This is a genomic window from Pollutimonas sp. M17 (assembly GCF_025836975.1).
In the GTDB taxonomy this organism is placed as follows: Bacteria; Pseudomonadota; Gammaproteobacteria; order Burkholderiales; family Burkholderiaceae_B.
On record NZ_CP107548.1, the window covers coordinates 1,914,714 to 1,970,112 of the forward strand.

The 55,399-nt window shown below is 63.4% G+C and carries 55 protein-coding genes (2 of these 55 only partly in view); 17 read left to right on the forward strand and 38 right to left on the reverse strand.

Going from position 1 to position 55,399, the window contains the following annotated elements; genetic code table 11:
• The 3 genes from OEG81_RS09115 to OEG81_RS09125 all read left to right on the forward strand — a co-directional run.
• Window positions 1-1,347, forward strand: the 3' portion of a protein-coding gene (locus OEG81_RS09115; protein WP_264132438.1) for a sensor histidine kinase. Its footprint begins 66 nt before the window's first position; only the last 1,347 of its 1,413 coding nucleotides appear in the window; the start codon falls outside the window, past its left edge; it ends in the stop codon at window positions 1,345-1,347.
• Between the two features lie 166 nt (window positions 1,348-1,513).
• Window positions 1,514-1,975 (forward strand): tripartite tricarboxylate transporter TctB family protein, encoded by a 462-nt coding sequence (locus tag OEG81_RS09120; protein ID WP_264132439.1) that lies wholly within the window; start codon window positions 1,514-1,516, stop codon window positions 1,973-1,975.
• 12 nt (window positions 1,976-1,987) lie between these two features.
• Entirely contained in the window at window positions 1,988-3,493 is a 1,506-nt protein-coding gene (locus OEG81_RS09125; protein ID WP_264132440.1) for a tripartite tricarboxylate transporter permease, read from the forward strand.
• Between the two features lie 62 nt (window positions 3,494-3,555).
• On the opposite strand, the gene OEG81_RS09130 is transcribed toward OEG81_RS09125, so the two are convergent.
• The 4 genes from OEG81_RS09130 to arfB form a co-directional block, all read right to left on the reverse strand.
• Complete coding sequence (locus OEG81_RS09130) at window positions 3,556-4,338, reverse strand: anti-sigma factor family protein (protein WP_264132441.1); 783 nt, start codon at window positions 4,336-4,338, stop codon at window positions 3,556-3,558.
• A complete protein-coding gene (locus OEG81_RS09135; protein ID WP_264132443.1) occupies window positions 4,335-4,862 on the reverse strand; it encodes a sigma-70 family RNA polymerase sigma factor in 528 nt (175 codons plus the stop codon). Before OEG81_RS09135 ends, OEG81_RS09130 begins: the two co-directional genes overlap by 4 nt.
• 14 nt (window positions 4,863-4,876) lie before the next feature.
• Window positions 4,877-5,242 (reverse strand): hypothetical protein, encoded by a 366-nt coding sequence (locus OEG81_RS09140; protein ID WP_264132444.1) that lies wholly within the window; start codon window positions 5,240-5,242, stop codon window positions 4,877-4,879.
• Window positions 5,243-5,415: 173 nt separating this feature from the next.
• Window positions 5,416-5,835, reverse strand: coding sequence for an alternative ribosome rescue aminoacyl-tRNA hydrolase ArfB (gene arfB / locus OEG81_RS09145; RefSeq protein WP_264132446.1), 420 nt, complete (start codon window positions 5,833-5,835; stop codon window positions 5,416-5,418).
• Window positions 5,836-6,017: 182 nt separating this feature from the next.
• Between arfB and OEG81_RS09150 the strand changes: the two genes are divergently transcribed.
• On the forward strand, window positions 6,018-7,280 hold the full coding sequence (locus OEG81_RS09150) for an FAD/NAD(P)-binding oxidoreductase (protein WP_264132447.1): 1,263 nt from the start codon (window positions 6,018-6,020) through the stop codon (window positions 7,278-7,280).
• A 55-nt stretch (window positions 7,281-7,335) separates the two neighbouring features.
• Here the strand turns inward: OEG81_RS09150 and OEG81_RS09155 are convergent, their stop codons facing one another.
• Together OEG81_RS09155 and OEG81_RS09160 are read right to left on the reverse strand one after the other, a co-directional pair.
• A complete protein-coding gene (locus OEG81_RS09155; protein ID WP_264132448.1) occupies window positions 7,336-8,304 on the reverse strand; it encodes a Bug family tripartite tricarboxylate transporter substrate binding protein in 969 nt (322 codons plus the stop codon).
• Window positions 8,305-8,353: 49 nt separating this feature from the next.
• A complete protein-coding gene (locus OEG81_RS09160; RefSeq protein WP_264132449.1) occupies window positions 8,354-9,229 on the reverse strand; it encodes a fumarylacetoacetate hydrolase family protein in 876 nt (291 codons plus the stop codon).
• Between the two features lie 178 nt (window positions 9,230-9,407).
• Here OEG81_RS09160 and OEG81_RS09165 point away from each other — a divergent pair, with 178 nt between their 5' ends.
• On the forward strand, window positions 9,408-10,112 hold the full coding sequence (locus OEG81_RS09165) for a FadR/GntR family transcriptional regulator (RefSeq protein ID WP_264132450.1): 705 nt from the start codon (window positions 9,408-9,410) through the stop codon (window positions 10,110-10,112).
• A 65-nt stretch (window positions 10,113-10,177) separates the two neighbouring features.
• Here the strand turns inward: OEG81_RS09165 and OEG81_RS09170 are convergent, their stop codons facing one another.
• Window positions 10,178-10,531 carry a carboxymuconolactone decarboxylase family protein gene (locus tag OEG81_RS09170; RefSeq protein ID WP_264132451.1) on the reverse strand — a complete coding sequence of 118 codons (354 nt, stop codon included), beginning with the start codon at window positions 10,529-10,531 and terminating at the stop codon, window positions 10,178-10,180.
• Window positions 10,532-10,690: 159 nt separating this feature from the next.
• Here OEG81_RS09170 and OEG81_RS09175 point away from each other — a divergent pair, with 159 nt between their 5' ends.
• Window positions 10,691-11,239 (forward strand): NADPH-dependent FMN reductase, encoded by a 549-nt coding sequence (locus tag OEG81_RS09175; RefSeq protein WP_264132452.1) that lies wholly within the window; start codon window positions 10,691-10,693, stop codon window positions 11,237-11,239.
• Window positions 11,240-11,297: 58 nt separating this feature from the next.
• Here the strand turns inward: OEG81_RS09175 and OEG81_RS09180 are convergent, their stop codons facing one another.
• Together OEG81_RS09180 and OEG81_RS09185 are read right to left on the reverse strand one after the other, a co-directional pair.
• Window positions 11,298-11,594, reverse strand: coding sequence for an acylphosphatase (locus OEG81_RS09180; RefSeq protein ID WP_264128930.1), 297 nt, complete (start codon window positions 11,592-11,594; stop codon window positions 11,298-11,300).
• 50 nt (window positions 11,595-11,644) lie between these two features.
• The gene (locus OEG81_RS09185) at window positions 11,645-11,977 is read right to left on the reverse strand and encodes a c-type cytochrome (RefSeq protein WP_264128931.1); all 333 of its coding nucleotides are present in this window, start codon (window positions 11,975-11,977) and stop codon (window positions 11,645-11,647) included.
• Window positions 11,978-12,055: 78 nt separating this feature from the next.
• Here OEG81_RS09185 and chrA point away from each other — a divergent pair, with 78 nt between their 5' ends.
• Window positions 12,056-13,285 carry a chromate efflux transporter gene (gene chrA, locus OEG81_RS09190; protein WP_264128932.1) on the forward strand — a complete coding sequence of 410 codons (1,230 nt, stop codon included), beginning with the start codon at window positions 12,056-12,058 and terminating at the stop codon, window positions 13,283-13,285.
• Between the two features lie 4 nt (window positions 13,286-13,289).
• On the opposite strand, the gene OEG81_RS09195 is transcribed toward chrA, so the two are convergent.
• Window positions 13,290-15,086, reverse strand: a complete 1,797-nt coding sequence (locus OEG81_RS09195) for a glycoside hydrolase family 15 protein (RefSeq protein WP_264128933.1) — start codon at window positions 15,084-15,086, stop codon at window positions 13,290-13,292.
• 208 nt (window positions 15,087-15,294) lie between these two features.
• On the opposite strand from OEG81_RS09195, the gene OEG81_RS09200 reads away from it, so the two are divergent.
• Window positions 15,295-15,720 carry a universal stress protein gene (locus tag OEG81_RS09200; protein ID WP_264128934.1) on the forward strand — a complete coding sequence of 142 codons (426 nt, stop codon included), beginning with the start codon at window positions 15,295-15,297 and terminating at the stop codon, window positions 15,718-15,720.
• Between the two features lie 2 nt (window positions 15,721-15,722).
• Here the strand turns inward: OEG81_RS09200 and OEG81_RS09205 are convergent, their stop codons facing one another.
• From OEG81_RS09205 to gnd, 3 genes are read right to left on the reverse strand one after another with little or no spacing between them, the layout of a single operon-like run.
• Entirely contained in the window at window positions 15,723-16,880 is a 1,158-nt protein-coding gene (locus OEG81_RS09205; RefSeq protein WP_317135343.1) for a PQQ-dependent sugar dehydrogenase, read from the reverse strand.
• A 38-nt stretch (window positions 16,881-16,918) separates the two neighbouring features.
• Entirely contained in the window at window positions 16,919-18,355 is a 1,437-nt protein-coding gene (gene zwf / locus OEG81_RS09210) for a glucose-6-phosphate dehydrogenase (protein ID WP_264128935.1), read from the reverse strand.
• Window positions 18,352-19,377, reverse strand: a complete 1,026-nt coding sequence (gene gnd / locus OEG81_RS09215) for a phosphogluconate dehydrogenase (NAD(+)-dependent, decarboxylating) (RefSeq protein WP_264128936.1) — start codon at window positions 19,375-19,377, stop codon at window positions 18,352-18,354. The genes zwf and gnd overlap by 4 nt, the downstream gene beginning before the upstream one ends.
• Window positions 19,378-19,483: 106 nt before the next feature.
• Here gnd and OEG81_RS09220 point away from each other — a divergent pair, with 106 nt between their 5' ends.
• On the forward strand, window positions 19,484-19,966 hold the full coding sequence (locus tag OEG81_RS09220) for a redoxin domain-containing protein (RefSeq protein ID WP_264128937.1): 483 nt from the start codon (window positions 19,484-19,486) through the stop codon (window positions 19,964-19,966).
• Here the strand turns inward: OEG81_RS09220 and OEG81_RS09225 are convergent.
• The 6 genes from OEG81_RS09225 to OEG81_RS09250 form a co-directional block, all read right to left on the reverse strand.
• Window positions 19,963-20,724 (reverse strand): slipin family protein, encoded by a 762-nt coding sequence (locus OEG81_RS09225; protein WP_264128938.1) that lies wholly within the window; start codon window positions 20,722-20,724, stop codon window positions 19,963-19,965. The two genes, OEG81_RS09220 and OEG81_RS09225, sit on opposite strands and share 4 nt — an antisense overlap.
• Complete coding sequence (locus OEG81_RS09230) at window positions 20,714-22,117, reverse strand: NfeD family protein (protein WP_264128940.1); 1,404 nt, start codon at window positions 22,115-22,117, stop codon at window positions 20,714-20,716. The genes OEG81_RS09225 and OEG81_RS09230 overlap by 11 nt, the downstream gene beginning before the upstream one ends.
• Before the next feature lie 93 nt (window positions 22,118-22,210).
• Window positions 22,211-22,573: a DUF488 domain-containing protein gene (locus tag OEG81_RS09235; RefSeq protein WP_264128941.1), complete on the reverse strand. Its 363-nt coding sequence runs from the start codon at window positions 22,571-22,573 to the stop codon at window positions 22,211-22,213.
• 15 nt (window positions 22,574-22,588) lie between these two features.
• Window positions 22,589-23,986, reverse strand: coding sequence for a class II fumarate hydratase (gene fumC / locus OEG81_RS09240; protein ID WP_264128942.1), 1,398 nt, complete (start codon window positions 23,984-23,986; stop codon window positions 22,589-22,591).
• A gap of 127 nt (window positions 23,987-24,113) precedes the next feature.
• The gene (locus OEG81_RS09245; protein ID WP_264128943.1) at window positions 24,114-25,139 is read right to left on the reverse strand and encodes a type I glyceraldehyde-3-phosphate dehydrogenase; all 1,026 of its coding nucleotides are present in this window, start codon (window positions 25,137-25,139) and stop codon (window positions 24,114-24,116) included.
• 131 nt (window positions 25,140-25,270) lie between these two features.
• Window positions 25,271-26,809 carry a CoA-acylating methylmalonate-semialdehyde dehydrogenase gene (locus OEG81_RS09250; RefSeq protein WP_264128944.1) on the reverse strand — a complete coding sequence of 513 codons (1,539 nt, stop codon included), beginning with the start codon at window positions 26,807-26,809 and terminating at the stop codon, window positions 25,271-25,273.
• Window positions 26,810-26,980: 171 nt separating this feature from the next.
• Here OEG81_RS09250 and OEG81_RS09255 point away from each other — a divergent pair, with 171 nt between their 5' ends.
• A complete protein-coding gene (locus OEG81_RS09255) occupies window positions 26,981-27,913 on the forward strand; it encodes a LysR family transcriptional regulator (RefSeq protein WP_264128945.1) in 933 nt (310 codons plus the stop codon).
• Window positions 27,914-28,001: 88 nt separating this feature from the next.
• On the opposite strand, the gene OEG81_RS09260 is transcribed toward OEG81_RS09255, so the two are convergent.
• The 3 genes from OEG81_RS09260 to OEG81_RS09270 form a co-directional block, all read right to left on the reverse strand.
• Window positions 28,002-28,775 carry an SDR family oxidoreductase gene (locus tag OEG81_RS09260; RefSeq protein WP_264128946.1) on the reverse strand — a complete coding sequence of 258 codons (774 nt, stop codon included), beginning with the start codon at window positions 28,773-28,775 and terminating at the stop codon, window positions 28,002-28,004.
• 29 nt (window positions 28,776-28,804) lie between these two features.
• Window positions 28,805-29,956, reverse strand: coding sequence for a glycerate kinase (locus OEG81_RS09265; RefSeq protein ID WP_264128947.1), 1,152 nt, complete (start codon window positions 29,954-29,956; stop codon window positions 28,805-28,807).
• A gap of 63 nt (window positions 29,957-30,019) precedes the next feature.
• Entirely contained in the window at window positions 30,020-30,991 is a 972-nt protein-coding gene (locus tag OEG81_RS09270; protein WP_264128948.1) for a D-2-hydroxyacid dehydrogenase, read from the reverse strand.
• A 116-nt stretch (window positions 30,992-31,107) separates the two neighbouring features.
• Between OEG81_RS09270 and OEG81_RS09275 the strand changes: the two genes are divergently transcribed.
• A complete protein-coding gene (locus OEG81_RS09275; RefSeq protein WP_264128949.1) occupies window positions 31,108-32,952 on the forward strand; it encodes an alpha/beta hydrolase family protein in 1,845 nt (614 codons plus the stop codon).
• A gap of 24 nt (window positions 32,953-32,976) precedes the next feature.
• Entirely contained in the window at window positions 32,977-33,588 is a 612-nt protein-coding gene (locus tag OEG81_RS09280; protein ID WP_264128950.1) for a glutathione S-transferase family protein, read from the forward strand.
• 554 nt (window positions 33,589-34,142) lie between these two features.
• Here OEG81_RS09280 and OEG81_RS09285 read toward each other — a convergent pair.
• The 6 genes from OEG81_RS09285 to proC all read right to left on the reverse strand — a co-directional run bounded on the left by OEG81_RS09285 (window position 34,143) and on the right by proC (window position 40,056).
• A complete protein-coding gene (locus OEG81_RS09285) occupies window positions 34,143-34,844 on the reverse strand; it encodes an ABC transporter ATP-binding protein (RefSeq protein WP_264128951.1) in 702 nt (233 codons plus the stop codon).
• The gene (gene livG / locus OEG81_RS09290) at window positions 34,845-35,612 is read right to left on the reverse strand and encodes a high-affinity branched-chain amino acid ABC transporter ATP-binding protein LivG (protein WP_264128952.1); all 768 of its coding nucleotides are present in this window, start codon (window positions 35,610-35,612) and stop codon (window positions 34,845-34,847) included.
• Window positions 35,609-36,835, reverse strand: a complete 1,227-nt coding sequence (locus OEG81_RS09295; RefSeq protein WP_264128953.1) for a high-affinity branched-chain amino acid ABC transporter permease LivM — start codon at window positions 36,833-36,835, stop codon at window positions 35,609-35,611. The genes livG and OEG81_RS09295 overlap by 4 nt, the downstream gene beginning before the upstream one ends.
• Window positions 36,835-37,761, reverse strand: coding sequence for a high-affinity branched-chain amino acid ABC transporter permease LivH (livH, locus tag OEG81_RS09300; protein ID WP_264128954.1), 927 nt, complete (start codon window positions 37,759-37,761; stop codon window positions 36,835-36,837). The genes OEG81_RS09295 and livH overlap by 1 nt, the downstream gene beginning before the upstream one ends.
• Before the next feature lie 105 nt (window positions 37,762-37,866).
• A complete protein-coding gene (locus tag OEG81_RS09305) occupies window positions 37,867-38,988 on the reverse strand; it encodes a high-affinity branched-chain amino acid ABC transporter substrate-binding protein (RefSeq protein ID WP_264128955.1) in 1,122 nt (373 codons plus the stop codon).
• A gap of 234 nt (window positions 38,989-39,222) precedes the next feature.
• Window positions 39,223-40,056 (reverse strand): pyrroline-5-carboxylate reductase, encoded by an 834-nt coding sequence (gene proC, locus OEG81_RS09310; RefSeq protein ID WP_264128956.1) that lies wholly within the window; start codon window positions 40,054-40,056, stop codon window positions 39,223-39,225.
• Window positions 40,057-40,237: 181 nt separating this feature from the next.
• On the opposite strand from proC, the gene ugpB reads away from it, so the two are divergent.
• From ugpB to OEG81_RS09330, 4 genes are all read left to right on the forward strand, one after another.
• A complete protein-coding gene (gene ugpB / locus OEG81_RS09315) occupies window positions 40,238-41,545 on the forward strand; it encodes a sn-glycerol-3-phosphate ABC transporter substrate-binding protein UgpB (protein ID WP_264128957.1) in 1,308 nt (435 codons plus the stop codon).
• A 103-nt stretch (window positions 41,546-41,648) separates the two neighbouring features.
• The gene (gene ugpA / locus OEG81_RS09320; protein ID WP_264128958.1) at window positions 41,649-42,530 is read left to right on the forward strand and encodes a sn-glycerol-3-phosphate ABC transporter permease UgpA; all 882 of its coding nucleotides are present in this window, start codon (window positions 41,649-41,651) and stop codon (window positions 42,528-42,530) included.
• Window positions 42,531-42,565: 35 nt separating this feature from the next.
• Window positions 42,566-43,408 (forward strand): sn-glycerol-3-phosphate ABC transporter permease UgpE, encoded by an 843-nt coding sequence (ugpE, locus tag OEG81_RS09325; protein WP_264128959.1) that lies wholly within the window; start codon window positions 42,566-42,568, stop codon window positions 43,406-43,408.
• 49 nt (window positions 43,409-43,457) lie between these two features.
• The gene (locus OEG81_RS09330; RefSeq protein ID WP_264128960.1) at window positions 43,458-44,543 is read left to right on the forward strand and encodes a sn-glycerol-3-phosphate import ATP-binding protein UgpC; all 1,086 of its coding nucleotides are present in this window, start codon (window positions 43,458-43,460) and stop codon (window positions 44,541-44,543) included.
• A 16-nt stretch (window positions 44,544-44,559) separates the two neighbouring features.
• Here OEG81_RS09330 and OEG81_RS09335 read toward each other — a convergent pair whose 3' ends face one another.
• From OEG81_RS09335 to OEG81_RS09380, 10 genes are all read right to left on the reverse strand, one after another.
• Window positions 44,560-45,024 carry a GNAT family N-acetyltransferase gene (locus OEG81_RS09335; RefSeq protein WP_264128961.1) on the reverse strand — a complete coding sequence of 155 codons (465 nt, stop codon included), beginning with the start codon at window positions 45,022-45,024 and terminating at the stop codon, window positions 44,560-44,562.
• A 64-nt stretch (window positions 45,025-45,088) separates the two neighbouring features.
• Window positions 45,089-45,622, reverse strand: coding sequence for a YdeI/OmpD-associated family protein (locus OEG81_RS09340; RefSeq protein ID WP_264128962.1), 534 nt, complete (start codon window positions 45,620-45,622; stop codon window positions 45,089-45,091).
• Window positions 45,623-45,747: 125 nt separating this feature from the next.
• Complete coding sequence (locus tag OEG81_RS09345) at window positions 45,748-46,098, reverse strand: VOC family protein (protein ID WP_264128963.1); 351 nt, start codon at window positions 46,096-46,098, stop codon at window positions 45,748-45,750.
• Between the two features lie 158 nt (window positions 46,099-46,256).
• Entirely contained in the window at window positions 46,257-47,675 is a 1,419-nt protein-coding gene (locus tag OEG81_RS09350; protein ID WP_264128964.1) for a 3-deoxy-D-arabino-heptulosonate 7-phosphate synthase, read from the reverse strand.
• A 745-nt stretch (window positions 47,676-48,420) separates the two neighbouring features.
• Window positions 48,421-49,545 carry a branched-chain amino acid ABC transporter substrate-binding protein gene (locus OEG81_RS09355; RefSeq protein WP_264128965.1) on the reverse strand — a complete coding sequence of 375 codons (1,125 nt, stop codon included), beginning with the start codon at window positions 49,543-49,545 and terminating at the stop codon, window positions 48,421-48,423.
• Between the two features lie 181 nt (window positions 49,546-49,726).
• Window positions 49,727-50,248: a Dps family protein gene (locus OEG81_RS09360; protein ID WP_264128966.1), complete on the reverse strand. Its 522-nt coding sequence runs from the start codon at window positions 50,246-50,248 to the stop codon at window positions 49,727-49,729.
• Between the two features lie 88 nt (window positions 50,249-50,336).
• Complete coding sequence (locus OEG81_RS09365) at window positions 50,337-51,293, reverse strand: LysR substrate-binding domain-containing protein (protein ID WP_264128967.1); 957 nt, start codon at window positions 51,291-51,293, stop codon at window positions 50,337-50,339.
• 35 nt (window positions 51,294-51,328) lie between these two features.
• Window positions 51,329-53,392, reverse strand: a complete 2,064-nt coding sequence (gene recG, locus OEG81_RS09370) for an ATP-dependent DNA helicase RecG (protein WP_264132550.1) — start codon at window positions 53,390-53,392, stop codon at window positions 51,329-51,331.
• Window positions 53,393-53,439: 47 nt separating this feature from the next.
• Window positions 53,440-53,826 (reverse strand): Rid family detoxifying hydrolase, encoded by a 387-nt coding sequence (locus OEG81_RS09375; protein WP_264128968.1) that lies wholly within the window; start codon window positions 53,824-53,826, stop codon window positions 53,440-53,442.
• A gap of 141 nt (window positions 53,827-53,967) precedes the next feature.
• Entirely contained in the window at window positions 53,968-54,744 is a 777-nt protein-coding gene (locus tag OEG81_RS09380) for a ferredoxin--NADP reductase (RefSeq protein WP_264128969.1), read from the reverse strand.
• A 386-nt stretch (window positions 54,745-55,130) separates the two neighbouring features.
• Between OEG81_RS09380 and OEG81_RS09385 the strand changes: the two genes are divergently transcribed.
• Window positions 55,131-55,399, forward strand: partial view of a Fe(3+) ABC transporter substrate-binding protein gene (locus tag OEG81_RS09385; protein ID WP_264128970.1) — the start only. The gene runs 778 nt beyond the window's last position; only the first 269 of its 1,047 coding nucleotides appear in the window; the start codon lies at window positions 55,131-55,133; its stop codon lies beyond the right edge, outside the window.

Sequence of the window (55,399 nt, forward strand, 5' to 3'; positions counted from 1 at the left end):
TTCAACTACGGCCTGCTGGCCGTCTGCACCACGATCTTCCTGCTTATCTTCGCCTACGGGAAAATAGTCGACGTTTTCCAGACGCAGTTCTCGCGCCAGGTCATATTGACCACCCAGCGCCTGGCCGTGCACTCCCAGGAATACGGGCGGCAATCCCTGCGCTCTGAAATCAGGCAGCTGCTGTCCGACCAGACCGATATCGACACCGAGATGTACCTGCTGATCGACGAGCAGGGCCGCAAGCTGGCCGGCAATCTGGACCTGTTTCCGGCATCCGATTATGTGCGGGATCCGCCCGCGCCCATCCAGTTGAACGTGCTGCGCGCAGGCACTCCGGTCACGGCGCTTCTGGGCATACATCCGCTGGCCGACGGCAGCTTGCTGGTGGTGGGTCGCGATACGCACGATCTGAAGGAAATCAAGAAGCTCATCGGCAATGCCATCATCGCCGCGACCCTGGTGGGCCTGCTGCTGGTGCTCATCGGCACCTTCATTTTTCGCCGCGAGCTGCGGCGGCGCGTGGAGGCCATCCGGGACACGGCCTTTCATGTCGGAACGGGCGAACTGACACGGCGCGTGCCGGTGGCGCCCGACGAGGATGAGTTCGCGCAGTTGCGGCAAGACATCAATCACATGCTGGACCGCATCGAAACCTTGATGAAAGGCGTGCGCAATGTCTCCGATTCCATCGCGCACAATATCCGCACGCCGCTGGCCCGCGTCCTGGCCAAGCTCGATCAGGCCAGGCACGAGATGCGCGATGCGGCCGCCCTGTCGGTGGCCATCGATTCAGCGTCCGATGAAATCATGGATTTGATTTCCGTGGCGGAGAAGCTGCTGCTGATCGCCGAAGCGGAATCGGGTGTGCGGCGGCAGTCGTTCCGGCCCGTGCAGCTGGAGCGGCTCGCCCGGGATGTGATCGAACTGTACGAGCCGCTGGCCGATGAGAGCGGCACACGGCTTGCGATGAGCAGGCCGTCGCAAGCCGATGGCGATGCCGGCACCTGGGTGCTGGCCGATGCCGACCTGCTGGCGGGCTCCCTGGCCAACCTGGTCGACAACGCGCTGAAATACGCGGGCGACGGCGCCCGCATCACGATAACGACCGCCAGTCGCGGAGACAAGGCTGTGCTGACGGTGAGCGACAATGGGCCGGGTGTCGCCGCCAGCGACCTGGCGCTGCTGGGCACGCGGTTCTATCGGGTCTCGCCCGACATACCGGGCTCGGGCCTGGGCCTGGCTTCGGTCCAGGCCATAGCCTTCCTGCACGAAGGCGCCCTGCATTTCCATGACGCCGGCCCCGGGCTCCGGGTGGAAATCGAATTGCCCCTGCATCAGGCCCCTTGATTGCGGGAATGCGCCCGGACATTACCGAATGGTAATGATCCGGTAATGCGCGACAGCGCCCAAAGCGGCCTTCTCTCCCCTACTATCCCCTGCTGCGCTCATCGACGTCCGGCGCACCGGCGCGTGAGCGGAGCATACCGATAATGAGAGAGGGATTTTCATCGACATGAGAGTGAAGAACAAACAGGACTTCTGGTCCGGAATCATGTTTTTCGTGCTGGGGGTGGGGTTTGCCCTGGGCGCGACGAACTATTCCATGGGTACCGCGGCCCGGATGGGGCCCGGTTATTTTCCATTCTGGCTGGGCGTGGTCATGGCCGCGCTGGGTTCGATCGTGGCGCTCAGCGCCACGAAAGAAAAGGCCGAAGACGTCGAACTGGAGAAGTTCGACTGGAGCATCGCGGTCATTCTGCTGGGCAGCGTATCGCTCAGCGGCGTGCTCCTGGATTACCTGGGGGTCTACATTTCCGTGTTCCTGCTGGTCTTCCTGAGCAGTTTTGCCAGCCACGTATTCAGCTGGAAAGTGGCGGCGCTGAACGGCCTGTTCCTGGTCGTTTTCGTCTGGCTGGCATTCATCAAGGGCCTGGGACTGATCTTCCCCCTGTGGCCCAGCTTTCTAGGCAATTAAAGGAACCCGAAAATGGAATTGTTTGAACACCTTGCATTGGGCTTCTCGGTTGCCTTGTCCATCGAGAACGTCGCGTACTGCCTGCTGGGCTGTCTGCTAGGGACCGCGATCGGCGTGCTGCCGGGCATCGGACCCGTCCCGACCATCGCCATGCTGCTGCCCATCACCTATGTGCTGCCGCCCGTAGCTGGCCTGATCATGCTTGCCGGTATTTACTACGGCGCCCAGTACGGCGGCTCGACCACCGCCATTCTGGTGGCCCTGCCCGGCGAGACCTCCGCTGTGGTGACCGTCCTGGATGGACACCAGATGGCCCGCAACGGCCGGGCCGGCGCGGCTCTGGCCATTGCCGCCATCGGCTCCTTCTTTGCCGGCTGCTTCGCCACGGTGCTGCTGGCCGGCTTCGCGCCTCCCCTGGCCGAAGTCGCCTTCAAGTTCGGTCCCGCCGAGTACTTCTCGCTGATGGTGTTGGGCCTGATCGGCGCCGTCGTGCTGGCATCGGGCTCCCTGCCCAAGGCCATCTGCATGATCCTGCTGGGCCTGCTGCTGGGCATGGTGGGCACCGACGTGAACTCCGGCGTGGCCCGCTTCGACTTCGGCATTCCCGAATTGCAGGACGGCATCGACTTCGCCGTGGTCGCCATGGGCGTGTTCGGCTTCGCCGAGATCATGAGCAACCTGGAACTGAAAGACCAGCGCGTGGACCTGACCGACAAGGTGGGCTCCCTGTATCCCAACAAGCAGGAATTCAAGGAATCGTGGCCGGCCTGCGTGCGCGGCACCGCCCTGGGTTCGGCCTTGGGCATCCTGCCCGGCGGCGGCGCGACGCTTTCTTCCTTCGCGTCCTACACGCTGGAAAAGAAGCTGTCCAAGAACCCCGAACGCTTCGGCAAGGGCCACCCGGCCGGCCTGGCCGGCCCGGAATCGGCCAACAACGCCGCCGCGCAGACTTCCTTCATCCCGCTGCTGACCCTGGGCATCCCCGGCAACGCCGTGACGGCCCTGATGATCGGCGCCATGACCATCCACAACATCCAGCCCGGCCCGCAGGTCATGACCAGCCACCCGGACCTGTTCTGGGGCCTGATCGCCTCGATGTGGATCGGCAACCTGATGCTGATCGTGCTGAACCTGCCGCTGGTCGGCCTGTGGGTCAAGCTGCTGAAAGTGCCCTACCGCATCCTGTTCCCGGCCATCCTGGTGTTCTGCACCATCGGCGTGTACTCGCTGAACTACAACGTGTTCGACATCTGGATGACGGCGGCCTTCGGCCTGGTGGGCTACATCTGGGCCAAGCTCAAGTGCGAAGGCGCCCCGCTGCTGCTGGGCCTGGTGCTGGGCCCCATGATGGAAGAGAACTTCCGGCGCGCGCTGCTGCTGGCCCGCGGCGACTACACCACGTTCTTCACGCGGCCCCTGTCGCTCAGCCTGCTGGTCGTGGCTGCGGTGCTGGTGGTTCTTGTGACCCTGCCGTCGATCAAGAAAAAGCGCGAGGAAACCTTCGTCGAAGAAGGTTGACCCCTTCCTTCCTGGACCAAGTCGCGGCGCGGCGCCGGAAGCATCCGGCGCCGCGCTTTCGCTTACCGCCAGATCTCCGGTCTGCCGCCCAGAGCACCGCACACATCGACGGCCATGCTGCGCAAGTCCTCACGGGCCGCGCGCCCTGAAAGCGCATAACCCATTCCTCCGTCCACCCAGTAATACGTGCTTTGGCCATTCGCCTCGTGCATGGCACGCATGGCGCCGGGCCGGCCATTCGCCGCGGTAATGTACAAGGTCAGGCGCTGGCCGGAGGCATTCTCGTACATGAATTGCGCCGCCGGTCCGTTGGGTCCGGGCAGCAGGCGCCCGCCCAACAGGAAATAGCCATGCTCCCGCAGGGAAGGAATACTCAAGGTCCGATCCAGGCGCTTGGACAGCCAGGCCAATAGATGCTGCTCGTCCGCAACCGGCACCTCCACCGCGTGGCGCTGCTCCGGGGCATACACGGCATAGGCAAGATCCGCATCCGATGCAAAAGAGGGGCGCTCGCCAAAGTCCGCGCGCAGCCAGCCCGCCATCAGCCCCAGCGCCAATCCGCAGCCCAGCCAGACGGCCGCCGCCCCGGCCCGCGCCGTCCATCCGGGGCGGCGCGCAATCAGGAGCGGGGCCATGGCTCCTCCGCCGGCGGGGAACAGGGCCTTCAATGCCGAGTTCTGCGCGCGATAGGACGAAATACGCGTGGCGGCCGATGGGTCGCCCGCCACGCGCCCGATCAGTGCGGCGCACTCCTTGGGCGACAGTTCATTGTCGACCAAGGCCGACAGGGCTTGCCGATACGGTTCATCGTCGATCGGCGCATCGACAGCCGGATCGTCGTTCATCGGGGACTCCTTACCACCTTGAGCACAGGCTGCTTCGGTTCCCCGGCACCGTCCTCCGACATCAGGCTGTGCATGCGCTCCCGGGCGCGAGACAGGCGGGACATGACCGTGCCCCGGGGTATGCCCAGAACCGCGGCGGCTTCCTGATAGCTGAGTTCTTCAAGTCCGACGAGCAGCAGCACCTCGCGCTGATCGATGGGCAGCCGATAGAGCGCGCGCTGGACATCCCGCAAGAGCAGGCCATCGACTTGCTCCCGCGGCGCCTCGCCGTCCCGCCATTGCATGCCGCTGCCGTGGCCGCCGGCGTCATGCTGCTTGCGCAATTGGTCTATATACAGATGACGCAGCATGGTCAGCAGCCAGGCTTTCAGGTTGCTGCCCGCGCGCCACTTGAGCCGCCTGTTCAAGGCGCGCTCCGCCGTATCCTGCATAAGATCGTCCGCCCAGGCGGCATTGCCCGTCAATGCGTGGGCGTACCGGCGCAGGACGGGCAGCAAGGCCACCACCTCGGACTCGAAGCTCATCGGAACGGGCCGGATCAGGGCTTGGCGATATGCCAGATTCCCCTGGCCCCATCGCCCTTGGCGTCGCCCGGCTTCTGGTCCTTGACGAATCGGTACAAGGGTTGCCCTTTGTACGCCCATTGACGCTTGCCGTCGTGCGTCTGGACGAAGCTCCAGTCTCCGTCGGCCTTGTCGTCCGCCGCGGCCAGGGCCGGCGGCCAGTTCTGCGCGCATGCGGCATCGCAGGCGCTTTTGCCCTGAGTGTCCTTGTCGAAGGTATAAAGCGTTGCCCCGTCCGCGTCGACCCATTGCCCATTGCTCTGCTTGGGCGGCTCGGCCAGGGCCGGCCCCGCAAGCACGGCGCAGACCGCCAGCAGAAATAAGGATTTCGATTGTTGCATGATCTCTCCTTTGTAGGGTGTGCCGCGCGGCCGCAACGGCAAAATGCGGTTGCGCGCCCATCGACGACACATCCTCTAAACGCACGGCGGCCTCGGTTTATTCCAAGCCTATCCTTTGTTTTTCATCTGCTTGCACTTTACCGCCGCCGGCCGGCCTTTCGGGCCTTGAGCACTCAGTGGAAATCGTCGACCTTGGCGCGCAGCCTTTTCACCTCTCCGTGCAAAGTCTTGCGCTGCACCCGTCGGCGCTGCGAGGCCCGCGTGGGCCGCGTCGCCTTGCGCGGAGCGGGCTTGTCCAGGGCCTGGCGCAGCAGTTCGTCCAGCCTCTCCAGCGCATCGGCGCGGTTCTTTTCCTGGCTGCGAAACGCCTGGGCCTTGATCACCACGACGCCTTCCTTCGATATACGCCTGTCATTCAATTCGCGCAAGGCGTCCTTGGCCTCTTCGGGAAGGCTGGATGCCGGGATGTCGAAACGCAGATGAACGGCACTGGACACCTTGTTGACGTTCTGTCCGCCCGCCCCTTGGGCGCGGATCATGGTGAATTCGATCTCGCGCTCGTCGATGGATATCTGCTTGCTAGTGGGCTGCATGTCTTCGCTTCCGTGTCCGGCGAGTGGTTATAGCACCGCAAGGCATATTCAAATACCCACTTGGTCGTTCTATCGCCACCGGCCCTTCCTTAAAATAGAAAAAAACAATTGATTCGATAGTATAAATTTATGAATGGACGGTGCCGCGAGGCTCTGTCCGCCACACTGATCCAAGGCACACAATGAACGAAGCAGCGACGCCGCAAAACCGGCATACGGTGGTGATTATCGGGGCCGGCACGGCCGGCGTCTCGGTGGCGGCGGCTCTGCGCCGCAGCCTGCCCCGCCTGGACATCGCGGTGGTGGAACCGTCGCGGGAGCACTATTATCAGCCCGCCTGGACGCTGGTGGGCGGCGGCCAGTATGCTCTTGAAAAAACCCGCCGCGATGTGGCGGGCCTGCTGCCGGAATCGGTAAGGCTGATCGCCGCCGAAGTGGTATCGTTCGCGCCCGATGACAACGAAATCATACTGAACGACGGCAGTCGGCTGCATTATCAGTTCCTTGTCGTCGCCGCCGGCATACAGCTCAACTGGGCGGCGATCGAAGGTTTGCCCGAAACGCTGGGCAAGAACGGCGTCAGCAGCAATTATCGCAGCGATCTCGCTCCCTATACCTGGGAATGCATACAGAACCTCAAGGCGGGAACGGCTGTTTTCACCCAGCCGGATACACCCATAAAATGCGCGGGCGCGCCCCAGAAGGCGCTGTACCTGGCGGCGGACTATCTGCGCAGGCAAGGCCGCAAGGCGGACCTGCGCTTCTATACCGCCGCCGGCGCCATGTTCGGCGTCCCCTTCTATTCACGTGCGCTCGACCAGGTGATGGCGGGCTACGAAGCCACGCCGGTATTCAGCCACAAACTGCTTGCGGTCGACGGAGCCGCAAGGACGGCGACCTTCGAAACCGGCAGCGGCGAGGAAAAGCGGCAGGAGGTGGTCCGCTTCGACTTCCTGCACGTCGTGCCGCCGCAAAGCGCGCCCGATTTCATCCGCAACAGCGTTCTTGCGGATGCCGCGGGCTGGCTGGAGGTGGACAAATCCAGCTTGCAGCACACACGCCACGCCAATATATTCGGCCTGGGCGATTGCACGTCGACGCCCAACAGCAAGACCGCCGCGGCCGTCAAAAGCCAGGTGCCGGTCGTGGTGGGCAATGTGCTGTCGGCCTTGCAAGGCGGCGGCAACGTTCTTGAATACGACGGCTACGCCGCCTGCCCCTTGACCACCTCGGCCGGCAAGGTTCTGCTGGCCGAGTTCTGCTATGGCGGCGCGGTGTCGCCCAGCCTTCCGTTGGACCCGCGGGTGCCGCGCCGCCTGTATTGGTGGCTTAAAAAGCGCCTGCTGCCCTATTTCTACTGGAACGTGCTGATCCGTGGCAAGACCCTGAAGCAGACGCACAAGCAGCGCAGCTTCCCCGACACCCTGCCGTCCATACAGCCCTGAGAGACCCGGCGGCGAACCAAAAGGAACACCGCCGCCAGGGCCGGCCGGGCGGAGATCAGTCCACCTTGCCGATGGCTTTTACCGCCTTGACCAGGGTGGCGTCGTCGGCGTCCCAGTATTTCTGGAACTCGGGCGCGTCCATGTACTCGATGGGGCTGCCCGCCGCCAGCACCTTGGCCTGTATGGCCGGATCGTTGGCGACCTGCTTGGCGCTGGCGCGCAAGGTCTTTATGACCTCGTCGGGCACGCCCGCCGGTACGAATATCCCCGACCACTGCACGAACTTGGCGTCGTAGCCCAAGGATTGCAGGCTGGGCACGTCGGGCAGGGTTGCCAGGGGCTTGTCGCCCCAATGCGCCAGGGCGCGCAGTTTCCCTGCCTTGATGTGCTGCACGATGCTGGACGGGCCGCTGGATATCGCCTGCACCTGGCCGCCCAGCAGCGCCGCAACGGCCGGACCGGCGCCGGTATAGGGCACATGGGTCAGCTTGATGCCCGCGGCGTTTTCCAGCATGGCCATCGGCACGTGCATCGAACCGTAGATGCCCGAGCTGCCGTAGTTGATCTTGCCCGCTTCCTTCCTGGCGGCCTCCACGAACTCCTTGGCCGTTTTCCAGGGTGAATCGGCGCGCACCACCAGCACAGTGGGGTCGGCGGTGATGCGTGCAATGGGCTTGAACTGGCTGATCTCATAAGCCGGCTTGCGGCCCAGAATCTTGTCGGCCTCGGGCAGGATGGAGATGGACGAAAGCATGAGCATGATGGTGTAGCCGTCGGGCTTGGCCCGCGCCGCCTCTCCCGCGCCGATGGCGCCGCCCGCCCCGACCTTGTTCTCGATGACCACCGGCTGGCCCAGGCTGTGCGACATGGCGTCCGCGATGGGGCGGGCCACGGTGTCGGTCACCCCGCCCGGCGGAAACGGCACGATCATCTTGATCGCATGATCGGGATACTTGGCCAGGACGCTGCTTGACAACAGCAGCGCGGCGACGGCGCCCAGCGTTTTCAATGTTGTTTTATGCATTTGTTTGTCTCCTCGGTATTATTCTGCTCGATGGCTGCTTGCATCGACGCTAGATGAATCTGTTTTCAAGCACTCCCAGTCCGTCTATTTCTATGCGTACGACATCGTTGGTTTTCAAGTACTCCGGCGGATTCAGGCCCATGCCGACGCCGGCGGGCGTGCCGGTGGCGATGATGTCGCCCGGCAGCAGGGTGATGCCGCGCGAGCAGGTCTCGATCAGCGCGGGTATATCGAAAATGAAATCGCGCGTGTGGCCGTCCTGGCGCGGTTCGCCGTTGACCCAGCAGCGCACGCGCGTGCTGGTGCCGTCCAGTTCGTCGGCGGTGACCACCCAGGGTCCCATGGGGCAGAAGGTATCGAAGGACTTGCCCAGATCCCATTGCTGGTGGCGCATCTGGACGTCGCGCGCGGTCACGTCGTTGACGATGGTGTAGCCGAACACATGCTTCAGGGCATCGTCGCGGCTTATGTTCTTGCCGCCGGTGCCGATGATGACCGCCAGTTCGGCTTCGTAGTCGATCTGGCTCGAAATGGCGCCAGGCAGGACGACCTGGTCGTTCGGCCCGACCACGCATTCGGGAAGCTTGGTGAACACGATGGGCCATGCCGCGGGGTCGGCGTTGTTGGCCTTGAACACCGAGCCGGACAGCTCCTTGGCATGCGCGTGGTAATTGCGCCCCACGCAGAAGATATTGCGCCGGGGCGCGGGGATGGGCGCCTTGAGCACCACCGAATCCATGGGAAGGCGGGTGCCCGGCAAGCTGGAAAGATCTTGCCCCCTGGCGGCCAGATCGACCAGGGCAAGCACGCCCTTCTGTGCCTCTTCGGCGGAAAGATCCAGCCGGGTCAGGCTGGATCCGTCGGCCGACACCGCGCCCACGCAGCGCTCCGTGCCATCCCCGTGTGTAAATGTTGCAAATCGCATCGCGTTTCCTGTGTTACCAATTGGTTCTTGTTAGAGAAATACCCGAACCCATCCGGTCTGGGTTGAAAGTCATTCTAGAACCAAAGCCCAGGCTGTACAACAAAAAATCGCCCGTTTTTTATTGACCAATTGGTACTGCTTGGATAAGATCCAGGGCTGAATATCAGGAGTTCCCGAAATGGACGAGATGCTCGAGAACATGGCTGTCCGAGCCGAAGGGGCGAAGGCGCTTGCCCGCCATCTCCTTGAGGAAATGGCGGCGGGCCGCCTGCGCGAAGGCGTCAAGCTTGCGCCCGAACGCGAGCTCAGCCAACGATTCGGCGCCTCGCGCGGAGCCGTCCGCCGTGTACTGGCCGAGCTGCGCCAGCGGGGCCTGATCACGCAGGCGGTGGGCAGCGGCACGTTTGCGTCGGCCGCCGCGCACACCCTTCAGGCCTCCGGCGGATCGCGGGGACCGGTGCTCGACACCAGCCCGGCCGAGCTCATGGAGGCCCGGCTGCTTATCGAGCCGCTGATGCCGGCCCTGATCGTGCGCAATGCCAGCGCGGCCGACTTTGCCCTGATGCAGGAATGCCTGGAAAAATCCGAAGCCGCCCTGACCATAGAAGAATTCGAACACTGGGACGAAACGCTGCACAAGTCGTTTGCCCAGGCCACGAACAACTCCTTCTTCCTGCACATCCTGGACTTGACGAATCGTGTGCGGGAACAAGGCGAATGGGGCCGGCTCAAGCGCAACTCGCTGACCACCGAGCGCCGCCGCCAGTACGAGCGGCAGCATCGGGGCATCGTCGAGGCGCTGAAAGACCGCGATGCCGCCCGGGCCCGCGCCCTGCTTCTGGAGCATCTGGAACAAATACAGCAGAATCTTTTCCAGGCCTGATCCCCAAAAGCCCAGCTCACTGCCTGCGTCGGGCACGTCGATTATCGGCTGCCGGCGCTGGCCTTTCAGCCCTGGCCCGGCATAGGGCCCTTTGCATGATTGATGGTGTCCAGGGCCAGCGTTGAATGCGCATAGGCGCCGCCCGCCCGCATTTCGGCCGCGACCCATATGGCCTCCATGATCTCCTGTTCGCTGGCACCCTGCTTGACGGCAAGCTCGGTATGGCCCTTGATGCAATAAGGACATTGGGTGACATGCGCCACGGCCACGGCAATCAGCTGCTTGGTTTTCTTGGGCAAGGCGCCGTCGGCGAAGACGGCGGCGCTGAAAGCCCTGAACGCGGCCTGTATGTCGGGCGCCAGGTCGGCCCTTTGCTTGGCAAGCTCTTTGCTCATGACGGGGTACATCGACTGATCCATGCTGTTTCTCCTGAAGTGAACACAATGCTGCGGCGAACCCTTGGCCACATGATAGTCCTATCATGAATCGGCCCCGATGCGAAAGATATTGTGCATTGCGCCGATTTGACTCAGACTGATCGTTCGCCTTTCCATTTTCCGTCTGTACAGGAGGTCACCATGAGTCAATACCAGATCGCCGTCATCGTAGGCAGTCTCAGAAAAGATTCTTTCAATCGCAAGCTGGCCAAGGCGCTGACCCGCCTGGGGCCTGCGGAGTTCTCCTTCAAGCCCCTGAAGATCGGCGATCTGCCCCTGTACAACCAGGATGACGACGGCAATCAGGCCGATTCCGTCAAGCGCCTGAAAGCGGAAATAACGGCATCGCAAGGATTGCTGTTCGTTACGCCGGAATACAACCGTTCCGTGCCCGGCGTACTGAAGAACGCCATCGACCATGCCTCGCGCCCCTACGGCCAGAGCGCCTGGGCCGGCAAGCCCGCCGGCGTCATCGGCGTCTCGATAGGCGCCATCGGTTCGGCGCTGGCGCAGCAGCATCTGCGCAATATCCTCGCCTATCTGGATGCCCCCGCCATGGGCCAGCCCGAAGCCTTCATCCAGGCGAACGACACGCTGTTCGACGATGCAGGCAACATAGGCCCGGCCAGCAAGGATTTCCTGCAGGGCTGGATGGACCGCTACGTGGCCTGGGTAAAAAAGCACGCCTGACGCATGAAGGCCCGCAGCCCCGGATGAACCGGCAGCCGCGGGCCGATATCAGCAGACCTTAGATTTGCTCGAAGCGCTCGAAATAGCGCTCGGTGAACGCTTCGCTATGGTCGACTTCGGACACGCGCGCGCCCGGCGGGCCGACGTGCAGCCATGAAAGCAGCCGGTCGACGCGGTCATGAGGACCCTGCAGCAAGGCCTGCACCGACCCGTCGTCCAGATTGCGCACCCATCCCCTGACGCCCAGCAGATGCGCCTGGCGCACCGTGGCGGCCCTGAATCCGACGCCCTGCACGCGCCCCTTGATGTTCACGTCGAGGGTTTCAGACTCGCTGTCCTTGTATAGCTTCTTCATGATGCTCAATGTATGTAGGGCCGGGGACGCCGCCGGCCCGCAGGCGCCGCTTACTGGGGGGCGCCTTCCAGGACCCATTCGACGACCATTTTCAGATCGGCGTCCGAAATGTTTGGATTAGGCGGCATGGGTATGGGCCCCCATACTCCACTGCTGCCTTCCCGGACGTGCTTGGTCAGCACCGCGGCCGCGTCGGCATCGCCCTTGTGCTTGGCCGCCACGTCTTGATAGGCCGGCCCCACCAGCTTCTTGTCGACCGCATGACAGGCCAGACAGGCATTCTTGTTGAGGATCTCGTGCACCTTGGCGGGGTCGGGCGCGGCTTGCGCCAATCCGCCACAGGCCGTCAATGCAACAAACGCGGCAAGCTTTCCAAATTTCATCGCTGTTTACCTCCGGATTGATTCACTTCATGATGGCTTTGTTTATTATGTCACGATCTTTCTGACACGTCCCTTGCCATGCCCATCCATTCCCGCTCCGCTCCCACGCACGACTTCTCCCGGGAAGCGTGGGCGGTTTTCCTGGCTTTCCTGCGATTGGGACTGACCTCGTTCGGCGGACCGGTCGCCCATCTGGGCTATTTCCGTGACGAATTCGTTACGCGCCGACAGTGGCTGGACGACCGCAATTACGCCGACCTGGTGGCCCTATGCCAGTTCCTGCCCGGCCCCGCCAGCAGCCAGGTGGGCATGGCCATAGGGCTGACCCGGGCCGGCTATGCCGGCGCGCTGGCCGCATGGCTGGGCTTCACCCTTCCTTCCGCCGCGGTCATGATCCTGTTCGCATCAGGCATGGCCCATTGGGGCGGCTTCGTTGCAGACGGCTTCCTGCACGGCCTGAAGATCGCCGCCGTCGCCGTGGTGGCGCAGGCGGTCTGGGGCATGGGACGCAGGCTGTGCACCGACGACCGGAGGATCGCCCTTGCGATCGGCGCGGCGTGCCTGACGCTGGCATGGCCGGGCTCGGCCGGGCAGATCGCCGCCATGGCCCTCGCGGCGGCGCTTGGAATAGGATGGCTCAAACCCGCGGATGCCCATGCCGCCAGCCCGGCCGGCCTGCATCTGCCAATAAGCCGCAAGGCCGGCCTTGCATGGCTTCTTCTGTTCGCCGTCCTGCTTGTCGGGCTGCCCATCGCCGCCCAGGCCAGCGGGAATACGATGCTGTCCCTATTCGACGCCTTCTATCGCGCGGGATCGCTGGTGTTCGGCGGCGGCCATGTGCTGCTGCCTTTGCTGCAGGCCGAGGTCGTACCCAGGGGATGGGTGTCCGATGCCGGTTTCCTGGCAGGCTATGGCGCGGTTCAGGCCGTACCCGGCCCTCTCTTTACCTTTGCCGCATTCCTGGGCGCATCCATCGACACGGGCTTCAACGGGGTGCTGAATGGAATGTGGGCCTTGAGCGCCATTTTCATTCCCTCCTTCCTGCTGGTGTGCGGCGCCCTGCCGTTCTGGAACCCATTGCGCCAGAACCTGCGCATGCGCGCGGCGATGGACGGCATCAATGCCGGCGTCGTGGGGCTGCTGCTCGCGGCCTTGTATCAGCCCGTATGGACCGGCGCCATCATGACGCCGGCCGACTTCGGCCTAGGGCTGCTGGCCTTTGGCGCCCTGATGTACTTCCGGGCCGCGCCATGGCTGGTGGTCGCCGCCTGCGGCCTGGCCGGCTGGCTGCAGGCGGCGCTGTTGTAATCCCTCAGGCGTGCGCCCTTTCCTGCGCGGGCGCCTGCACGCGATGCAGGTTCAGGGCCGTATTGATGATGCCGACGTGACTGAAGGCCTGCGGGAAGTTTCCCAGCATGCGACGGTCTTGAGGATCGTACTGCTCGGCCAGCAGCCCTACGTCGTTGCACAGGCTGGCCAGGTGCTCGAACAAGGCATGGGCGTCATCGTCGCGCCCCTGCAGCACATAGACGTCGGCCAGCCAGAAGGAACAGACCAGGAAGGTTCCCTCGCCCGGCGGCAACCCATCCACCCCGTACTCGGTTTCATAGCGCAACAGCAGGCCGTCGCGCATCAGCCGCTTTTCGATGGCGGCCACCGTGCCCAGCACGCGGGGATCGTCCGGCGGAAGGAAGCCGGTCAGCGCAATATGCAGCAGGCTGGCATCCAGGCATTTGGAGCCGTAGTACTGGACGAAGCTGCCCAGTTCCGGATCGTAGGCCTTGCGGCAGACTTCCTCGCGGATCTCGTCGGCCACGCGCCGGCAGTTTCTTGAAAACTCGCCGCCGTTCTCCAGCGTGCCGGCGACGGTGGCGATCCGGTCGAAGGCCACCCAGGCCATGACCTTGGAATGCGTGAAATGCTGCTGTTCTCCCCTGATTTCCCAGATTCCCTCGTCGGGCTGGCGCCAGGCCTTTTCCAGGAATGGCACGATGACCTCGGCAATCGCCTCGATGCGCCGATGGCGGGGCAGCATGCCCTTGATCGCCTGCGCCATGGCGTCGGCCACTTCGCCATAGACGTCCAGCTGGGTCTGCGTGGCGGCCGCATTGCCTATGCGGACCGGCTGCGAATCTTCATAGCCGCCGAGCCAGGGCAATTCGTATTCCGTCAGGCGGCGTTCGCCGCCCAGCCCGTACATGATCTGCATCTGGTCGGGATTGCCGGCCACCGAGCGGGTCAGCCAATCGCGCCAGGCGCGGGCCTCGTCGAAATAGCCCAGGCTCATGAAGGCCAGCAGCGTCATGGTGGCGTCGCGCAGCCAGCAATAGCGGTAGTCCCAGTTGCGCTTGCCGCCCAGCTTCTCGGGCAGCGAAGTGGTGGGCGCCGCCACGATGCCGCCGGTCGGCAAGTAGGTAAGCGCTTTGAGGGTGATGAGCGAGCGCTTGACCAGGCCGCTCCAGGGTCCGACATCGGGGCAGCGGCTGGAGAATTCATGCCAGAAGTATTCGGTTTTCGCCAGTGAAGCCTCGGCGTCGAACGCCTCGGCCACCGGTTCGTGCGAGGGCTGGTGCGACAAGGTGAATACCTTGCGCTCTCCTTCGGATACGCTGAATCTGGCCGTTGAATGCTGGGCCCGCGCCTTGATGGGGGTCGGGGTGCGCAAAACCAGCATTTCCGGACCCGCCACGGCGGTCAGGGTAAGCGGGTCATGCCGTTCGACCCACGGTACGGTCCGGCCGTAATCGAAGCGGATGACCAGGTCCATGTCGAAGGCGACCCGGCCTTTCACGCCCACGACAATGCGCGCGACGCTGGAATGGGTGAAAGTGGAAGGCATGAAGTCGATGAGGGTGGCGATGCCGTCATCGGTCTGGAAGGTGGTTTCCAGTATGAGCGTGCCGTCGTGATAGCTGCGCTTGACGCTGCGCACCTGCCCTGTCGGGGCAATTTTCCATCGGCCGTTTTCGGGGGTGCCCAGCAAGGCGGCGAAACATGCGGGCGCATCGAACCTGGGAAAGCAGAGCCAGTCGATGGCCCCTTCTTTGGACACCAGCGCCGCCGCGCGGCAGTTTCCAAGTAGTGCATAGTCTTCGATTCGGGCTGCCATAGTCCTCCTTGCGGATAGGCCTCGAACTGCTGCGAGGCTGCTTAGCTAATCGATGAAGTCATGTGCATGCGCTGTTCTTGATTTAAATCATGACGCGTTCCAGTGTGTCTTTTACTATGTGAATATAAGGCAAGCGCCCCGGCCATGCCAGCCGGCGCCTGAAACGTTATATACAATCAAACCACAACAATTTACTAAAGAGGCTCTCATGAAGACCATACTCGTTCCAGTAGACGGTTCCGATTCGGCAGTCCGCGCGGTCAAGGCGGCCATCAAGGAAGCCGGCGCCGCGGGCCAGGCCGACATACATCTCATTACCGTCCATCCGCCCATTGTATCGGGCAACGTCAAACGCTTCTTCTCCGCCGACGCCATCAAGGACTACTATGAAGACGAAGGCCGCAACGCGCTGATGTCGGCCAAGGCCGTCCTGGACGAGGCAGGCGTGGCCTACCGCGAAAAAATCGAAGTCGGCCCCATTGCCGTGACCATTGCCGATTACGCCAAGAAGAACCACTGCGACCAGATCATCATGGGCACGCGCGGCCTGGGCAGCGTAGGCGGCCTGGTGCTGGGCTCCATCACCATCAAGGTGCTCAGCCTGGTCGACATCCCGGTCACCCTGGTCAAGTAAATTCAATCCTTCAGGCCTATCTTCAAAAGCTTGCCATTGGATTCATCGGTCAGCACATACAGGAATCCGTCGGGGCCGACGCGTACATCGCGGATGCGTTCCCCCATGGATTCCAGCAAGCGCTCTTCATGCACGACCTTGTCGCCTTCAAGCCGCAGGCGTATAAGGGCCTGGTGCTTCAATGCCCCGATGAACACGGAATGCCGCCAGGCCGGAAAGCGGTCGGCATCGTAAAACGCCATGCCCGATATGGCCGGGGAAACCTTCCAGTAATAGACCGGCGCTTCCGTGCCGGGGGCCGACTCCCCCTGCGCTTCCGGTATGGCGAAACCCGAATAATTGATTCCGTGCGTGGCGACAGGCCATCCGTAGTTGCGCCCCGCCTGCGGAATGTTGAGCTCGTCGCCGCCGCGCGGGCCATGCTCATGCGTCCATAAGCGGCCGGACCACGGATTCAGCGCGGCGCCTTGCTGGTTGCGATGGCCGTAGGACCAGATCTCGGGACGCGCGCCCGCCTTGCCCTTGAACGGATTGTCGTCGGGCACGCTGCCGTCGGGATGAAGGCGGACGACCTTGCCCTGCAGCTTGTCCAGGTCCTGCGCGGTGGACCGCTGATTGTTTTCGCCCAGCGCGATGAACAAATGCCCCTGCGCGTCGAAGACCAGCCGGGAGCCGAAATGCGCGCCGGTGGACAGCTTCGGCATCTGCCTGAATATCACGGTGAAGCCGGTCAGCTCTGCCGCATCGGGAGCAAGCACGCCATAGCCCACCGTCGTGCCGGCGCGGCCGTCATCGCCCTTTTCGGCATACGAGAGGTATACGCGCCGGCTTGCCTGGAAATCGGGCGCAAGGGCCACATCCAGCAGCCCTCCCTGGGATCGCCCATAAACGGCCGGAACGCCCTTTATGGGCGCCGAAAGGCCAGTCCCGGGGCGCCAGAGGCGCAGCGTCCCGGGCCTCTCGGTAATCAGCGCGCCCGAGGCATCCGGCAGGAAGGCAAGGGACCAGGGATGATCCAGGCCCGCCAGCAATTGGTCGACGACGACCATGCCGTGTTCGCTGGCCTGCCCTCGCATGGCGCCCTCCTGCGCCGCAGCGGGCGGGACGGCCAAGGCAAAGAGGCTTGCGGCAAAACCCAGTCGGCATGCAAGGCGATGCATCCGCGGACTGCTCGATGGAATCATGGCGATCACCTCGGCTATATCGGGACGGCGGGCCGTGCATCGCCGCAGGCGCTTTCCGGCTCGGGATCATGCCAGGCGCCGTGGCCGGCGGTCAGCTGCGCTGCCTGCCGGGGGCCCCAGCCGCCGGGGGCATAAGGCAGGGCCCGGGCATGGCGGGTCAGGACCGGCTGCACTACGGCCCAGGCGGCCTCTATGGCCTCTTCACTGGTGAACAAGGCCCTGTCGCCCGACAGGGCGTCGCCAAGCAGTCTTTCGTAGGGCGACTCTTCCATGGAATCGTCGTCCAGCAGGTAAAGTTCGCGCTGCTCGCCGACGAACTCCTTGCCCGATCGCTTCACGCGGGCGGCCAGCGCGACGGCCGAGCGCGGCGACAGGCGAAAGCGCAGGTAGTTCGCCCTGCCCTTGGCCGGATGCGAGTCGGCAAACAGTTCCTGAGGCGGCGCCTTCAACTGGATCAGGACTTCGGCGGCGTCCTCGGCCAGGCATTTTCCCGAACGCAGGAACCACGGCACGCCGGCCCAGCGCCAGGAATCGATGAACAGGCGCAGCGCGCAATAGGTTTCGACATCGGAACGGGGATCCACGTGCGCCTCTTTCCTGTAGCCCCGGTATTGCCCGCGCACCAGATCGTCGGCCCGCAAGGGACGCATGGCCTGGAACACCTTGGCCTTCTCGGCGTGCACGGCGTCGTAGCCGCGATAGGCGGGCGGCTCCATGGCCAGCAAGGCGACGATCTGGAACAGGTGGTTCTGGATCACGTCGCGCAGGCAGCCGGCGCTTTCATAGAAAGCGCCGCGATTGCCCACGCCAAAGGTCTCGGACAAGGTGATCTGCACACTGTCGATATGGTCGCGGTTCCAGATGGGTTCCAGAAAGGAGTTGGCGAAGCGGAAATACAGGATGTTCATGATCGCTTCCTTGCCCAGGAAGTGATCGATGCGGAAGATGGCCTCTTCGGGAAAGACCGAACAGGCCAGGCGGTTGAGCTCGCGGGCCGAGGCCAGGTCGCGTCCGAAAGGCTTCTCGACGATGACGCGCGCCCCTTGCGCCAGGCCGGCGGCGTCCAGGCTTTTGATGACGGTCGCGAACAGCGAGGGCGGGATGGCAAGGTAGTGGGCCGGCCGCCGCGCCCCGCCCAGGGCCTGCTTCAATCGTGCGAAGGTGTCGGGCCGGGTGTAGTCTCCGCTGACATAGCTGACCTGGGAAACCAACTGCTCGAAGGCCTCCTTGTCGTCTATCTTGCCCGATTGGCGGATGCTGTCGGCGATGCGCTTGCGCAACTGCGCCCGCGTCATCGCCGACGACGCCACGCCGATGACGGGCACCTTGAGCCGTCCACGCTTGATCATGGCGTAAAGGGCGGGAAATATCTTCTTGTGCGCCAGGTCGCCCGTCATGCCGAACAGCACCAGGGCGTCGGACGCGTTCCTCCTGTTTTCCGCTGTCGTCACACCGTCGATCCTCCTTTGGGCTTTTCGGTATGGCCGCCGAATTGCTTGCGCATGGCCGAAAGGACGCGGTTCGCATACACCGCATTGCCTCGCGACTCGAAGCGGGAAAACAGGGCCGCGCTGAGCACGGGGGTGGGCACGCCCTGATCGACGGCCGCCGCCAGCGCCCATCGCCCTTCGCCGGAATCGGACACATGGCCCGCATAGCCGTCCAGGTCCGGATCGCCCTGCAGCGCCTGGGCCGTCAGGTCCAGCAGCCAGGAACCGATCACGCTGCCGCGCCGCCACAGTTCGGTGATTTCGGGAATGTCCAGGTCGTAGCGATAGTGTTCGGGATGGCGCAAAGGCGTCGTTTCCGCATTCGCCTCGCGTTCGTGCTTGCCGATATTGGCCTTGTGCAGGATGTTCAGGCCTTCGGCATAGGCGGCCATCATGCCGTATTCGATGCCGTTATGGATCATCTTCACGAAATGCCCTGCTCCGTGGGGGCCGCAATGCAGATAGCCGCTGTCGGCGGTGCTTGGCGCCGGACGTCCCTGGGTCATCGGCACCATGTCGGCGCCGGGCGCCAGGGCCGCGAAAACGGGCTCGAGATGCTTGAATGTCTCCGCCTCGCCGCCGACCATCAGGCAATAACCCCGATCCAGCCCGGCCACGCCGCCGCTGGTGCCCACATCCATGTAGCGGACGCCGGCCAGCGCCAGTTCGGCGGCGCGGCGGATATCGTCATGATAGGAAGAGTTGCCGCCGTCTATGACGATGTCGTCCTTGTCCAGCAAGGGCAGCAGGCTTTCCAGCACGCCGTCCACGACAGCCGCGGGCACCATCAGCCACAGCACGCGCGGCGCGGACAGGGACGAGACCAGCTCGGCCAGGTCGGCGCACCCCTTGGCGCCCTGCGCCTGCACTTTAGCAACCGCCTCCGGATGGCTGTCGTACACCACGCAGTCATGGCCTTTCTGCAGCAGGCGCTGCACCATATTGCTGCCCATACGGCCCAATCCGACCATCCCTATCTGCATTTGAATCTCCGAGAAAAAACCCTAAACGCTACCATAAAAAGCGGAAAGGACTAGACTATCTGGATCGCGCCAATCAAAGCAAGCGCCATGCCCGAGGATACGCCCCATGACCTCCATCGCCTACGAACAGGCACCGCCGCTGGCCGTCAGCCAATGGCTGAATGCCCGCCCGGAATTGACGCTGGAATCGCTGCGTGGTTCCATTGTCGTCCTGCATGCCTTCCAGATGCTTTGTCCCGGCTGTGTATCCCACGGAATACCTCAAGCCAAGGCCATCCATGCCGCGTTCCCGCCCGACAAGGTCAGGGTGATCGGCCTGCATTCGGTCTTCGAGCACCATGCCGCGATGGAGCCGGTTTCCCTGAAGGCCTTCGCACACGAGTACCGCCTGGGATTCCCCATTGCCATCGATCAGCCGTCGTCCGACGGCCCCATACCCCTGACCATGCAGGCCTACCGCCTGCAAGGCACGCCCAGCCTGATCCTGATCGATCGGTCCGGCTTCATTCGCCTGCATCATTTCGGACCGCTGGACGATCTACGGGCCGGCGCGGCCATAGGACAGTTGCTGGCCGAGGGACAAGGCTAGCCCGATTTCCTGCCCAGCAGGGACGAGAGCAGATCGACCGGTATCGGAAAGACCAGGGTCGAACTTTTGTCTCCGGCCACCTGGGTCAGGGTCTGCAAATACCGCAGCTGCATGGCCGAGGGCTGGGTGGCCAGGATCTCCGCCGCTTCCATGAGGGCCTGCGCCGCCTGCTTCTCGCCCTCCGCATGGATGACCTTGGCGCGCCGCTCGCGCTCGGCTTCGGCCTGGCGGGCGATGGCCCGCACCATGTTCTCGTTCAGGTCTATGTGCTTGATCTCGACGTTGGTGACCTTGATGCCCCAGGAGTCGGTCTGCGCATCCAGTATCTGCTGCACATCCAGATTCAGTTTTTCGCGCTCGGACAGCATTTCGTCCAGCTCGTGCTTGCCCAGCACGGCGCGCAGGGTGGTCTGCGCCAGCTGGCTGGTGGCTTCCAGGTAGCGCTCGACCTGGATGATGGCCTTGTCGGGAGCGACCACGCGAAAGTACACGACGGCGTTGACCTTTACCGATACGTTGTCGCGCGAGATGACGTCCTGGCTGGGCACGTCCATGGTGACCACGCGCAGGTCGACCCGCACCATCTGCTGGACCACCGGGATGACGAACACCAGGCCCGGCCCCTTCACGCTGGTGAAGCGGCCCAGGGTGAACACCACGCCTCGCTGGTATTCCCGCAGAATCTTCAAGGCATTGAACAGCACCAGCAGCAGGACGATGACGATGGCCGCCAGGCCGATATTGAAGCTATAAAACATGACGTTCCCCCTTTGAGCGCAAGGCGGCTCCGCCGCCGGCGCGAACACGGATGACTTGCAGGACAAGGCCGTCCAATGCAACGACCTGGATGTCGTCCCCCGGTGAAAGGGGCTCTTTGCACTGGACGCGCCAGCTTTCTCCCCGGACCTCGGCGTAGGCCACGCCCTTGTCCACCGAGGTCACGGTACCTGGCAGGCCAGGCATTTCCTCACGGCCGCTGACTACCGCCCGCTTATGGGCGCGGGCCGCCAGGGCGCCTATTCCGGCGATCAGGGCTGCGCTGACGATGGCCAGCCCGATCAGAAACGGCACGGAAAGATCGAAGCCCGGTATGCCCGTATCCGTCAGGAACAGCCCACCCAGCACAAACGCGATGACGCCTCCTATGCCAAGGGCCCCGAAGCTGGGCAGGAAGGCCTCGGCGATCATCATGGCGGTGCCCGCGGCAACCAGGCCCACGCCGGCCCAGTTTACCGGCAGCATCTGGAAGGCGTACAGCCCCAGCAACAGGCAGATCAGGCCCGCCACACCCGGCAGCGCCGCCCCGGGGCTGGTCAGTTCGAAGAACAGGCCGTAGATGCCCACCATCATCAGTATCAGCGCGACCTGCGGATTGGCCACCAGTTCCAGCACACGGTTGCGCCAGTCCGGCGCCACCCGTTCGACGCGCGCTCCCGCCGTGGACAGGGTGACCGTTGCGCCGCTGTCCAGCTTGACCTGGCGGCCGTCGATGCGGGCAAGCAGGTCCTCCACGCTGGCGGCGATGACGTCGACGACGCCGGCCTTCAGCGCCTCGGGCGCGGACAGGCTGCGCGCCTCCAATACGGCCTGCTCGGCAAAATCGGCATTGCGTCCGCGCAATTGCGCCAGGCTGCGTATATAGGCGGCGGCGTCGTTGGCTGCCTTGTGCGCGAGCGTGCCGCCGTCGCTCTTCTTGTTTTTGTCGCCGTCGGATTCAGACGCTTGCGCGGGGCCGGATCCGCCTATGGACACCGGCGTGGCCGCGCCCAGATTGCTGGCGGGCGTCATGGCCGCGATATGGCTGGCATACAGAATGAAGGTGCCCGCGCTGGCGGCGCGCGCCCCGCCGGGGCTGACAAAGCCCGCCACAGGTATGGGCGAGGCCAGTATCCGCCGTACGATGGAGCGCATGGACGTGTCCAGCCCGCCCGGAGTATCCAGTTCCAGCACCACCAGCGCGGCGCCTTCTTCGGCGGCCTGCGCCAGGCCGCGGACGATGAAGTCGGATGTGGCCGGACTGATGATGCCGTCCACCTGCAGGACTTTGACAACAGGCTCGGCGGCGGCCGCCGGGCTGCGCGCCAGGCAAAAAATGGCCAGCAGACCCGCCATTACACCGCATGCGAACCACCCCGGTCGCGCCCTGCCCATGTCGGTTCCCCTTCAAGCGTTAACAGGCTGTTGAATGCCCGGGCATTTCCCGTGCCCGCGCCGATGGCGGGCCGGCATCAGCGTTCCATCGTTTCAGTATAGTCGGTCGATCTCCGCCGCCAATATCAAGGCATGATTGTGCCGCTCGTCCTTGGCGGCATAGACCAGGGTGATGGCTTTGCCGTCCGCCGCCTCGATCAGTTCGCGCATGCGCGCGACCTGATCGGGCGCGCGCAGTTCGGTCTGGTAGCTGTCGCGGAACTGATCCCAATGCTCCACCTTGTGGCAGAACCACTTGCGCAATTCCGGACTGGGCGCCAGGTCCTTGTTCCAGACGTCGTATTTCAAGTCCTGTTTGGATACGCCGCGCGGCCACAGGCGATCGACAAAGACCCGATAGCCGTCCTTTTCGGCGGCCGCCTCGTAGGCGCGCTTGATGTGCACGTGCTTTGCCATGGCCGCCGCGTCTTCCTAGCCAGTATGCGTCATGTCGATGGGCTTGATCCACGCGTCGTACTGCTCCGCGTCGACGTAGCCCAGCGCCAGGGCCGCCTCGCGCAGGGTGGATTTTTCCTTCTGCGCCTTCTTGGCGATGGCCGCCGCCTTGTCGTAGCCGATGTGGCGGTTCAGGGCCGTCACCAGCATCAGGTTCTTTTCAAGATTCTCGGCGATGCGTTCGCGATTGGGCTCGATGCCGACGGCGCAGTGGTCGTTGAACGCCAGGCATGCGTCGCTGAGCAGCTCTATGCTTTCCAGCACATTGTGCACCATGACGGGCTTGTAGACGTTGAGCTGGAAATTGCCCTGGCTGCCGGCGAAGGCCGTGGCGGCGTCGTTGCCGAAGACCTGCACGCACACCATGGTCATGGCTTCGCACTGGGTGGGATTGACCTTGCCCGGCATGATGGACGAGCCCGGTTCGTTGTCGGGAATGATCAGTTCGCCGATGCCGCAGCGCGGGCCACTGGCCAGCCAGCGCACATCGTTGGCCATTTTCATCAGGGCGCCGGCCAGCGTGCGCAAGGACGCCGACAGATTGACCAGCGCGTCATGCGCCGACAAGGCGAAGAATTTGTTTTCGGCGGAACGGAAGGGCAATCCGGTGATCTCCGCGATGTGCCCGGCCGCTGTCTGTCCGAAGCGGGGATGCGCATTCAGGCCCGTGCCGACCGCCGTGCCGCCGATGGCCAGATCGTAGATTCCGGGCAGAGCCGACTGGACCGCGTCCAGCGCGAAATCGATCTGCGCCACCCAGCCGCCGATCTCCTGGCCCAGCGTGATGGGTGTGGCGTCCTGCAAATGGGTGCGCCCCGTCTTGACGACTTCGTCATAGGCCTCGGCCTTCTCGGCCAGCGTGGCGCGCAGTGCGCCAACCGCGGGGAAAAGCTTGCGCGCCAGCTCCTGGGCCACGGCGATATGCATGGCCGTGGGAAAAGTGTCGTTGGACGACTGGCCGCGATTGACGTGGTCATTGGGATGCACGGGCTTCTTGCTGCCGCGCTCGCCGCCCGCCAGCTCGATGGCGCGATTGGAAATGACTTCGTTGGCGTTCATGTTGGACTGCGTGCCCGAGCCGGTCTGGAAAACCACCAGCGGAAACTCATCGTCCAGCTTGCCTTGTATGACCTCGTCGGCGGCCTGCGCAATCAGGGCGGCAATATCCTGGGGAAGCTCGCCCAGCTCGGCATTGGCTTGCGCGGCCGCCTTCTTCAGTATGCCCAGCGCCGAGATGACCGGGGGCTGCCACTTGAATCGAGCCACGCCTATGGGGAAATTCTGGATCGAACGCTGGGTCTGCGCACCCCAGTAACGGGATGCGGGAACCTGGATGTCCCCCATGGAATCGGTTTCGATGCGGGTCGCTGCCATACTTGCTCCTGTTGGTGAAAATTGCCGGGCCCGGTATGCCGCCGGACTCCATCCAGACTTCAACTATACGCCTGTAGCGGTCCCGGCTACCCGTATAACGGGGCGGCCGTCATGGTGATGCGGTCAGTCAGAAGCGGTCCGACCAGGCCTTGGCCACGTCCAGCATGCGGTTGGCGAATCCCCATTCGTTGTCGAACCACACGAACAGATTGGCGAAACCGTCGCCGTTCGTGCGGGTCTGGCTGCCGTCGACGATGGCCGAGTGCGGATTGTGGTTGAAATCGACCGATGCATGCGGATGATTGGAATACGCCAGCAGGCCGGCATAGCGATTGGTGGATTCCATCAGCAAGGCGTTCAGCTCCGGCACAGTGACGTCGTTTTTCAGTTTGACCATCAGGTCGATGGCCGAGACGTTCAGTATGGGCACGCGTATGGCCTTGGCCTGGACCTTGCCCGCCAGCTGCGGCAGCAGGCGCTCCACCCCCTGGGCCAGCCCGGTGGCGACCGGGATGATGGACTGCATGGCCGAGCGGGTGCGGCGCAAATCGGAATGATGGTAGCCGTCTATCATGGGCTGGTCGTTCATGACCGAATGCAGGGTCGTCAGGAAGGCATGGTCCACCCCGAAGGCGGCGTCCAGTTCAGCCAGGACGGGAACGATGGCGTTGGTCGTGCACGAGGCGTTGGAAACCAGTGCTTCCCGGCCGGTCAGGCCCGCATGGTTGATGCCGTAGACCACCGTGTAGTCGACATCATGGGCGCTGTTGGCCGGCTGGGAAACCAGCACCCTCGGGCAGCCCGCATCCAGGAAGCGCTGCAGCTGTTCGCGCGAGCCGTAGCGGCCCGAGCATTCGAGCAGCATGTCGATGCCCAGGCTTTTCCAGTCGACCTCTTCGGGCTTGCGCGCATGGCTGACCTTGATGGCCTGGCCGTTCACCACGAGATCGCTTCCCGCCTGCTCCACTTTGCCCGGAAACACGCCATGGGTGGAATCGAACTGCGACAGATAGGCCATGGTGGCCAGGTCGGCGGGTTCGTTGATGGCGACGATCCCGAAGGCATCGCGCAAGGGCGACTCGTGAAGGGCTCGCAATACGCAGCGGCCTATGCGGCCATAACCGTTGATTGCCAGGCGTAGGGGACGACTCATGCAGCGCTCTCGAATGGGACGGTGGGGAATGCCGTCACTTTACTACTTATGCAAGGAAGAAGGCGGGACGCCGCAAAGCCCCCGCCTTCCACGGATGCGGAGCGCCGGCGAAGGCGCGCCCCTTGCCCCGCCTACATCGTCGGCATGATGAACTCGTTGCCCTTGGCGATGTTTTCCGGCCAGCGCTGCATGATGGATTTCTGCTTGGTGTAGAAGCGCACGCCCTCTTCCCCATACGCATGGGTGTCGCCGAACAGGCTGCGCTTCCACCCCCCGAAGCCATGCCACGACATGGGAACGGGGATGGGCACGTTCACGCCCACCATGCCCACCTGTATGCGACGCGAGAACTCGCGGGCCGCATGGCCGTCGCTGGTGAAGCAGGACACGCCGTTGCCGAACTCATGGCGGTTGACCAGGTCGATGGCCGCGCCCAGGTCGTCCACATGCACGCAGGCCAGGACGGGGCCGAAGATTTCCTCTTTGTATATTTTCATGTCGGGCGTGACCTTGTCGAACAGCGTGCCGCCCACATAGAAGCCGTCTTCGTGGCCGGCCACCTTGTAGCCGCGGCCGTCGACCAGCAGCTCGGCGCCCTGCTCCACCCCCAGCGCGATATAGCTTTCGATGCGCTGCAAGGCCTCCCTGCTGACCACGGGGCCCATTTCGGCGTCCAGGTTCATGCCGTCCTTGATGTTCAGGGACCTGGCGCGCTCGGCCAGCGCGGGCATGATCTTCTTGCCGACATCGCCGACCATCACGGCGACGGATATCGCCATGCAGCGTTCGCCCGCCGAGCCGTAGGCCGCGCCCACCAAGGCATCCACCGTGCGCTCGATATCGGCGTCGGGCAGGATGACCATATGGTTCTTGGCTCCGCCCAGGGCCTGCACCCGCTTGCCGAAATGCGCCCCGCGCTCGTAGATGTATTGGGCGATGGGCGTCGATCCGACAAAGCTCAGCGCCGCGACGTCGGCATGCTCCAGCAAGGCGTCCACCACGGCCTTGTCGCCCTGGATCACGTTGAACACGCCATCGGGCAGGCCGGCCTCCTGGAACAGCCTGGCCATGAACAGCGAAACGCTGGGGTCGCGCTCGCTGGGCTTCAAGATGAAGGTGTTGCCGGCGGCGATCGCCACCGGGAACATCCAGCACGGCACCATGCAGGGAAAGTTGAACGGCGTAATGCCGGCCACGACGCCCAGCGGCTGGCGCAAGGTCCAGTTGTCGATGCCGTTGGCGACCTGCTCGGTGTAGTCGCCCTTGAGCAGCTGCGGTATGCCGCAGGCGAATTCGATCACGTCGATGCCGCGCGCGACTTCGCCCTGCGCATCGGTGAACACCTTGCCGTGCTCCGCCGTGATCATCGCCGCCATGGCGTCGACGTTGTCGTTCATCAGGCGCAGGAAGCGGGACATGATGCGCGCGCGGCGGACGGGCGGCGTGTCGGCCCAGGCCTGCGCAGCCGCCTTGGCCGCCGCGACCGCCGCCTTCACATCGTCGTGGGTGGACAGCGCCACCTGCCGGGCCACCTGGCCCGTGGAGGGATTGAATACGTCCTGCTTGCGGCCGCCGCTGGCGGGCTGGAGCCGGCCGCCGATGAAGTTGACGACATCGCCGCTGTCGACATAGGCGGCAACGGGGGCGGTCCGGGTATTCTGGTCTTTCACTACAGTCTCCTGGTGGATGCGGGAATGCGAAAAGTATAGGTAGCGCCGCCGCGCCATACAAGGCTTTATGGCTGGATACATTGTTTAATTTATTAGACAATGATGATCGCGCGCATTGGGCGCGCGCCAAGCATCGGATAAGCGGCCGGATTGCGGCCGCCAGGGAACCCCGTGAAAGAACACCAGAAGGAACTGCTTTGGTCGCACATATACTGGCTGGGCACGCTGGGCGCCGCCGGTAGCTATACCGCGGCCGCCAGGCGGCTGGGCGTCAGCAAGGGCGCGGTCAGCCTGCGTATCGCGGAGCTTGAACAGTTGTCGGGCGTCGCCCTGGTGCGCCGCACGACCCGCAGCGTGCGCCTGACGGAGGCCGGCCAGGCCCTGGTGGACGGCACCCGCCAGGCCTTCCTGGCCATCGAGCAGAACTTCCACAGCATACGCGACCTGGCGGATGAACCCCGCGGCGTGGTGCGCGTTACGGCTCCGGTGGCGCTGGGACGGCAGAAAATCATCCCGCTGATCAGCGCCTTCCTGCAAGACTGCCCCGACGTGCGCATTGAAATCGAGCTGTCCGACCATCTGAGTTCACTGGCGCAGGAAGGCTTCGACCTGGCCATACGGCATGCCAGCCAGGTTCCTGAAACCCACGTGGCATGGCTGCTGCGCCCGACCACCACCCTGTTGGTGGCCACGCCGGCTTACCTGACCGATCGCGGCACGCCCAAGGCGCCCGAAGACCTCGCCGGCCATAACTGTCTGTATTACCTGCGTTCGGCGCCCTCGCCCGCCTGGAGCTTCGCCCGCGTCCGGCGCCCGGAGGAACGGCGCAGCGTGGCGCTGCGGGGAAACTTCTGCGCCAACAACAGCGAAGCGCTGCGCGAACTGGCCCTGGCCGGCCAGGGCATCGCCCTGCTGCCCGATTTCAGCGCACAGGACGACGTCGACACGGGAGCACTGGTTCAGGTCCTGCCCGGCTGGAAGCCGGTGGGAGCCTTCGGCGATGCCATCTATGCCATCCGCCCCTACAGCGCCTATGTGCCGCGCGCCGTGCGCGCCTTCGTGGAACATCTTAAAGCGCAATTGGGCGCCAAGGCCGGCGGATAAGCCGCCGCCCCTGCGCGCCGTCCGGCGCATCTTCGGGCTGAACCGAAGGCTGCCTGGGCGCCAGCGAACGCAACGGCCGCGCGATGAACTAGAACGTGATCGAGAAGCCGCCGTCCACCACCAGGATATGGCCGTTCACATACGAGGCGCTGGGCGAGGCCAGGAAGACGGCGGCTCCGGTGATTTCAGCGGGATCGGCCCAGCGCGCCATGGGGTTGCGTCCCACGACGATGGGGCCCTTGATGGGATCAAGAGCCAGGTCGATGTTGGTCTCGGTTGCGAAGGTGCCGGGTGCGATGCCATTGCTGGTGATGCCTTGCCCGCCGTATTCCACGGCCAGGGCCCGCACCATGCCGGCCAGGCCCTGCTTGGCGACCGGGTAGATGGCATCGCCGGCCCGCGCCAGCTCGCCCGCGATCGAGGTCAGCGTGATGAAGCGGCCGGGGCGCCCCTGCTCCACCATGGCCGCCGCCGCCAGCTTGGAAAGATGCAGCGCCGCGAGCAGGTCCACGTTGATCAGTTCCAGCATGTCCGTCAGGGTGGCCTCCGCCAGCGCCTTGCGTATGCGGATGCCCACGTTGTGAACCACGATGTCCGGCGTGCCCGTGCGCTCGCACAGCGCCTGGAAGGCCGCGGCCTGGCCGGCCAGGTCGCCGATGTCGCAGACGAAGGGATGGACGGCATGGCCCTCCACCGTCAGCCCATCCACGGCGGCCTGGACGCGGTCGCCGTGCCGGCCGTTGATGATCACGCGCGCGCCGCTGGCGGCATAGGCCCGTGCAATGGCCAGGCCCAGCCCCTGAGTGGAGCCGGTGATCAGGGCCAGTTTGCCTTGAAGCGAGAAGTCGGGTGCGCGGATCATGGTATGGGATGGTGCTGGAGAGGCCCTTTTCAGCTGGCGGCGAGCGCCGCCGCCCGCCCGGACAGCCAGACCCGCGCGCAGTCGCCCGCGCGCTGGCGCAGATAGCCTTCCGCCTGCGAGCAGGCCTGCTCCAGGGTAATGGGGCCGGGCGCCAGGCTGAAGGCCGCCGTAATGCCGGCCGCGTACAAGGCCTCGTAGCCTTCGCCCAGCGATCCGGCGATGGCGATGACGGGGATGCCCTGGCGCTGCGCATAGCGCGCGACACCCGCCGGCGTCTTGCCCAGCAGGGTTTGCGCATCCATGCGGCCTTCGCCGGTGAATACCAGGTCGGCCCCGCGCATTGCCTCGGCCAACCCCAGGAGCTCGGCCACCAATTCCACGCCCGGCCTGAAGCGGGCCTTGAAGCAGGTCTTGACCGCAAAGCCCAGGCCGCCCGCCGCGCCCATTCCGGGCACGTCGCGCTCGTCTTTATGGAACTGGCGGGCGCACACGTCGGCGAAGTGGCCGATGGCCGCGTCCAGGACGGCGACATCGGCCGGGGACGCGCCTTTTTGCGGGCCGAAGATGGCCGAGGCCCCGCGCTCGCCGCACAGCGGATTGTCGACATCGACGGCAATCTCGAACTCGACCTGCGCCAGGCGCGGATCGACCTCGTCCAGGGACAGGCGATCCAGCATCTGCAAAGCCGCCCCGCCCGCCGGGAGCTCCTGGCCCTGCTTGTCCAGCAGGCGCACGCCCAGGGCCTGGAGCAGGCCGGCCCCCGCGTCGTTGGTGGCGCTGCCGCCCAGGCCCAGCACGATATGCCGGGCGCCGGCATCCAGCGCGTCCTTGATCAGTTGCCCCACGCCGTAGCTGCTGGCCTGCAACGGCCGGCGCTCGGCGACCGGAATCTGCTCCAGTCCCCCGGCGGCGGCCATTTCAATAAAGGCCTTGCCATCGCCCAGCCAGCCCCAGCTGGCATCGCAGTCTTCGCCGTTGGCATTGAGCACGGCGACCTGGCGGCGCTCTCCTGAACTGGCGGCCAGAACGGCATCGAGCGAGCCTTCGCCGCCGTCGGCCATGGGAACACACACCGTCTCGGCCTGCGGGAAGGCATCGCGCACGCCCGCTTCGATGGCCGCCGCAACCGACGCCGCGCTAAGGCTTTCTTTGAATGAGTCAGGAGCTATCACAACACGCATTTAGGGGAACCTTGATGGAAAGGGGAAATACTCGATGAGGATTCCAGGGCCTGTCAACAGGCCCTAGCCTGTCACCACGTTGCGGGGAGCGCCGCGATGGAAGGCCTCGATATTGTCCACGAGCTGGTCGGCCAGGCCCTGCATGGCCTCTTCGCTGGCCCAACCCACGTGCGGAGTCAGGATGAAATTGGGCAGATCCAGCAATTGCACCAGGACATGATTATTTTCGGGGGGCTCCGGCGCCGTGACGTCGAAGCCCGCTCCGCCCAGTTGCCCGGAGCGCAAGGCCTCGGCCATCGCCTGTTCATCGACCAGGCCGCCGCGCGCGGTGTTGATCAAGAGCGGCTTGCGCTTCATCCGGGCAAATTCGGTCGCGCCGATCAGATTGCGCGTCTGGTCGTTCAGGGGGCAATGCAGGGTGATGACATCGCTTTCCGCAAGCAGTTGCTCAAACGGCGTATACAGGCTGCCCTGCTTGCCCGCCCCTTTGCGGCCGGCGAACAGCACGCGCATGCCCAGCGCCCGCCCGATGGCCGCCACCGCCTGGCCCAGCGCGCCTTCGCCGATGATCCCCAGCGTGGATCCGGCCAGGTCCTTGATCGGATAGTCGAAGTAGCAGAATTGCTGCGCGTCGTACCAGCGCCCGGCCTTGACCGACTCGCGGTAGGCGACGATGCTGCGGCGCAAGGCGAAGATGAGCGCAAAGGTGTGCTCCGGCACGGTATGCACCGCGTACCCGCGTATGTTGGACACGGTTATGCCTTGCTTTGCGCAGGCGGCCAGATCGACGTTGTCGGTGCCGGTGGCGGCGACGGCCACCAGCTTCAGGCGGCTGGCCTGCTCGATGGCTTCCTGGCGCACGGGCACCTTGTTGGTGATGACGATGTCGGCGTCGGCGATGCGTTCGGCCACCTGTTCGCGGCGGCTGCGGCCGAATACCCGCAGTTCGTGCTCGAACGACAGCGGACGCAATGAGGTTTGCGGGGAAATGGTGTCCCGGTCCAGGAACACCACCTGCAGGGGTCGATCAGCCATGAAAAGTCCTTCCGTTGCGGTAAGCGCTATGCATGCGCGGTAATCCGATATAGTAATGGGATTCTCCCATTTCTCAAGCAGGCGCGGCATGCCGCGCTTCAAGGATGTCTTCGCCCATGCCGCCAAGAAAGTATGCCGTCCAGGACTTTTTCCGCAACCCCGACCGCGGCTTTTTCCGCTTGTCCGACGACGGCGCCACGCTGGGCTTCATGGAACCGGTCAGCGTGGATGGCGGTCCGGCCCGCATGAATATTTTCGTGCAGGCGCTGCAAGGCAGTACGCCTGTGGGACCCGCGCGGCGCCTGACGGGCGAAACCGAAAGGGACATCGCTCAGTTCTTCTGGAAAGGCTCGGGCACCGTCATTTATGAAAAGGATTTCAACGGCGACGAAAACTTTCACGTGCTGGCCGTGGATGCCGCCACGGGAGCGCTGACCGACCTGACTCCTTTTCCGGGCGTGCGGGCCGGCATCCAGGACGACCTTCCCGACGATCCCGACCATGTGCTGATCAGCCACAATGGCCGCAATCCGGAAGTCTTCGACGTCTACAGGGCCGACATACGGACCGGAGAGCTCGTACTGGTGGCCGAGAACCCCGGAAACATCGTCGGCTGGCAAACCGATCACCAGGGACGCGTGCGCGCGGGCATCGCCAGCGACGGACTGCACACCACCCTCCTGTATCGCGATACCGAACAGGACGAGTTCCGGGCCATTGTCACCAGCGATTTCCGCACGGTCGTCAGCCCCGAGTTCTTCGATTTCGACAACCGGCGCTTCTATGCGTTGAGCAATCGCGGCCGCGACTGCCTGGCGCTGGTGCTGATCGATCCGGCCGCGCCGGACGAAGAGACGATGATTTTCCAGGCCGAGGGCCACGACCTGGACGGAGCGGCCTATTCGCGCTTGCGCAAGGTGCTGGCCGTGGCGGCTTATCAGACCGACAAGCCCCAGTACCATTTCTTCGATGAAATCAGCGCGCAACGCTATGCGCGGGTGTCGGCCAAGCTGCCGGGCTACGATATTTCATTCCAGAGCGGCACGCGCGATGAAAGCAAATTCATCGTCGCCGCCTACAACGACCGCAGCCCCGGCAGCCGCCATATCTACGACGCGGAAAGCGATACGCTGGACAAGCTGGCGGACATCAACCCGGTGCTGGCCGAAGCGGACATGGCGCCGGTGCGCCCCATACAGTACGTATCGCGCGACGGCCTGGTCATACATGGCTACCTGACGCTGCCGCAGGGCCGGCCGGCGCAAGGCCTGCCCTGCATCGTGAATCCGCATGGCGGGCCCTGGATGCGGGACGGCTGGGGCTTCAATCCCGAGGCGCAGTTCCTGGCCAATCGCGGCTACTGCGTGCTGCAGATGAATTATCGCGGGTCGACGGGCTATGGCCGCGAGTTCTGGGAAGCCAGTTTCGGCCAATGGGGGCTGCGCATGCAGGACGACATCACCGATGGCGTGGAATGGCTGATCGCTCAGGGCATAGCCGATCGGGACCGCATTGCCATCTATGGCGGCAGCTACGGCGGCTATGCGACCCTGGCGGGCATTGCCTACACGCCCGATCTTTATGCCGCGGCGGTAGACTATGTGGGCGTGTCCAACCTGCTGACTTTCATGAATACGATACCGCCCTACTGGAAACCGATGCTGATCAAGATGCACAGCATGGTGGGCGATCCGGAGACCGACCGCGAACGGCTGGTGGCGACGTCCCCGGCGCTGAACGCGGACAAGATCAGGACGCCGCTGTTCATTGCGCAAGGCGCGCACGATCCGCGCGTGAACAAGGACGAAAGCGATCAGATGGTCGCCGCGCTGCGGGCGCGCGGGATCGAGGTCGAGTACATGGTGAAGGACAATGAGGGGCACGGTTTTCACAACGACGAGAACAAGTTCGAGTTCTATGAACGGATGGAAGCTTTTCTTGACGCGCACTTGAATCCTTAACTCATCTTTAGAAGGAAACACACGATGAAGCTCTATTACCTGCCGGGCGCCTGCCCTCTCGCCTCGCACATTGCCCTGGAATGGATAGGCAAGCCCTATGAAACGCAGGCCGTGGGCCGCGACGAGCTGAAGCAGGCGCCGTTTCTTTCCTTGAATCCGCTGGGCGCGGTGCCGGTGCTGGTGGACGGCGATCTGACGCTGACGCAAAGCGCGGCGATCCTGGAGTATCTGGCGGAGCTGAATCCGGAAGCCGGGCTGATGCCCGATACGCCGCGCGGACGCGCGGAGGTGCGCCGCTGGCTGGGCCTGGTGAATGCCGATATTCACCGGACGTTCGCGAATATTTTTGCGGCGGGCTATTTTGCGGGCGACAGCGAGGAGTTCCAGCGCAAGCTGAGCGAAACGTCCGCCGCGAAGCTGGTGCAGTTGTTCGGCGTGGCGGACAAGCAGCTGGAAGGCAAGGACTGGATAGCGGGAACACGCTCGGTGGCGGATCCGTATCTGTACACGGTGTTGCGGTGGGCGAAGGCGAAGAATGTGGACCTTGGGTCGATGAAGAATCTGCAGGCCTTCCATGCGCGGATGGAAGCGGATCCTGGCGTTCAGGCGGCGCTGAAGGCGCAGGGGCTTTCCTGAGCCTGAGCCCTCAATCGATGGGATTCAGGTCAAGTCTTGGAACCGTACATTGCCATTGATCTGATGGTGTGTGATTGCGTCGCCATCCAGGTTTTCTAAAGCGGCGCGGCGGGCAGGCCGGGGCCGCGCTCCCATCGCTGCGGCCCTTCGGGCTTCCCTTGTCCCGGCTTTCCAGCGGAGGACGTGCGCGAACTCACAAATGATCAGTCCACCCGGACTGATCATTTCCTCAGACAGCGCGCACTCTTACGCCCCCGCTTCCAAGCCAGGCCTGCGGCTTGCTCAACGGTCGCCCGGCCCCGGCCTGCCCGCCGCGCCTTGAAGCCTCGGAATCATCCACCATGAGAACGAGCCAGGAATATGGACTGCACGCGCCATCGCGTTTATGTTGACGTGCGATTCACGACATCGCCGCCGCGATTCGAGCAGGATGCATGCCCGGCAAAGACGTTGTGAGGGGCCGAGTCTTGCTTGCAGGCGCCATGTGCAATGCAAGACATGGCCCCACCAAGCTCCCGGCGTCCGGACGCCGCGAGGCACCCGGCATTCCCGTATCAGGCGCCCAGATAGGCTTTGCGGACTTCGTCGTTGACGAGCAGGTTGGCGCCGGTGTCGGCCAGGACGACCTTGCCGGTTTCCAGCACGTAGCCGCGATCGGCCACCTGCAGGGCCTTGTTGGCGTTCTGCTCGACCAGGAAGACGGTGACGCCCTCGTCCCGTATGGTGCGGATGATGTCGAAGATCTGGGCGATGATCAGCGGCGCCAGGCCCAGCGTGGGTTCGTCGAGCAGCAGCAAGGTGGGCTTGGTCATCAGCGCACGGCCGATGGCCAGCATTTGCTGCTCGCCGCCGGACATCGTGCCGGCGCGCTGGTTGGCGCGCTCGCGCAGGCGGGGGAACAGTTCGTAGACGTGGTCCAGGCCTTCCTCGACTTCTTTCGATTTCAGGAAGAAGCCGCCCATCTTCAGGTTTTCCGAGACGGTCAGGTCGGGAAAGACGCGGCGGCCCTCGGGAGAGATGGCGATGCCCCGGCGCATGACGATGTGGGTGTCGGCCTGGGTGATGTCTTCGCCCAGGAATTCGATGGAACCGCTGCTGGCCCGGGGCGAGCCGCAGACGGTCATGAGCAGCGTGGTCTTGCCCGCGCCGTTGGCGCCGATCAGGGTGACGATCTCGCCTTTGTTGACTTCGACCGAAACATCGTTAAGCGCCTGGATAGCACCATAGTAGGTATGTACGTTTTGGAGCTTGAGCACTTATTCTTCCCCCAGATAAGCTTTGATGACACGAGGGTCGACGCGAACATCGGCCGGCAGGCCGGTGGTGATGGGCTTGCCGTGCTCCATGACCAGGATGCGGTCCGATACGCCCATGACCAGGCTCATGTCGTGTTCGATGAGCAGGACGGCCACGCCGAACTCGCGGCGCAACTGGTCGATGAGCTGCTGCAGATCGCGTTTTTCCTGGGGGTTGAGCCCCGCCGCCGGCTCGTCCAGCATCAGCAGGCGCGGCCGGGTGATCATGCACCGGGCGATTTCCAGGCGGCGCTGGTGGCCGTAGGCCAGGTTGCCGGCTTCGCGGTTGGCGAACTGCCGTATGCCCATGAAGTCCAGCCAGTCGACGGCGTTCCTTTGCGCTTCCTGTTCCGAACGGCGATAGGACGGCACCTTGAACAGGCCGGGCAGCAGCCGGGTTTCGATGTGGGTGTGCTGCGCGACCAGCAGGTTCTCGAGAACGGTCAGGTTCTTGAACAGCCGCACGTTCTGGAATGTGCGGACCAGGCCGTGCTGGGCCACTTTATGGCTGGGCAGGCCGTTGATCCGCTTCCCGTCCATCAGGATGTCGCCCGTGGTGGGCTTGTAGAAACCGCCCACGCAGTTGAACACCGTCGTCTTGCCGGCGCCATTGGGGCCGATGATGGCGAAGACTTCATCGCGCTTCACGTCGAACTCGACCTGGTCGACCGCAAGCAGACCGCCGAACCTCATCGTAAGGCCAGATACCTTAAGCAATACCTCGCTCATACTTTCAACTCCACCTGCGGGCGCTTGACGGGCAGCAGGCCTTGCGGACGCCACATCATCATCAAGACCATCACCAAACCAAAAATCAACATGCGGTATTCCGCGAATTCACGCGCTATCTCGGGCACCACGGTCAGCACGATGGCGGCCAGAATGACACCCACCTGCGATCCCATGCCGCCCAGCACCACGATGGCCAGGATCAGCGCCGATTCCATGAAGGTGAAGGATTCGGGATTGACCAGCCCCTGGCGCGCGGCGAAGAAGGCGCCGCCGAAGCCCGCGAACATGGCGCCCATGGTAAAGGCGGACAGCTTGATGCGGGTGGGGTTCAGGCCCAGCGAACGGCAGGCGATCTCGTCCTCGCGCAGGGCTTCCCACGCGCGGCCGATGGGCATGCGTATGACGCGGTTGGACACGAACAGGGTCAGCAGCGCCAGGCACAAGGCCATCAGGTACAGGTAGATGATGACGTCCTGGTTGTCGAAGTTCCACCCCACCAGTTCATGGAAGGTGGTGACGCCCTCGGGCGCGCGGCGCGCCATGGGAAACCCCAGCACCGTCGGCTTGGGAATGCCGGATATGCCATCGGGCCCGCCGGTCAGGGAATACAGGTTGATCAGCAGCAGGCGGATGATTTCGCCGAAACCCAATGTGACGATGGCCAGGTAGTCGCCGCGCAGGCGCAGCACCGGAAAGCCCAGAAGGAAGCCGAACAGCGCCGACATGGCGCCCGCGAAGGGCAAGGCCTCCCAGAAGCCCCAGCCCGCCCAGTGGTACAGCAAGGCATAGGTGTAGGCGCCCACGGCGTAGAAGCCCACGAAGCCAAGGTCGAGCAGGCCGGCGAAACCGACCACGATGTTCAGGCCCAGGCCCAGCATGATGTAGATGAGCACCAGGGTGGCGATGTCGACCTGCGCCCGGCCGGTGAAGAACGGCCAGACCAGCGCGATGGCGATCAGCAGGAAGATCAGGCCGCGCCGCGCGGGCTCGCTCAGCACCGGCATCGCGCGGGCCTTGCCGCTGCGCTTGAACAGGCGGGCCAGAAAAGGCCTGACCACCTGGAATATGAATACGATGGCCATGCCGCCCAGTATCATGTTCCATTCGGGCTTGAGGTGGGTTTGCATGCCGCTGCGGACGATCTGCAAGCCGAAGACGGGCGCGATGATGACCCCGGCCATGAAGGCCGCGATCAGCGCGTTCTTGATGTTGTTACCCATTACACTTTTTCCACTTCGGGTTTGCCAAGCAGGCCGGTCGGCCGGAACAGCAGGATGAAGACCAGCAGGCCGAAGGCGACGATATCCTTGTACTGGGACGAGATGTAGGCGGCGGCGAAGGTCTCGGCCAGGCCCAGCAGGACTCCCCCGAGCATGGCGCCGGGAATGCTGCCGATGCCGCCCAGCACGGCGGCGGTGAAGGCCTTGATGCCGGCAATGAAGCCGATGAAGGGATTGAGCTTGCCGATGGCCAGCGCGATCAGGACCCCGCCCACGGCGGCCAGCATGGCGCCGATGATGAAGGTGAAGGAAATGATGCGGTTGGTATCGATGCCCAGCAGGTTCGCCATGCGCAGGTCTTGCGAGCAGGCCCGCGAGGCGCGTCCGACACGCGAATACTTGATGAACAGCGACAGCGCGATCATCAGCAGTACGGTGACGACGATGATCATGATGCGCGAATACGGCGCGGTGATGACGAAGTCGGAACCCATCTGGAACTGGACCGAGCCGGTGACCAGGGCCGGAACGGCCATGTCGCGCGCTCCCTGGCCGATGGCCACCCAGTTTTGCAGGAAGATGGACATGCCGATGGCGGATATGAGCGGGACCAGGCGCGGACCGCCGCGCAAGGGCGCATAGGCGACCTTTTCGGTGGCATAGCCGTATACGCCCGTCACCAGCACGGCGACGATCAGCATGACGAGAATAAGTATGGGCAGCGGCAAACCGCTGGTCACGCCAATGGCGGACAAGGTAACCAGACCGACGTACGCCCCTATCATGTAGATTTCGCCGTGCGCGAAATTGATCATGCCGATGATGCCATAGACCATTGTGTAGCCGATGGCAATGAGCGCATAGATGGCGCCCAGCGACAAGCCGTTGAACAGCTGTTGCGTAAGTTGGGGTATGAGTTCAGACATAAAACGGATATTCCGTAACGTTGGCCGGGCAAAGCGGCGCGGACCAAGCGGGAAAAGAAAAGAAATGCTCCAGCCTTTGGCAGGCTGGAGCATGCAGCGCTGCGTTTAGAGTTTCAGCTGCTCGAGGTTGCCGGCCTTGTCCCACTTGAAGACGGCGAATTCAAATTCCTTCAGGTCGCCCTTGGCGTCGTATTCGACCTTGCCGATGGATGTATTGAATGTATGGCTGTGCATGTAGTCGGCCACCTTGTTGGGGTCTTCGCCCACGGCGTTGATGCTCTCGGCCAGGATCTGCACGGCGGCGTAGGCGGTCAGGGTGAAGGCGCCGTCCGGGCTGCGCTTGGCCTTCTTGAAGTGCTCGAGCACTTTCTCGTTGCCGGGCAGCTTGGTGAAGTCGGAGGGCAGCGTAACCAGCAGTCCTTCGACGGCGGGGCCGGCGATGGCGACCAGGTCTTTATTGGCCACGCCCTCGGGGCCCATGAACTGGGTCTTGAGACCTTGCTCGCGCGCCTGGCGCAGCAGCAGGCCCAGTTCGGCGTGGTAGCCGCCGAAATAGATCAGGTCGGGATCGAGCGACTTGAGCTTGGTGATGACGGCGGAGTAATCGCTGTCGCCTACGTTGATGCCCTCGAACAGAGCCACTTGGGCGCCGCCCTTGGTGAGGTTGTCGCGCACTTGCGTGGCAACGCCCGAGCCATAGGTTTGCTTGTCGTGCAGGATGGCGACCGTCTTGGGCTTCAGGTGCTTGATGATGTAATTGGCGGCGAACGGACCTTGCTGGTCGTCGCGTCCGATGGTGCGGAAGAAATAATGCGGCTTGATGGTATCGGTGACCAGCGGCGAGGTGGCCCCCGGAGTGATGGCGACGATGCCCTCTTGTTCGTACACGTTCACGGCGGGCACGGTCGTGCCCGAGCATGCGTGGGCCACGGCAAACTTGGCGCCGGAGTTGATGACGCGGTTGGCGGCCGGAACGGCCTGCTTGGGTTCGCAGCCATCGTCGATGAGCAGGGGTTCGAGCTTCTTGCCCTTGACGCCGCCCGCCTCATTGATGGCTTCGATGGCTGTCAGCGCGCCGGCCTGGATTTGGTCGCCGTACTGGGTGGCGGGCCCGGTCATGGGCTGGGGAATGCCGATCTTGATGGTATCGGCGGCCAGGGCGCTGCCGGCGATGGTCATGGCGCCCAGGGCCATGACTAAGGGTGATACTCGTTTTAGGAACTTCATGCCTGCAAATCTCCGGTTAAGCCCGCCGTATAAGCGAATTCATGTTACGAATTCACATGCTTTGTTACGGCAAGCCATGTTATTAGCTTCCGCCTGAAACGGCTAGCGTATTCTGACGATACACTGAGTGCATGTCACTACGGATAAGCCCTTACGGAAGCGCCTTTATTTCAATCATGAAAAGGCGTATTTGAGGCCTGCGGCCCGGCGCGGGGCGGGCTGCAGGCCTGGAGCTTACTTGGCAAATTCGCTGGACAGCTCGGCGGCCCGCTCGCGCGCCGCCTGCATGGCCTGCTGGACGATGGCCGGGAATTCCTTGCCGTTCAGGACGTCCAGCGCGGCGGCGGTCGTCCCGCCCCTGGAGGTGACGCGTTCACGCAGCACCGCCAGGCTTTCATGCGACAAGGCTGCCAGCTGCGTGGCGCCATTCAACGTGGCCAGCGCCAGGGTGCGGGCCTGGTCGTCGCTCAGCCCCAGATAGATGCCGCCCTTGATCAGGGATTCGAGAAAGAGGAAGACATAGGCCGGGCCGCTGCCCGACAAGGCGGTGACGGCGTCGATCTGGGCATCGCTTTGCACCCAGACCACTTCGCCCACGGCACGCATGAGCTGCTGCGCCACGGCCCTGTCGTCCTCGGATGCGCCGTCCAGAGCCATGAGGCCGCTGGCGCCCGAACCGATCAAGGCCGGAGTATTGGGCATGCAGCGCACCAGGCGGGTCCATGGCCGCCCCGCTCCGCCCAGCCATTGGCTGATCGTCTCGGCGGAAATGCCGGCCGCGATGCTGATGACCAGCGTGTCGTCCTGCAAATAAGGCCGGCAGCTTTCGACCGCCGCCTTCAGATACTGGGGCTTGACGGCGAAGATCCATACGCGGCGGCTGGAAAGCACGGCGTCGGGCGCGCTGGCGGTCGTCACGCCCTGCTGCGCCCACTTATCCAGGACGGGCTGATTGACATCGACGACATGCACATCGTGCGCGCCGCAGCGCTTGCCGATGAGGCCCGCCGCCAGGGCGGTGGCCATATTGCCGCCGCCGATAAAGGCAATGGTGAGTTCTTGGTTCATAAGGCCGACATTGTACGGTTTTCGGGGCCGGGACAGGGGTATATTTGCATTGACCTGCCGTGTGGAATGTCGTTACAGTCACGCCAACGTCACAAACACGTCATAAGCTTATACGGCTTACACATGACGGTCGCCGGCCGATCGGGCCGGGACAGAACAGGTTTTTTAGGAGAACACCATTATGCGAGCGAAGTTTTTTGCATTATCCCTGGCCGGCATGATCGCCGGCATCGGTTCGGCCCACGCGGCCACCGACATCAATTTCTGGCACTCCATGCAAGGGGCCCTGGGCGAGCGCGTCAACGGCCTGGTGAATGAGTTCAACAAAAGCCAATCGGACTATGTGGTCCATGCCATCTACAAGGGCGCCTACGGCGAATCCATGAACGCCGGCATCGCGGCCTTCCGCGCAGGCAACGCTCCCGACATCCTGCAAGTGTTCGAAGTGGGCACCGCCACCATGATGTATGCCAAGGGCGCCATCCAGCCTATCCAGGAAATGTCGGAAAAAGCGGGCGACCCCATCAATCCGGCCGACTTCCTGGGCGCTGTCGCGGGCTACTACTCCTCGTCCGACGGCAAGCTGGTGTCCATGCCCTTCAATAGCTCGACACCTGTTTTCTATTACAACAAGGATGCCTTCAAGAAAGCCGGCCTCGACCCCGAGAACCCGCCCAAGACCTGGAAGGAAGTGGCCGAGGCCGGCAAGAAGCTGCGCGCCGCCGGCCTCGAGTGCGGCTACACCACCTCGTGGCCTTCCTGGGTCCAGCTGGAAACCTTCGGCGCCTGGCACAACACGCCCTATGCCTCCAAGGACAACGGCTTCGGCGGGCTGGATGCGCGGCTGCAAATCGACAAGCCCCTGTTCGTGCGTCATATGACCTTCCTGGCGAACATGTCCAAGGAAGGCACCTTCACCTACGGCGGGCGCGGCGACGCCTCCGGCGCCCTGTTCACCTCGGGCAAGTGCGGCATGTTCACCGGCTCCAGCGGCAACCGCGCCAACATCATCAAGACGGGCGGCTTCGAATTCGGCACATCCAGCCTGCCCTACTACGATGACGTCAAGGGCGCTCCGCAAAACACCATCATCGGCGGCGCCTCGCTGTGGGTATTCGCCAAGAAGAGCCCGGAAGTCTACAAAGGCGTGACCAAGTTCTTCAAGTTCATCTCCAGCCCCGAGAAAGCCGCTGAATGGCACCAGGGCACCGGCTATGTGCCGGTGACCAAGGCCGGTTTCGAGCTGACCAAGAAATCGGGCTTCTACGACAAGAATCCGGGCACCGAGGTCGCCGTCAAGCAGCTGGACGCCACCACGACGGAAAACTCGCGCGGCGTTCGCCTGGGCTACCTGCCGCAGATCCGCGACATCGAAGACGGCGAAATGGAGCAGATCTTCTCGGGCAAGGTCACCCCGGAAGCCGGCCTCCAGAACATGGTCAAGCGCGGCAACGAACTGCTTGAGCGTTTCGAGAAAAGCGTCAAGTAAAACCTTGGACTAAAATCGCAGCCGTGGGGCATGGCCGTATTTAGGCCATTTCCCGCGGTTTTTCGCTTATGCGACAATAGCGCCTTTTTTTGCCGGCTTCCACATGGAAAAACGCGTCGTCTTCAGCCATAAAACCCTACCCTACCTGCTGCTCGCGCCGCAGTTGGCGATTACGGTTATCTTCTTTTTCCTGCCTGCCGGCCAGGCCATGTGGCAATCGTTCCGGCTGGAAGACCCTTTCGGCCTTTCGTCCCAGTTCGTGGGGCTGTCCAATTTCGCCGAACTGTTTTCCAACTCGGATTACACCGAGTCCTTCAAGGTCACCGCCCTGTTTTCCGTGCTGGTCGCCGTGCTGGGGCTCAGCATCTCGCTGCTGCTGGCCGTCATGGCCGATCGCGTCGTCAAGGCCGCCGGCGTGTACAAGACCCTGCTTATCTGGCCCTATGCGGTGGCCACCGCCGTGGCCGGCGTCCTGTGGCTGTTCCTGTTTTCGCCCTCGGTGGGCATATTGGCCGTTTTCCTGAGCGAGTCGGGCATTGCCTGGAACCCCCGGCTCGATGGCGACGACGCCATGATCCTGGTCGTGCTGGCCTCGGTCTGGAAACAGATTTCCTACAACTTCCTGTTTTTCCTGGCCGGCCTGCAGTCCATCCCGCGATCCCTGATCGAAGCGGCCGCCATCGACGGCGCCAGCCCCGCCCGCCGTTTCTGGACCATCGTGTTCCCCCTGCTTTCGCCGACCACGTTCTTCCTGCTGGTCATCAACGTGATTTACGCCTTCTTCGACACCTTCGCCATCATCGACATCATGACGCAAGGCGGCCCGGGCTCCAGCACATCCATTCTGGTCTACAAGGTCTACAACGCCGGCTTCAAGGGCCTGGACATCGGCTCGTCCGCCGCGCAATCGGTCATCCTGATGATCATCGTCGTACTGCTCACTGTGGTGCAGTTCCGCTACATCGACCGCAAGGTCAATTACTGACGCGTCAGCCACGCCTGCATACAGTAAAGCCAACCATGATAGAACGCCGCCCCATACTCGACATCGTTACCCACCTCGTGCTGATACTCGGGGTGGCCATCATCGCCTTCCCGCTCTACGTAACGTTCGTTGCCTCCACCCAGACCACGCAGGAGGTGGCGCAGGCGCCCATGTCGCTGCTGCCCGGCAGCCATTTCCTGGAGAACTACCGGGCGGTCCTGTCCGGCGAGGCGGCCAATACGCCGCCCGTGGCCCGCATGATGTGGGTCAGCACGATCATGGCGCTGGTCATCGCCATCGGCAAGATCGCGATCTCGATGCTGTCCGCCTTCGCCGTGGTGTATTTCCGCTTCCGCTTCCGGATGTTCTTTTTCTGGATGATTTTCGTCACGCTCATGCTGCCGGTCGAGGTGCGCATCGCGCCCACCTACAAGGTGGTGGCCGATCTGGGCATGCTGAACAGCTTCGCGGGCCTGACCCTGCCCCTGATCGCATCGGCGACGGCGACCTTCCTGTTCCGCCAGTTTTTCCTGACGGTGCCCGACGAACTGATCGAAGCGGCCCGCATCGACGGCGCCGGCCCCATGCGCTTCTTCAAGGACGTTCTGCTGCCCTTGTCGCGCACCAGCATCGCCGCCCTTTTCGTGATCCAGTTCATCTACGGCTGGAACCAGTATCTATGGCCCCTCATCATCACGACGCAAGAAAACATGTATCCGGTGGTGATAGGCATCCGGCGCATGATCGCCGGAGGCGACGCCGTGACCGAATGGAATCTGGTCATGGCCACCGCCCTGCTGGCCATGATCCCGCCCGTTGCTGTGGTGATCTTCATGCAGAAATGGTTTGTGAAAGGGCTGGTGGACTCAGAAAAATAAACGCCGCCATCCACCCGGCGCACTATTAAACACCGATTTGGAATTACACATGGCTACATTGAGTTTTCGCAGCGTAAAGAAAGTCTACCCCGGCGACATCGCGGTCATACACGGCATAGACATGGAGGTTGCGGACGGCGAATTCATTGTCATCGTCGGTCCTTCCGGCTGCGGGAAATCCACGCTGATGCGCATGGTCGCCGGTCTGGAAAGCGTGACGGAGGGCGATATCCTGATCGGCGACAAGGTGGTGAATACGCTGGAGCCGGCCGAACGCGACATTGCGATGGTATTCCAGAACTATGCGCTATACCCGCACATGACGGTGTTCGACAACATGGCCTATGGCTTGAAGATACGCAAGCTGAGCAAGGAAGACATCAAGACCCGGGTGCAGAATGCGGCCCAGATACTGGAACTCGCCCATCTTCTGGATCGCCGCCCGCGGCAGCTGTCCGGCGGGCAAAGGCAGCGGGTCGCCATGGGCCGTGCGATCGTGCGCGATCCGAAGGTGTTCCTGTTCGACGAGCCCTTGTCCAATCTGGATGCGAAGCTGCGGGTGCAGATGCGGCTGGAGATCCAGAAGCTGCACCGCCGGCTCAAGACGACCAGCCTGTACGTGACGCACGACCAGGTCGAGGCGATGACGCTGGCCGAACGCATGGTGGTGATGAACAAGGGCGTGCCGGAACAGATCGGCACGCCGGTCGAGGTGTTCGAGAAGCCGGCTTCGGTTTTTGTGGCCAGCTTCATCGGCTCGCCGCCGATGAATCTGATCCCGGTGTTTGTGGATGCGAACCGGCAGGTCAGGGATGAGGACGGCGTCGCCCTGCAATTCGATCCGGCGCTGGTGCCGGCGTCGGTGGCCAACCGCAAGGTCATCATGGGCATGCGACCCGAGCATATCAAGCTGCATGCCAACGGAATTCCGATGCACGTCGAGATGGTGGAGATCCTGGGGTCGGAGCAGCTGATACACGGCCGCCATGGCGATACGCCGATCGTGCTGCGCTGCCCGGTGGGGCTGACGAAGGATTATCCCGTGCAGATCGGCGAGGCGGTGCAGGTGGGAAATGACTGGGATCATCCCTTGCATTGGTTCGATCCGGAGACAGGTAAGCGGATCGACGATTGACGGCCGGCGGCTCGGCTCAAGCAAGTTTTTTGCGCATCAGCGCATTCTGAAGAGGCACGCCTCGGCAGACTGGAAAACGCCGCTCGGCAACATGAAAGCCGTGAAGCGCGAAGAAGCCTTCGGCGGTCTTGCTCACATTCGCTCTCAGTTCCGTCAAGCCTGAACATTTCGCCTTCTCGTGAATCCGAAGCATCAGCTGCGTGCCTATTCCCTGCCGCGGATAGGCGCCCGAGACAAAGAAGTGGTCGATGTAGCCTTCGGGCTGAACGTCCGCATAGCCTACGATTTCATGCCCGAGTTCAGCCACAAAGGGGCAAAGCTGCCGCATCCGATTGCCCCAGTGATCCATGTCGAAGTCCGCCGGCGCCCATGCGGCGATTTGTTCATGCGAATAGTCCCGCGATGCGATTTCATGGATGGCGGTGTAGTACACACGGAACAATGCGGCCTCATCACCCGGCTTGAACTCACGAATTTCCATAAATCCTCCTGGCGTGACCGTTCCCACCGCGAGGGACGCACTGGGCGCATGCGGCATCGCGCCGTCAATCTTTCGCCTTGGGCGCGCTGAGGCTCTTGCTGTAGTAGCCCGATGGATCGAAGCAGCAGACGCGCTTCTTGCCCGATGCAAGCATATCGCAGGCATTGTCGATACGGCGCTGCCGGGTCTTGGCCTGCTTGGCGGACTCGATCCAGTGGATCCAGTCGAGGCGGGCGATGGTGGTCGTGTCGTCCCACATCGCCTTGGCAGCCGGCGCTGCGGCAAGGGCTGTCCGCAGGTCGTCGGGCAATTGCGGTTCGGGCTCGGGGTCGGCCGGGGACACTTCAAGCTGGACCATGTCGCCAATCGCTGCCTTGGCCGCCTCTTGAAGTTCTTTGTCGACCTTCAGCCAGTGGCTGAGCTGGCCATCCGGGTCCAGCGTGGCTTGAAAGGGGTGGCCGTTGATGCTTCCGTCCACCGATGTCCGGCCGCGCCTTGGCAAGGCATCGCTGGCGGCCTTGGGCAAGACCAGGAAGGCCCAGGAGCCGTCGCTGCCTGGGTTCGCCGGGCGAAGCAGTTTTGTTTTGAATGAAGACACTTTTGTTTCCGCCATTTCAGGACACCTTCCAGGCTGGAGCGGGTTTGGATCACAAGGCTATCACAACCGGCTCGGGATTCGGTGGCGGACCATCCGGGGAACATGCGGGCCGCATAGTATCGGGATCAAAGGTGAACAAGGATATTGATCAATCTTCCAAATGGATCACGGACATAAAAACGCCTGACTCCCCAAGGTTCGCTGGCCGGCCCGTATTCGATCGCGAAACCGGCGTCCTTCATCCGCTGGTGGGCTTCGTCAAGCTGGTCCACCTCGATGGACAGATCGGGTACAGGGGTACCCGAGCCCCCTTCGGAGGCGACACTGAGTTGTACCGTCATCTGGGCCCCGGATCCATAGGTCCGGATCCATCCGTGATCCATCAATAGGTCCAGGCCAAGAATGTCTTGGTAAAAAACCCGGGCCTGCTCGAGATCTTTCGTAGCCAGGTTGGCGACGACGCGCTTGACCTTCATACGTTCAGCTCCTTTTCCGTTTGAGAATATCCGGACAGACTTTCAGCGTCAACCGCGATCGGCCATAAAGGCGCGCACATGGAATGCAGCACGGGCAAGAGCGGACCACCCCGGCTGTCGCCTTGCCGCGCCACGTCCGACCGCTTCATTCCGCTGCCCTATCTGGCAGGACTGACGAGGCTCGCGCCGGCAACGCCGCCATCTTCCGCCGCATCGCGGACGGCGGCCATCAGATCGTCGGCATGCACCATCAGCTCGCGCGCCTGGCGCAACATCGGGTATTGGTGAAGCAAGGCGCTCCACCGGGGCGATTCCAGAAGCTGATGCCAGACCTGCTCAAGGCCTTGAGTCCCGGCTTGCCTCTGCTTCGCCAGGCCGGCGGCGAACTCCAGGCTGGCTCGCGCGGACAAAAGCTGCATCCGGCTGGCGACGCTGAGCAGACGCGAGGTCGATTCCGCCGGGGCGTCGCAGCAGTACAGGACCGTTCTTGCCAGGCCGGACTCATCGACGGTCAACGCGCCAAGCGATGCACCCCGCAGATGCACCACCCCTTGCTGCGCCCTGAATGCATAAACGGCGTTCTCCTCGGCATGCGCAAGCAGGCCCAGCCCGCGCATCAGACGCGGAAGATCCGTCGCCGCGGCATCTACCGAGGCCTTGGCTTCCACCAGCAGGCATACGTCCCAGGCCGCCGCCGTATCGGCTGCCTTCGGACGCCTCAGCAGGACCACGTCCCACTCGCTTTTGGCGCGGTGGGAACTGCCGGGTATGGAAGCCGGCACACGCATCGACGTCACGACACGGTATGCCGCCCTGGCGCCCTCCTCCCCATTCAAGCGATCCGCCAATGCCTTGATGGCTTGCATGGCCAGGGCTTCGACGGCGGCGCCGCGCTGCCGCGAGACCGAACCTTGCGCGACGGCTGTAGGACTTCCCGAACGGGGAGCATGCGTGCTCCATAGCGATTGATACCGGCGCACGAGGTCGTCCGACGCCAAGGCATCGAGGCGCCGCAGGCGCTCCAGCGCCGGGCTGTCCAGCAACCGGGCCAGGCCCGGCTGCAACGAGCTATTCAAGACTTCGGGCAAGGCCAGAAGATCGCGGACGCTATCGGAGAGCGCCGACCAGGACGCTGAGGACAGGGCTCCTTGCAGTCGGGCCAAGCCTTCGCGCTGCGGGCCGGGTGCAAGCCGCTGGAGCTTGGCCGGATGGGCGATCGCATTGACCATCGTACGGATCAGGCGGGCATCCCGATCGGCATGCGACGACAGCGACGCATACTCGCGTACCTGCACCGCTTCATGTCGCAGGACCATGGCCTGGAAAGCAGGGTCTCCGGATCCGGGGCGCATGGCTTCCCGTATCATCTGCCCCAGGGCCTCGATGAAGCAATGCATAAGCGCAGGATCCGGCGCCTCACCGGCAGACCTCGCCTCTCGGGCTTTCTCGATCGCCATGGCAAGCGCCGTGGCCGGACTCGTCTCCCGCACTGCAGCGGCCATGGGCGGCAAGCGATAGCGGCGGGCCACGGTCCGCAGCGTTTCCTCGAGCAAGGATGGGGATAGAGGCAAGGACATGTCCGTGGAGTCCAAGGCGGGAGTCAAGCCACAGCCAGAAGAGCAGCGCTGGGCCCCAATAAATTATTTCAACAAGAATAATTAGAAAAGAAAAAATGAATAGTGAAATTATCAATGAAATAATAATTTCATATAAAAATATTCTTTATCTAATTATCAAACCACAAATTATTAGATTACCGACCATTCCCTATCCATCATCGCCTGAATCCCCATGAGCCCTTGGCGCAAAGGCGGGATGGCGGGCGCCGGGACTGGCGAACTCGGGAGCGTCGCGGCACAGGCTTGCAGCGGGGAGGCAAGGCCGTGACTGCCCGAGCAACACGGGTGTTGGCAGCCCGGGGGGCTGCCAACGTTGCGAGTTTCACGGCCGCCCCGCTGCGGGCCTGTGCCACGAGCAGTCCCGGAACGGGACCGCGGACGGTGAGCCGGCCCCGATGCCCGCCATCCCGCCTGACTCAAGAACCATGACACTCATGCGAGGACCAGCCCCACAGCGAAAGAACCATGACAACCCTTCCCAAGGCCAGTTCCACTGCAAAGAACCTCGACGTCGCCGGCCCACGGAAAGACTGAAATACAGAGGGCAATCGATACCGCGAAGCCTGAGTATAAAAAACCGCATTCTCATGAAAAACACCCCAAAGGCTGGATGGTCGTCCAGCCTTTGGGGTGCGGTTCAGCAGCTACGGATTCCTTTCCCACCGGATCCACGTTGGCCCAGCAGGAACACATCCAAATCCGCTTACTTGTAAACCGACTTCGACCCATCCTTGTGCCAGGTGAACACATCGAACTTGAAATCGTTCAGGTCGCCCTGCTTGTTCCAGGAAATTTTCCCGATAGGCGTCGCCACCGAATTCTTGTGCAGGTAGGCCGCCACCTTCACCGGATCGTCCGCGCCCGCGCCCTTGATGCCTTCGGCAATCGCCGTCATCGCCGAGTAGGCCGTCAACTGGAAGGCCCCGCTGGGATCGCGCTTCTTGTCCTTGAACGCCTTCACAATGGCTGCGTTCGACGGATCCTTGGTGAAATCGGCCGGCAGCGTCACCAGCATGCCCTCGACCGAAGCGCCAGCGATCGCATTGATGTCGGGATTGCCCACCCCTTCCGGCCCCATGAACTTGACCTTCAGGCCCTGCTCGGCGCCCTGGCGCAGCAACAAGCCCATTTCGGGATGGTAGCCGCCGTAATACACGAAATCGGCGCCCGAGCTCTTCAGCTTCGTGATCACCGCCGAATAATCGCTGTCGCCGGCATTGATGCCCTCGAACATCGCAACCTTCACGCCCGCCTTCTCAAGCTCGCTTTTCACGGCGCTGGCGATACCCTGGCCATACGACTGCTTGTCATGCAGCACCGCGACCAGCTGGGGCTTGATCTTCTCGATGATGAACTTGGCCGCCGCGGGCCCTTGCTGATCGTCGCGTCCGATCGTGCGGAAGATCATGTCGTAGTTCTTGCCGTCGGTCACGGCCGGCGACGTCGCCGAAGGCGTCACCATGACCACGCCCTCGTTGTTGTAGATGCTGGTGGCCGCAATGGTTGCGCCCGAGCACACATGCCCGACCACATAATGGATCTCGTCATTGACCACGCGGTTCGCGACCACCGGACCCTGCTTGGGCTCGCAGCCGTCGTCTATGGTCACGGCCTCGAGCTTCTTGCCCAGCACGCCGCCGCCCGCGTTGATCTGCTCGATGGCGGTATCCACGCCTTCCTTGACCATCGTTCCGTATTGGGTCAGCGCGCCGGTGAAAGGCCCTGCGATCGCAATCTTGATCGTGTCCGCCGCCATCGCGCCGGTGGACATCATCATGCCGGCAGCCAGGCCGATAGCGGCCGCTACGGGAGTAAAACGGATGTTCATATAGCCTCCTGAAAGTACGCTGCAAAGCATACACCGAAAGGTAGTGCCCCGCCCGCCTACCGCTTCAGGGTTTTCGCTATGGACAGGCAATAAAAAGCCCCGCCGATCAGGCCGATTCAGACGCCGGACAAAGCCGGGCGCGATGATCGGAGCGAGGGACGGGGCTTGCGGCGCCGGCTGCTTATTGCAGCAGGCTGCGCAGCATCCAGGCGTTTTTCTCGTGGATGTCCAGGCGTTGCGTCAGCAAGTCGACCGTGGGCTGATCGTTGACGTCATCGGCCCTCTTGAGCGCGGCGCGCGCCGTCTTGGCGACGGCTTCATTGCCCTTGACCAGCAGTGCAATCATCTCTTCGGCCGAGGGCACGGATGCCGGCTCGGCAATGGAGGAAAGCTGCGCGTACTGGGCATAGGTGCCGGGCGCGAAATGGCCCAGGGCCCGGATGCGCTCGGCGATGCTGTCCAGCGCCTGCCATTGTTCCGTGTACTGCGTCATGAACATATTGTGCAGGGTGTTGAACTGCGGGCCGGTCACGTTCCAGTGGAAATTGTGCGTCATCAGATAGAGCGTGTAGGAATCGGCCAGCATCTTGGATAGCTCGGTCGCCACCGCGGCCCGATCCCTATCGGAAATACCGATATCGATGGGCAGGCCCTTGTCGCTGATTTTTGCCGTTTTGCCGGCTGGCTTGCTTGCTTTTGCCATACACACCTCCGAAAAAAATTACGATTCGAATGACGCAATCAGAATACCATGCCGCCATGAAGCCTGCATGGCCGCGGCTTGATTTTAATCAAGCCGTATCAAGAGCGGCGACAGGCGCCGGGTCAAGGTACTCCACACCCGGCAGATCACAGGCGCGCACCGCATTGATCAATGCCTCGATCGCGGCCGGACGCGGGAAACTCTTGCGCCAGACCAGCACCACGCGCCGGTCGGGAACAGGCTTCTTGAACGGAATGTAAGTAAGCAGGTGGTTCTCCAGTCCCGGCATGGAAAGCGAACTGGTGGGCAGCACCGTTACGCCGATTCCAGCCGCCACCATATGCCGTATGGTCTCCAGCGAAGAGCCTTCGAATGTGCGCTGTATGCCTTCGCTGGCCGCCGAGAACCGCGACAGTTCCGGGCATACTTCCAGCACCTGATCGCGGAAGCAGTGGCCGGTGCCCAGCAGCAGCATGGTCTCGTCCTTGAGGCTGGCCGCATCGATCTCCTTCTTGTTCGCCCAGGCATGATTCTTGGGCACGGCGACCAGGAAAGGCTCGTCGTACAAGGGGTGCACCATCAGGCCCGAGTCGGGCAGCGGCAGGGCCACGATGGCGCAATCGATCTCGCCCTGGCGCAGCAGTTCCAGCAGCCGGGCCGTGAAGTTCTCCTGAAGCAGCAGCGGCATCTGCGGCGTGGCGGCGATCTGGGTCGGGACCAGCCGCGGAAGCAGATAAGGCCCTATGGTGTGTATGACGCCCACCCGCAATGGCCCGGCCAGCGGGTCATGCCCCTGGCGCGCGACCTCGCGCAGATTCGCGCTCTCTTCAAGCACGCGCTGGGCCTGCGCCACCACCCGCAAGCCGATGGGCGTGATGCCCACCTCGGTGCCGCCCCGCTCGAACAGCACCACGCCCAGCTCGTCCTCCAGCTTGCGTATGGCCACGGACAAGGTGGGCTGGCTGACGAAGCAGGCCTCGGCGGCGCGTCCGAAATGTCTTTCGCGGGCAACCGCCACGATGTATTTCAGCTCGGTCAATGTCATTGATGTCTCGCAAAAAAAAATGGGGCCGTCCCACGCTAGCTGCGCAGGAAATCCTGTTTATCGCGCATCCAGCGGCGCAGATGGGCCTGGGCATGATCCGGATAGCGGTCGCGAAGCTCGCGCACGGCCTCCTGGGCCTGCTCGACGATGCGCGCATCCGTTTCAATGCTGGCAAAACGCAAAAGCTCCTGGCCCGATTGCCGTGTTCCCAGGAACTCGCCCGGTCCGCGCATATCGAGGTCGCGGCGGGCGATTTCGAAGCCGTCGGCTGTTTCGTACATGGCGCGCAAGCGCTGGCGCGCGACCGCCGACAAGGGCGACTGGTACATCAGAACGCAGATGGATTGACGGCTGCCCCGCCCCACCCGGCCGCGCAGCTGGTGCAGCTGCGCCAGGCCGAAGCGTTCGGCATGCTCGATGATCATCAGCGAGGCATTGGGAACGTCGACACCGACCTCGATCACGGTGGTGGCCACAAGCAGGTCGACCAAGCCGGCGCGGAATTCGTTCATGACATCCTGCTTGGCGGCGACGGGCAGTTTGCCGTGCACCAGGCCGACCCGCAAGCCGGGCAGCGCCTGGACCAGCCGCGCATGCGTGTCCACGGCTGTCTGCAGCTGCAAGGCTTCGCTTTCCTCCACCAGGGGACACACCCAGTAGGCCTGGCGCCCTTTCTTCACTTCGGCGATCACGCTGCCCAGGACCTCGTCGCGCCGGGCGTCGTCGATCAGCTTGGTCAGCACGGGGCTGCGTCCTGGAGGCAGTTCGTCGATGACGGAGACATCCAGATCCGCAAAGAAAGTCATGGCCAGGGTGCGCGGTATGGGCGTGGCGCTCATGTTCAATTGATGCGGAATATCGGCGCCGCGCCCGCCCGCCCCTTCGCCCTTGCGGCTAAGCTGCAAGCGCTGCCCCACGCCGAAGCGGTGCTGTTCGTCGAGTATGGCCAGGCCCAGCCGGGCGAACGCGACTTTGTCCTGGATCAGCGCCTGCGTGCCGACGACAAGCTGCGCCTGGCCCGACTCGATGGCGTCGATGGCGGCCTTGCGCGCCTTGCCGGTCAGGCTGCCGGCCAGCCACGCCACCTGTACGCCCAGCGGCTGCAGCCAGGACGACAGCTTATGGAAATGCTGCTCGGCCAGGATTTCCGTGGGCGCCATGATGGCCACCTGGCTGCCGCTGGAAATCGCCTGCGCGGCGGCGAAGGCCGCCACGATGGTCTTGCCGCTGCCGACGTCGCCCTGCAACAGCCGATGCATGGGAAAGCCGCGCGCAAGGTCGCCGGATATCTCCTGGATGACGCGTTGCTGCGCGGCCGTCAGGGCGAACGGGAGGCTGGAAAGCAGGGCCTGGGTCAGCGCGCCCGTGCCGCCGTCGAGCGCTGCGGCCCGCTGCCGGCGGCGCGCGGCGCGGGCGGCGGCCAGCGACAGCTGCTGGGCAAGGAGCTCGTCGAACTTGATGCGGATCCAGGCCGGGTGGCCGCGCTCTATCAGGTCGGCATAGGATACGTTGGCCGGGGGATGGTGCAGGACGCGGATCGCTTCGGAAAACGGGATCAGCCCATAGCGCTCGCAGATCCGGGGCGGCAGCGTATCCGACAGGTCGGCCTGCTGCAGGGCCCTGTCGATGGCCTTGCGCAGGCTGGCCTGCGACAGCCCGTCGGTTGTCGGATAGACCGGCGTCAGCGCATTGGGCAGCGCCGTGCCCGCCAGCGACACCTTGGGATGGATCATTTCGTAGCCGCCGAAACCGCTGCGGACCTCGCCGCGCACGCGGACACGCTTGCCCGCCTCCACCTGCTTTTGCTGGCTGGGATAGAAATTCAGCCAGCGCAGCGCAAGCTGGCCGGTGTCGTCCTGAATCACCGCGTGCAGTTGCCGCCGGGGCCTGAACTGCACCTCGCTGCGCAGGACCTCGCCCTCGACCTGCGCGGGCATGCCGGGGTGTATGGCCGCGATCGGCGCAATACGGGTTTCATCCTCGTAGCGCAAGGGCAGGTGGACGATGAAATCGGAGGGATCGCGCAAGCCCAGGTGCAGCAGCTTGCGCTCCAGCAGCGATGCGGGGCCGCCCGGAGGCGGCTGCGCGCCGCCCCGCATCTTCCTGGTCGATGCCGTGGAAACCGCCACTCGTCGGGCCTGGCTGGCTAGATGACGATGACCGCTTCGACTTCGAATTGCGCGCCCTTGGGCAGGCTGGCCACGCCTAGGGTCGAGCGCGCCGGATAGGGCTGGGGGATGATGTCGGCCATGATGGCGTTGGCGCTGGCGAATTTGCTGAGATCGGTCAGGAACAGGGTGAGCTTGACAATGTTGTCCAGCGTGCCGCCCGCCGCTTCGATGACGGCCTGCATATTGGCGAACGATTGCCGGACCTGCCCTTCGAAATTCTCGGACACCAGCTCGCCGGTGCCCGGCTCCAGGCCGATCTGGCCCGACAGGTACACGGTCTTTCCGGAGCCGCAGGCAACGGCCTGCGAATAGGGGCCGACGGCCGCGGGCGCCGCGTCGGTATGGATGATTTGCTTGGCCATAAATAGGGTCTCTGAAAATTATCTAAAAACAACTATCAGAGTTTAATCATCTATAGCTAGAATTAAAAGCCCCCTGCGGCCTGCGCCGTTCGTCCTATATGGGGCGCCGGCCGGCGCGCCGGCGCGATGGACCGGGCTGCTTTATTTTTCGACGAAGGCGCGCTCGATGACGTAGTCGCCGGGCTGGCCAACCCCCGCCGACACCACGAAGCCGCGCGCATCGAGCATGCCGCTGACATCGGCCAGCATTTGCGGGCTGCCGCAAAGCATGGCCCGGTCGCGGGCCGGATCCAGCGGCGGCAAGCCTATGTCGTCAAACAGCCTGCCGGTTTCGACCACATGCGTGATGCGGCCCTCGTTGCGGAACGGCTCCCGCGTAACGGTGGGATAGTAGACCAGCTTGTCGCGAACGACATCGCCAAAATACTCGTTGTTGGGCAGTTCGTTCTGTATGAAGTCCGCGTAGGCCAGTTCGCTTTTGAAGCGTACGCCGTGAACCAGCACGACCTTCTCGAAGCGCTCGTAGATGTCGGGGTCCTTGATGATGCTCATGAAGGGAGCCAGGCCGGTGCCGGTGGCGAACAGGTACAGGTTCTTGCCCGGCTTGAGGTCATCGGCCACCAGGGTGCCGACCGGCTTCTTGCTGACCAGGATCGAGTCGCCTTCCTTCAGATGCTGCAGGCGCGAGGTCAGCGGGCCGTCCTGCACCTTGATGCTCAGGAACTCCAGGTTTTCCTCGTAGTTGGCGCTGGCGATGCTGTAGGCGCGCATCAGCGGCTTGCCGTTGACCTCCAGCCCCAGCATGACGAAGTGGCCGTTATGGAAACGCAAGGCGGGATCGCGCGTGGTGGTGAATGAAAACAGGGAATCGTTCCAGTGGTGTACGCTAAGAACCTGCTCTGTATTGAAAGCTGCCATGTGTCTGTGAAAAGTGATTGCCTGCGGCCTGAAGCCGGTGTAGCGGCAAGGATGCGGCGCCGCACAATAAAGGAAGGCCTGATTTTAGCCGACCTGGAAGGGCCTTTGCCTGAAGCCCTGTCCCTCCGAGGGATATTACGACATGCCCCCGGAATTTCAAGACGGCAGGCGGGCCTTATGCGCGTCTTGTTTAAGCTAGATCAAACCGGGCGGCGAAAAACGAATGCCGCGGCGCGAGATAGCGCCTTGAAGCTGAAATCCAGTTGAATAGTTACGGATACTCTGCTATCGTGCCACCATCTATATGAGAATCATTACTATTTACGAATAGTACCTGATTTTCCTGCCCCGCGACGAATCCGTCCCTATATCCTATGGAGATCCCCATGCGCTCAGCAAAAGAGCTCAAGCCCCTGTTTCGGTCATTCGCACTGGGCCTCGCTGCGTTTTCCACCTTGTCCGCGACGGCGTTCGCCGCCGACGTCAGCCTGTACACCACCCGCGAACCCAAGCTCATACAGCCCCTGCTGGATGAATTCGCCAAGGACACCGGCATCAAGGTCAATACGGTCTTCGTCAAGGACGGCCTGATCGAACGCGTGAAGGCCGAAGGCGAGAAGTCCCCCGCCGACGTCCTGATGACCGTCGATATCGG

What these genes read in the sequence shown, in the direction of transcription:
- OEG81_RS09140 (WP_264132444.1), bottom strand. Translation starts at nt 5,242, where the DNA reads ATGCAACAATCGAAATCCTTATTTCTGCTGGCGGTCTGCGCCGTGCTT.
- OEG81_RS09170 (WP_264132451.1), bottom strand. Translation starts at nt 10,531, where the DNA reads ATGGATCAGTCGATGTACCCCGTCATGAGCAAAGAGCTTGCCAAGCAA.
- OEG81_RS09265 (WP_264128947.1), bottom strand. Translation starts at nt 29,956, where the DNA reads ATGCGTGTTGTGATAGCTCCTGACTCATTCAAAGAAAGCCTTAGCGCG.
- OEG81_RS09275 (WP_264128949.1), top strand. Translation starts at nt 31,108, where the DNA reads ATGCCGCCAAGAAAGTATGCCGTCCAGGACTTTTTCCGCAACCCCGAC.
- OEG81_RS09155 (WP_264132448.1), bottom strand. Translation starts at nt 8,304, where the DNA reads ATGCATAAAACAACATTGAAAACGCTGGGCGCCGTCGCCGCGCTGCTG.
- OEG81_RS09195 (WP_264128933.1), bottom strand. Translation starts at nt 15,086, where the DNA reads ATGGCAGCCCGAATCGAAGACTATGCACTACTTGGAAACTGCCGCGCG.
- fumC (WP_264128942.1), bottom strand. Translation starts at nt 23,986, where the DNA reads ATGGCAGCGACCCGCATCGAAACCGATTCCATGGGGGACATCCAGGTT.
- ugpB (WP_264128957.1), top strand. Translation starts at nt 40,238, where the DNA reads ATGCGAGCGAAGTTTTTTGCATTATCCCTGGCCGGCATGATCGCCGGC.
- OEG81_RS09165 (WP_264132450.1), top strand. Translation starts at nt 9,408, where the DNA reads ATGGACGAGATGCTCGAGAACATGGCTGTCCGAGCCGAAGGGGCGAAG.
- OEG81_RS09220 (WP_264128937.1), top strand. Translation starts at nt 19,484, where the DNA reads ATGACCTCCATCGCCTACGAACAGGCACCGCCGCTGGCCGTCAGCCAA.
- OEG81_RS09130 (WP_264132441.1), bottom strand. Translation starts at nt 4,338, where the DNA reads ATGAACGACGATCCGGCTGTCGATGCGCCGATCGACGATGAACCGTAT.
- ugpE (WP_264128959.1), top strand. Translation starts at nt 42,566, where the DNA reads ATGATAGAACGCCGCCCCATACTCGACATCGTTACCCACCTCGTGCTG.
- OEG81_RS09345 (WP_264128963.1), bottom strand. Translation starts at nt 46,098, where the DNA reads ATGAAGGTCAAGCGCGTCGTCGCCAACCTGGCTACGAAAGATCTCGAG.
- livH (WP_264128954.1), bottom strand. Translation starts at nt 37,761, where the DNA reads ATGTCTGAACTCATACCCCAACTTACGCAACAGCTGTTCAACGGCTTG.
- chrA (WP_264128932.1), top strand. Translation starts at nt 12,056, where the DNA reads ATGCCCATCCATTCCCGCTCCGCTCCCACGCACGACTTCTCCCGGGAA.
- OEG81_RS09330 (WP_264128960.1), top strand. Translation starts at nt 43,458, where the DNA reads ATGGCTACATTGAGTTTTCGCAGCGTAAAGAAAGTCTACCCCGGCGAC.
- OEG81_RS09200 (WP_264128934.1), top strand. Translation starts at nt 15,295, where the DNA reads ATGAAGACCATACTCGTTCCAGTAGACGGTTCCGATTCGGCAGTCCGC.
- gnd (WP_264128936.1), bottom strand. Translation starts at nt 19,377, where the DNA reads ATGCAGATAGGGATGGTCGGATTGGGCCGTATGGGCAGCAATATGGTG.
- OEG81_RS09120 (WP_264132439.1), top strand. Translation starts at nt 1,514, where the DNA reads ATGAGAGTGAAGAACAAACAGGACTTCTGGTCCGGAATCATGTTTTTC.
- OEG81_RS09360 (WP_264128966.1), bottom strand. Translation starts at nt 50,248, where the DNA reads ATGGCAAAAGCAAGCAAGCCAGCCGGCAAAACGGCAAAAATCAGCGAC.
- OEG81_RS09185 (WP_264128931.1), bottom strand. Translation starts at nt 11,977, where the DNA reads ATGAAATTTGGAAAGCTTGCCGCGTTTGTTGCATTGACGGCCTGTGGC.
- OEG81_RS09150 (WP_264132447.1), top strand. Translation starts at nt 6,018, where the DNA reads ATGAACGAAGCAGCGACGCCGCAAAACCGGCATACGGTGGTGATTATC.
- OEG81_RS09365 (WP_264128967.1), bottom strand. Translation starts at nt 51,293, where the DNA reads ATGACATTGACCGAGCTGAAATACATCGTGGCGGTTGCCCGCGAAAGA.
- OEG81_RS09375 (WP_264128968.1), bottom strand. Translation starts at nt 53,826, where the DNA reads ATGGCCAAGCAAATCATCCATACCGACGCGGCGCCCGCGGCCGTCGGC.
- OEG81_RS09230 (WP_264128940.1), bottom strand. Translation starts at nt 22,117, where the DNA reads ATGGGCAGGGCGCGACCGGGGTGGTTCGCATGCGGTGTAATGGCGGGT.
- proC (WP_264128956.1), bottom strand. Translation starts at nt 40,056, where the DNA reads ATGAACCAAGAACTCACCATTGCCTTTATCGGCGGCGGCAATATGGCC.
- OEG81_RS09295 (WP_264128953.1), bottom strand. Translation starts at nt 36,835, where the DNA reads ATGGGTAACAACATCAAGAACGCGCTGATCGCGGCCTTCATGGCCGGG.
- OEG81_RS09245 (WP_264128943.1), bottom strand. Translation starts at nt 25,139, where the DNA reads ATGAGTCGTCCCCTACGCCTGGCAATCAACGGTTATGGCCGCATAGGC.
- OEG81_RS09305 (WP_264128955.1), bottom strand. Translation starts at nt 38,988, where the DNA reads ATGAAGTTCCTAAAACGAGTATCACCCTTAGTCATGGCCCTGGGCGCC.
- recG (WP_264132550.1), bottom strand. Translation starts at nt 53,392, where the DNA reads ATGCGGGGCGGCGCGCAGCCGCCTCCGGGCGGCCCCGCATCGCTGCTG.
- OEG81_RS09175 (WP_264132452.1), top strand. Translation starts at nt 10,691, where the DNA reads ATGAGTCAATACCAGATCGCCGTCATCGTAGGCAGTCTCAGAAAAGAT.
- OEG81_RS09350 (WP_264128964.1), bottom strand. Translation starts at nt 47,675, where the DNA reads ATGTCCTTGCCTCTATCCCCATCCTTGCTCGAGGAAACGCTGCGGACC.
- OEG81_RS09235 (WP_264128941.1), bottom strand. Translation starts at nt 22,573, where the DNA reads ATGGCAAAGCACGTGCACATCAAGCGCGCCTACGAGGCGGCCGCCGAA.
- OEG81_RS09135 (WP_264132443.1), bottom strand. Translation starts at nt 4,862, where the DNA reads ATGAGCTTCGAGTCCGAGGTGGTGGCCTTGCTGCCCGTCCTGCGCCGG.
- OEG81_RS09280 (WP_264128950.1), top strand. Translation starts at nt 32,977, where the DNA reads ATGAAGCTCTATTACCTGCCGGGCGCCTGCCCTCTCGCCTCGCACATT.
- arfB (WP_264132446.1), bottom strand. Translation starts at nt 5,835, where the DNA reads ATGCAGCCCACTAGCAAGCAGATATCCATCGACGAGCGCGAGATCGAA.
- OEG81_RS09205 (WP_317135343.1), bottom strand. Translation starts at nt 16,880, where the DNA reads ATGCATCGCCTTGCATGCCGACTGGGTTTTGCCGCAAGCCTCTTTGCC.
- livG (WP_264128952.1), bottom strand. Translation starts at nt 35,612, where the DNA reads ATGAGCGAGGTATTGCTTAAGGTATCTGGCCTTACGATGAGGTTCGGC.
- OEG81_RS09160 (WP_264132449.1), bottom strand. Translation starts at nt 9,229, where the DNA reads ATGCGATTTGCAACATTTACACACGGGGATGGCACGGAGCGCTGCGTG.
- OEG81_RS09355 (WP_264128965.1), bottom strand. Translation starts at nt 49,545, where the DNA reads ATGAACATCCGTTTTACTCCCGTAGCGGCCGCTATCGGCCTGGCTGCC.
- OEG81_RS09260 (WP_264128946.1), bottom strand. Translation starts at nt 28,775, where the DNA reads ATGATCCGCGCACCCGACTTCTCGCTTCAAGGCAAACTGGCCCTGATC.
- OEG81_RS09125 (WP_264132440.1), top strand. Translation starts at nt 1,988, where the DNA reads ATGGAATTGTTTGAACACCTTGCATTGGGCTTCTCGGTTGCCTTGTCC.
- OEG81_RS09380 (WP_264128969.1), bottom strand. Translation starts at nt 54,744, where the DNA reads ATGGCAGCTTTCAATACAGAGCAGGTTCTTAGCGTACACCACTGGAAC.
- ugpA (WP_264128958.1), top strand. Translation starts at nt 41,649, where the DNA reads ATGGAAAAACGCGTCGTCTTCAGCCATAAAACCCTACCCTACCTGCTG.
- OEG81_RS09225 (WP_264128938.1), bottom strand. Translation starts at nt 20,724, where the DNA reads ATGTTTTATAGCTTCAATATCGGCCTGGCGGCCATCGTCATCGTCCTG.
- OEG81_RS09270 (WP_264128948.1), bottom strand. Translation starts at nt 30,991, where the DNA reads ATGGCTGATCGACCCCTGCAGGTGGTGTTCCTGGACCGGGACACCATT.
- OEG81_RS09335 (WP_264128961.1), bottom strand. Translation starts at nt 45,024, where the DNA reads ATGGAAATTCGTGAGTTCAAGCCGGGTGATGAGGCCGCATTGTTCCGT.
- OEG81_RS09180 (WP_264128930.1), bottom strand. Translation starts at nt 11,594, where the DNA reads ATGAAGAAGCTATACAAGGACAGCGAGTCTGAAACCCTCGACGTGAAC.